The organism is Kitasatospora sp. NPDC093102 (assembly GCF_040683915.1).
Classification (GTDB): Bacteria; Actinomycetota; Actinomycetes; order Streptomycetales; family Streptomycetaceae; genus Kitasatospora.
In genome coordinates, this window is the sequence record NZ_JBFBFA010000010.1 from 1 (window position 1) to 56327 (window position 56327).

General features: G+C 74.4%; 48 protein-coding genes, 2 tRNA genes, 1 rRNA gene, 1 pseudogene and 1 riboswitch. Of the genes and pseudogenes, 27 read left to right on the forward strand and 25 right to left on the reverse strand.

Annotation, left to right across the window (positions count from 1 at the left end):
* The 3 genes and pseudogenes from AB0O11_RS16180 to AB0O11_RS16190 all read right to left on the reverse strand — a co-directional run.
* A 16S ribosomal RNA gene (locus tag AB0O11_RS16180) occupies positions 1–87 on the reverse strand; the annotation flags it as partial.
* Between the two features lie 636 nt (positions 88–723).
* A pseudogene (locus AB0O11_RS16185) lies at positions 724–1980 on the reverse strand (SpoIIE family protein phosphatase); the annotation flags it as partial.
* Positions 1981–2162: 182 nt separating this feature from the next.
* Complete coding sequence (locus tag AB0O11_RS16190) at positions 2163–3548, reverse strand: FAD-dependent oxidoreductase (RefSeq protein ID WP_363387063.1); 1386 nt, start codon at positions 3546–3548, stop codon at positions 2163–2165.
* Between the two features lie 538 nt (positions 3549–4086).
* On the opposite strand from AB0O11_RS16190, the gene AB0O11_RS16195 reads away from it, so the two are divergent.
* Both AB0O11_RS16195 and AB0O11_RS16200 read left to right on the forward strand, forming a co-directional pair.
* Complete coding sequence (locus AB0O11_RS16195) at positions 4087–4977, forward strand: helix-turn-helix domain-containing protein (protein ID WP_363386505.1); 891 nt, start codon at positions 4087–4089, stop codon at positions 4975–4977.
* Between the two features lie 514 nt (positions 4978–5491).
* On the forward strand, positions 5492–7492 hold the full coding sequence (locus AB0O11_RS16200; RefSeq protein WP_363386507.1) for a sigma-70 family RNA polymerase sigma factor: 2001 nt from the start codon (positions 5492–5494) through the stop codon (positions 7490–7492).
* Between the two features lie 141 nt (positions 7493–7633).
* Here the strand turns inward: AB0O11_RS16200 and AB0O11_RS16205 are convergent, their stop codons facing one another.
* From AB0O11_RS16205 to AB0O11_RS16215, 3 genes are all read right to left on the reverse strand, one after another.
* Positions 7634–8338, reverse strand: a complete 705-nt coding sequence (locus AB0O11_RS16205) for a DsbA family oxidoreductase (protein ID WP_363386509.1) — start codon at positions 8336–8338, stop codon at positions 7634–7636.
* A 101-nt stretch (positions 8339–8439) separates the two neighbouring features.
* Positions 8440–8961 carry a universal stress protein gene (locus AB0O11_RS16210; RefSeq protein WP_363386511.1) on the reverse strand — a complete coding sequence of 174 codons (522 nt, stop codon included), beginning with the start codon at positions 8959–8961 and terminating at the stop codon, positions 8440–8442.
* A gap of 214 nt (positions 8962–9175) precedes the next feature.
* Positions 9176–11311, reverse strand: a complete 2136-nt coding sequence (locus AB0O11_RS16215; RefSeq protein ID WP_363386513.1) for an asparagine synthase-related protein — start codon at positions 11309–11311, stop codon at positions 9176–9178.
* Between the two features lie 759 nt (positions 11312–12070).
* Between AB0O11_RS16215 and AB0O11_RS16220 the strand changes: the two genes are divergently transcribed.
* The 8 genes from AB0O11_RS16220 (at position 12071) to AB0O11_RS16255 (ending at position 22257) form a co-directional block, all read left to right on the forward strand.
* Entirely contained in the window at positions 12071–13498 is a 1428-nt protein-coding gene (locus tag AB0O11_RS16220; protein WP_363386515.1) for an MFS transporter, read from the forward strand.
* Between the two features lie 571 nt (positions 13499–14069).
* On the forward strand, positions 14070–15647 hold the full coding sequence (locus AB0O11_RS16225) for a TROVE domain-containing protein (RefSeq protein WP_363386517.1): 1578 nt from the start codon (positions 14070–14072) through the stop codon (positions 15645–15647).
* Positions 15648–15835: 188 nt separating this feature from the next.
* A complete protein-coding gene (gene lhgO, locus AB0O11_RS16230; protein WP_363386519.1) occupies positions 15836–17071 on the forward strand; it encodes an L-2-hydroxyglutarate oxidase in 1236 nt (411 codons plus the stop codon).
* A gap of 79 nt (positions 17072–17150) precedes the next feature.
* A complete protein-coding gene (gene trmB, locus AB0O11_RS16235; protein WP_363386521.1) occupies positions 17151–17981 on the forward strand; it encodes a tRNA (guanosine(46)-N7)-methyltransferase TrmB in 831 nt (276 codons plus the stop codon).
* A 115-nt stretch (positions 17982–18096) separates the two neighbouring features.
* On the forward strand, positions 18097–19491 hold the full coding sequence (locus AB0O11_RS16240) for a PrsW family intramembrane metalloprotease (RefSeq protein ID WP_363386523.1): 1395 nt from the start codon (positions 18097–18099) through the stop codon (positions 19489–19491).
* Positions 19492–19541: 50 nt separating this feature from the next.
* Positions 19542–19615, forward strand: a tRNA-Met gene (locus AB0O11_RS16245).
* Between the two features lie 191 nt (positions 19616–19806).
* Positions 19807–20592 carry a hypothetical protein gene (locus AB0O11_RS16250; protein ID WP_363386525.1) on the forward strand — a complete coding sequence of 262 codons (786 nt, stop codon included), beginning with the start codon at positions 19807–19809 and terminating at the stop codon, positions 20590–20592.
* 540 nt (positions 20593–21132) lie between these two features.
* Entirely contained in the window at positions 21133–22257 is a 1125-nt protein-coding gene (locus AB0O11_RS16255; protein WP_363386527.1) for a hypothetical protein, read from the forward strand.
* Here the strand turns inward: AB0O11_RS16255 and AB0O11_RS16260 are convergent.
* From AB0O11_RS16260 to AB0O11_RS16275, 4 genes are all read right to left on the reverse strand, one after another.
* Positions 22254–22718 carry a GNAT family N-acetyltransferase gene (locus AB0O11_RS16260; RefSeq protein WP_363386529.1) on the reverse strand — a complete coding sequence of 155 codons (465 nt, stop codon included), beginning with the start codon at positions 22716–22718 and terminating at the stop codon, positions 22254–22256. The genes AB0O11_RS16255 and AB0O11_RS16260 overlap by 4 nt on opposite strands.
* A gap of 36 nt (positions 22719–22754) precedes the next feature.
* Complete coding sequence (locus tag AB0O11_RS16265) at positions 22755–23501, reverse strand: class I SAM-dependent methyltransferase (RefSeq protein WP_363386531.1); 747 nt, start codon at positions 23499–23501, stop codon at positions 22755–22757.
* Between the two features lie 93 nt (positions 23502–23594).
* Positions 23595–24335: a sensor domain-containing protein gene (locus AB0O11_RS16270; RefSeq protein WP_363386533.1), complete on the reverse strand. Its 741-nt coding sequence runs from the start codon at positions 24333–24335 to the stop codon at positions 23595–23597.
* Between the two features lie 191 nt (positions 24336–24526).
* Complete coding sequence (locus tag AB0O11_RS16275; protein ID WP_363386535.1) at positions 24527–25120, reverse strand: GNAT family protein; 594 nt, start codon at positions 25118–25120, stop codon at positions 24527–24529.
* A 42-nt stretch (positions 25121–25162) separates the two neighbouring features.
* On the opposite strand from AB0O11_RS16275, the gene AB0O11_RS16280 reads away from it, so the two are divergent.
* Positions 25163–26038 carry a hypothetical protein gene (locus AB0O11_RS16280; RefSeq protein ID WP_363386537.1) on the forward strand — a complete coding sequence of 292 codons (876 nt, stop codon included), beginning with the start codon at positions 25163–25165 and terminating at the stop codon, positions 26036–26038.
* Positions 26039–26101: 63 nt separating this feature from the next.
* Here AB0O11_RS16280 and AB0O11_RS16285 read toward each other — a convergent pair whose 3' ends face one another.
* Entirely contained in the window at positions 26102–26950 is an 849-nt protein-coding gene (locus tag AB0O11_RS16285; protein WP_363386539.1) for a M23 family metallopeptidase, read from the reverse strand.
* A 13-nt stretch (positions 26951–26963) separates the two neighbouring features.
* A riboswitch (cyclic di-AMP (ydaO/yuaA leader) is annotated at positions 26964–27122 on the reverse strand.
* Between the two features lie 195 nt (positions 27123–27317).
* On the opposite strand from AB0O11_RS16285, the gene AB0O11_RS16290 reads away from it, so the two are divergent.
* The 11 genes from AB0O11_RS16290 to AB0O11_RS16340 all read left to right on the forward strand — a co-directional run bounded on the left by AB0O11_RS16290 (position 27318) and on the right by AB0O11_RS16340 (position 37212).
* A complete protein-coding gene (locus tag AB0O11_RS16290; RefSeq protein ID WP_363386541.1) occupies positions 27318–27608 on the forward strand; it encodes a YiaA/YiaB family inner membrane protein in 291 nt (96 codons plus the stop codon).
* A 141-nt stretch (positions 27609–27749) separates the two neighbouring features.
* Positions 27750–28577 (forward strand): alpha/beta hydrolase, encoded by an 828-nt coding sequence (locus tag AB0O11_RS16295; RefSeq protein WP_363386543.1) that lies wholly within the window; start codon positions 27750–27752, stop codon positions 28575–28577.
* Between the two features lie 52 nt (positions 28578–28629).
* The gene (locus AB0O11_RS16300) at positions 28630–29196 is read left to right on the forward strand and encodes a WHG domain-containing protein (protein WP_363386545.1); all 567 of its coding nucleotides are present in this window, start codon (positions 28630–28632) and stop codon (positions 29194–29196) included.
* Between the two features lie 121 nt (positions 29197–29317).
* Entirely contained in the window at positions 29318–31537 is a 2220-nt protein-coding gene (locus AB0O11_RS16305) for a SpoIIE family protein phosphatase (protein ID WP_363386547.1), read from the forward strand.
* A 233-nt stretch (positions 31538–31770) separates the two neighbouring features.
* Positions 31771–33036: an ATP-binding protein gene (locus tag AB0O11_RS16310; protein WP_363387066.1), complete on the forward strand. Its 1266-nt coding sequence runs from the start codon at positions 31771–31773 to the stop codon at positions 33034–33036.
* Positions 33020–33433, forward strand: a complete 414-nt coding sequence (locus AB0O11_RS16315; protein WP_363386549.1) for a roadblock/LC7 domain-containing protein — start codon at positions 33020–33022, stop codon at positions 33431–33433. The genes AB0O11_RS16310 and AB0O11_RS16315 overlap by 17 nt, the downstream gene beginning before the upstream one ends.
* A complete protein-coding gene (locus tag AB0O11_RS16320) occupies positions 33430–33777 on the forward strand; it encodes a DUF742 domain-containing protein (protein WP_224282974.1) in 348 nt (115 codons plus the stop codon). The genes AB0O11_RS16315 and AB0O11_RS16320 overlap by 4 nt, the downstream gene beginning before the upstream one ends.
* Positions 33755–34390, forward strand: coding sequence for an ATP/GTP-binding protein (locus AB0O11_RS16325; RefSeq protein WP_363386552.1), 636 nt, complete (start codon positions 33755–33757; stop codon positions 34388–34390). Before AB0O11_RS16320 ends, AB0O11_RS16325 begins: the two co-directional genes overlap by 23 nt.
* Entirely contained in the window at positions 34387–35838 is a 1452-nt protein-coding gene (locus AB0O11_RS16330; protein ID WP_363386554.1) for a cytochrome P450, read from the forward strand. The genes AB0O11_RS16325 and AB0O11_RS16330 overlap by 4 nt, the downstream gene beginning before the upstream one ends.
* The gene (locus tag AB0O11_RS16335; protein ID WP_363386556.1) at positions 35802–36908 is read left to right on the forward strand and encodes a cytochrome P450; all 1107 of its coding nucleotides are present in this window, start codon (positions 35802–35804) and stop codon (positions 36906–36908) included. The genes AB0O11_RS16330 and AB0O11_RS16335 overlap by 37 nt, the downstream gene beginning before the upstream one ends.
* Before the next feature lie 43 nt (positions 36909–36951).
* A complete protein-coding gene (locus AB0O11_RS16340) occupies positions 36952–37212 on the forward strand; it encodes a hypothetical protein (protein WP_363386558.1) in 261 nt (86 codons plus the stop codon).
* 96 nt (positions 37213–37308) lie between these two features.
* On the opposite strand, the gene AB0O11_RS16345 is transcribed toward AB0O11_RS16340, so the two are convergent.
* Both AB0O11_RS16345 and AB0O11_RS16350 read right to left on the reverse strand, forming a co-directional pair.
* Entirely contained in the window at positions 37309–38133 is an 825-nt protein-coding gene (locus AB0O11_RS16345; protein WP_363386560.1) for an isocitrate lyase/phosphoenolpyruvate mutase family protein, read from the reverse strand.
* The gene (locus AB0O11_RS16350) at positions 38130–38609 is read right to left on the reverse strand and encodes a carboxymuconolactone decarboxylase family protein (protein ID WP_363386562.1); all 480 of its coding nucleotides are present in this window, start codon (positions 38607–38609) and stop codon (positions 38130–38132) included. The genes AB0O11_RS16345 and AB0O11_RS16350 overlap by 4 nt, the downstream gene beginning before the upstream one ends.
* A gap of 141 nt (positions 38610–38750) precedes the next feature.
* Here AB0O11_RS16350 and AB0O11_RS16355 point away from each other — a divergent pair, with 141 nt between their 5' ends.
* From AB0O11_RS16355 to AB0O11_RS16365, 3 genes are all read left to right on the forward strand, one after another.
* Positions 38751–39533 carry an NRDE family protein gene (locus AB0O11_RS16355; protein WP_363386564.1) on the forward strand — a complete coding sequence of 261 codons (783 nt, stop codon included), beginning with the start codon at positions 38751–38753 and terminating at the stop codon, positions 39531–39533.
* A gap of 90 nt (positions 39534–39623) precedes the next feature.
* Positions 39624–39839, forward strand: coding sequence for a hypothetical protein (locus AB0O11_RS16360; protein ID WP_363386566.1), 216 nt, complete (start codon positions 39624–39626; stop codon positions 39837–39839).
* A gap of 98 nt (positions 39840–39937) precedes the next feature.
* The gene (locus AB0O11_RS16365) at positions 39938–40855 is read left to right on the forward strand and encodes an undecaprenyl-diphosphate phosphatase (protein WP_363386568.1); all 918 of its coding nucleotides are present in this window, start codon (positions 39938–39940) and stop codon (positions 40853–40855) included.
* Here AB0O11_RS16365 and AB0O11_RS16370 read toward each other — a convergent pair.
* Positions 40840–41550, reverse strand: a complete 711-nt coding sequence (locus tag AB0O11_RS16370) for an alpha/beta fold hydrolase (RefSeq protein ID WP_363386570.1) — start codon at positions 41548–41550, stop codon at positions 40840–40842. The two genes, AB0O11_RS16365 and AB0O11_RS16370, sit on opposite strands and share 16 nt — an antisense overlap.
* A 172-nt stretch (positions 41551–41722) precedes the next feature.
* On the opposite strand from AB0O11_RS16370, the gene AB0O11_RS16375 reads away from it, so the two are divergent.
* Positions 41723–43156 carry a PLP-dependent aminotransferase family protein gene (locus tag AB0O11_RS16375; RefSeq protein ID WP_363386572.1) on the forward strand — a complete coding sequence of 478 codons (1434 nt, stop codon included), beginning with the start codon at positions 41723–41725 and terminating at the stop codon, positions 43154–43156.
* Positions 43157–43295: 139 nt separating this feature from the next.
* On the opposite strand, the gene AB0O11_RS16380 is transcribed toward AB0O11_RS16375, so the two are convergent.
* The 9 genes from AB0O11_RS16380 to AB0O11_RS16420 all read right to left on the reverse strand — a co-directional run bounded on the left by AB0O11_RS16380 (position 43296) and on the right by AB0O11_RS16420 (position 54120).
* Positions 43296–43484 (reverse strand): DUF6126 family protein, encoded by a 189-nt coding sequence (locus AB0O11_RS16380; RefSeq protein ID WP_363386574.1) that lies wholly within the window; start codon positions 43482–43484, stop codon positions 43296–43298.
* Between the two features lie 32 nt (positions 43485–43516).
* Positions 43517–44152 carry an XRE family transcriptional regulator gene (locus tag AB0O11_RS16385; protein WP_224284785.1) on the reverse strand — a complete coding sequence of 212 codons (636 nt, stop codon included), beginning with the start codon at positions 44150–44152 and terminating at the stop codon, positions 43517–43519.
* Between the two features lie 74 nt (positions 44153–44226).
* A complete protein-coding gene (locus tag AB0O11_RS16390) occupies positions 44227–45960 on the reverse strand; it encodes a pyruvate dehydrogenase (RefSeq protein WP_363386576.1) in 1734 nt (577 codons plus the stop codon).
* A gap of 365 nt (positions 45961–46325) precedes the next feature.
* Entirely contained in the window at positions 46326–48731 is a 2406-nt protein-coding gene (locus tag AB0O11_RS16395) for a glycosyl hydrolase family 65 protein (protein ID WP_363386578.1), read from the reverse strand.
* A gap of 100 nt (positions 48732–48831) precedes the next feature.
* Positions 48832–49578 carry a beta-phosphoglucomutase family hydrolase gene (locus AB0O11_RS16400; protein WP_363386580.1) on the reverse strand — a complete coding sequence of 249 codons (747 nt, stop codon included), beginning with the start codon at positions 49576–49578 and terminating at the stop codon, positions 48832–48834.
* Positions 49579–49678: 100 nt separating this feature from the next.
* The gene (locus tag AB0O11_RS16405) at positions 49679–50479 is read right to left on the reverse strand and encodes a VOC family protein (RefSeq protein WP_363386582.1); all 801 of its coding nucleotides are present in this window, start codon (positions 50477–50479) and stop codon (positions 49679–49681) included.
* A gap of 204 nt (positions 50480–50683) precedes the next feature.
* Positions 50684–51160, reverse strand: coding sequence for an SRPBCC domain-containing protein (locus tag AB0O11_RS16410; RefSeq protein WP_363386584.1), 477 nt, complete (start codon positions 51158–51160; stop codon positions 50684–50686).
* Between the two features lie 164 nt (positions 51161–51324).
* A complete protein-coding gene (locus tag AB0O11_RS16415) occupies positions 51325–53001 on the reverse strand; it encodes an LCP family protein (RefSeq protein ID WP_363386586.1) in 1677 nt (558 codons plus the stop codon).
* Positions 53002–53757: 756 nt separating this feature from the next.
* Entirely contained in the window at positions 53758–54120 is a 363-nt protein-coding gene (locus tag AB0O11_RS16420) for a beta-ketoacyl synthase N-terminal-like domain-containing protein (RefSeq protein ID WP_363386588.1), read from the reverse strand.
* Between the two features lie 538 nt (positions 54121–54658).
* On the opposite strand from AB0O11_RS16420, the gene AB0O11_RS16425 reads away from it, so the two are divergent.
* Positions 54659–55375: a hypothetical protein gene (locus AB0O11_RS16425; protein ID WP_363386590.1), complete on the forward strand. Its 717-nt coding sequence runs from the start codon at positions 54659–54661 to the stop codon at positions 55373–55375.
* Between the two features lie 50 nt (positions 55376–55425).
* Here the strand turns inward: AB0O11_RS16425 and AB0O11_RS16430 are convergent, their stop codons facing one another.
* Positions 55426–55809 carry a hypothetical protein gene (locus tag AB0O11_RS16430; RefSeq protein ID WP_363386592.1) on the reverse strand — a complete coding sequence of 128 codons (384 nt, stop codon included), beginning with the start codon at positions 55807–55809 and terminating at the stop codon, positions 55426–55428.
* A 424-nt stretch (positions 55810–56233) separates the two neighbouring features.
* A tRNA-Lys gene (locus AB0O11_RS16435) sits at positions 56234–56306 on the reverse strand.
* Positions 56307–56327: the final 21 nt, after the last annotated feature.

Here is a 56327-nt window from a genome sequence, read left to right on the forward strand (position 1 = left end):
CCACCCCGAAGGGCTTCACCGTTCGACTTGCATGTGTTAAGCACGCCGCCAGCGTTCGTCCTGAGCCAGGATCAAACTCTCCGTGAATGTTTACCCGGCAGTGCTTAATTAAAAGCGCCGGTCGACACCCGCGTTGAGCGGCACGGCAACCACCGGAATAGGGCGGCCCCGCGCACTGCGTCCTCGCTAGTGTTATTTCAAAAGGAATCTCCAACCCCGATCAAACGATCAAGGCCGGGGATGTCAACATATCTGGCGTTGACTTTTGGCACGCTGTTGAGTTCTCAAGGAACGGACGCTTCCTTCGGACCGCCTTCCAGCGGACCCTCCGGGCTTCGTTCTTTCGTGTTTCCAGCTTATCAGATGTTTTCCGCTCCGTTTTCGGGGCTTCCTTCATCCAACTTGCCGGTGCCTTCCGGGGTTTGACGCCCCGTCCGACGTTTCAAACTCTAGCCGATCTCCGCTCCGAAAAGCGAATCCGACCGCAACCCGATAAAACGCGCACACCGAATACACACCAGGCCGCGACGTGAAAACAACGAAGCGACCCGGCCCGAACCGGGAAGTGGTGTTTCAGAGGATTGGCTACCCCGGGACCGTCCGCGCAGCTGCGTGTCCGGTGCTCCCTGCCAGGCAGCTCGAAGAACACTAGACCTCTGGACCCGCCGAGTCAACCGGCGCAACCGAATTCTCGGTCCCCTCCTCCACCGGCAGTTGGAAGGCCAGGACGGCGACGTCGTCGTCGTGCTCGGAGGTCACGCCCATCGCCCGCAGCAACCGGGCGCAGATCACCTCGGGGGCGCCGATCGCACCGGTCAGCGTGCGGGCCAGGAGGTCGAGGCCCTGGTCGATGTCCTCGTCGCGGCGCTCGACCAGTCCGTCGGTATAGAGGACACCGGTCGTACCGGGGAGCAGACGCAGGGTGTGGGAGACGTGCAGGCCGCCGCCGGTGCCGAGCGGCGGACCGTTCTGTTCCTCGCTGCGCAGGATGGTGCCGTCCGGGCAGCGCAGCAGTACGGGGAGGTGTCCGGCGGAGGCGTAGGAGAGGGTGCGGTGCTGCGGGTCCCAGACGGCGTAGGTGCAGGTGGCGATCTGGTTGGCGTCGATCTCCATGGCGAGGCCGTCCAGCAGGCGCATCACCTCGTGCGGGGGCAGGTCAAGGCGGGCGTAGGCACGGACGGCGGTCCGCAGCTGGCCCATGACGGCGGCGGCACGCAGGCCGCGGCCCATGACGTCGCCGATGACGAGTGCCGTGCGCCCGCCGTCGATGGCGATGACGTCGTACCAGTCGCCGCCGACCGCGGCCTCGGCGCCGCCCGGCTGATAGGTCGCGGCGACCCGCAGGCCGGCCGGCTGGTCGAGCTTCTGCGGAAGCAGGCTGCGCTGGAGGGTGACGGCGGCCTCGCGCTGGCGCCGTTCGGCTTCGCGCAGGCGGGCGGCGGCGAGGACCTGGTCGGTGACCTCGGCGGCGAAGATGAGCACTCCGTCGGGCGGCCCTTCGGCGGCATCGCAGTTCTCCCCGGTTCCGAGCGGGACGCAGGAGACGTTGTAGTAGCGGTTGCCGGTGAGGCCGAGGATGCAGCGGGCCTTGACGCTGCGCGGGCGGCCGCCGCGGATGACCTGGTCCATCAGCGGCAGGACACCCATGCTGCCGAGTTCGGGGAGGGCCTCGGCGGCGGGCAGGCCGGTGGGGCGGTCGCCGAAGAGTTCGCGGTAGGCGCGGTTGGCGTAGCCGAGCTGGTGGAGCGGGCCGTAGGTGACGGCGACCGGGGCGGGGATGCGGTTGAGGACCTCGCGCAGGTTCTGCGGCTTCTGCGGGTCGAGGAGCTCGGCGCTGGCGGCGGGGCCGGCCGGGTCGCGGGGGCCGGGCACGACGACGCCGTCGGGGCAGGGCGCACCGTCCTCGGTGCCGGTCCCGTTGGGCGGGACGGCACGCCGGGGGACTCCGGTGAGCCGGGCGCTCCAGCGCATGAGGTTCAAACGACGGCCGCTTCCTCGTTTTCCAGGCATATCATCACTTTTTGTGTGCACAACAGCACACGGGGTAATGACCAGGTCGGGCTGATCCTGTCAGGCGGAGGCCCGGTTCCGGAAGTCGCGCGCCCGGCGTGGCCGTCCGATCCGCCCTCCGGTCGGCCGCCGGCCCGGGTCGGCGGGTGCGGTCACCGGGGAGCATCCGGCCCGGCGTCGGACGGCCGCCCGGACCTCGGATCGAACCCTTCCTCGAAGACCGAACGCGGGTGCTCCATGGCGCCCAGCGAGACCACCTCGCGGGAGAACACCCCGCCGAGCACCCAGTCCATCAGCACCCGCACCCGGCGCTCGGCGCTCGGCAGCCGTCGCAGGTGCCGCGCCCGGTGCAGCCACCAGGCCCGACGGCCGGTGAGCCTGCCGCCGCGCCGGGTGTGCGCGACGGCCCGGCGCAGACCGAGCGAGGTCGAGCAGGCGGCGGGACCGGGCCGGTAGTCGGCCAGGCCCGGGGAGTGCGGCCCGCTGTCCAGGGCCACCACGACGTTGCGGGCGAGCAGTTCGGCCTGGGCGAAGGCGTGCTGGGCGTTGGGGGCGCAGGGGGCGCCGTCCGCGTTCGGGTCCGGTACGGCGGCGCAGTCGCCGGCCGCCCAGACACCGGGCAGGGCGCGTCCGTCCGGTCCGACGGCCTGCAGGGTCGCCAGACATCGCACCCGGCCGAGGGCGTCCAGCGGCAGGTCGGTCTCGCGCAGCAGCGGGGACGGCCGGATGCCCGCCGTCCAGACCAGGGTGCGGGCGCCGAAGCGGCTGCCGTCGGAGAGCGCCACGACCCGGTCGGCGGCCGACTCCAGGGTGGTGCGCAACCGGATGTCGACGCCGCGTTCGCGCAGTTCGCCGAGGGTGTGCTCGGCAAGCTCGGGCGACTCCTCGGCGAGGATCCGGCCGGTCGCCTCGACCAGGACCCAGCGCAGGTCCTCGGCGCGGACGTTGTGGTAGCCGCGCACGGCGGTGCGGACCATGTCCTCCAGTTCGGCGAGCGCGCCGACGCCCGCGTAGCCGGCGCCGACGAAGACGAAGGTGAGCGCGGACTGGCGCAGCGCCGGGTCGCGGGTGGCGGAGGCGAGGTCGAGCTGTTCCAGGACGTGGTTGCGCAGGCCCACCGCCTCGCCGACGGTGGAGAAGCCGAGGCCGTGTTCGGCGAGGCCGGGCACCGGTGCCGTGCGGGAGACCGAGCCGGGGGCCACCACGAGGATGTCGTAGGGCAGTTCGACGGGGGCGGGGGGTTCTCCCGGGCCCGCGGCGTCGGCCAGGGCGCACCGGGAGGCGTGTTCGATCCGGGTGATCCGCGCGGTGAGCACCCGGCAGTCCGGCAGGACCCGGCGCAGCGGGACCACCACGTGTCTCGGGTCGATCGAGCCGGCCGCCACCTCGGCCAGCAGCGGGTGGTAGGTGAAGTAGGCGTGGGGCTCGACGACGGTGATCTCCACCTCGCCGCGCCGCAGCCGTTCCCTCAGGGCGCGCTGGAGGTGGAGTGCGGCGGCCGTTCCGGCGCAGCCGCCGCCGGCGATCAGGATCCTGATGGTGCACCTCCTGCCGAAGCGACGTTTCGTCCCGGCCCCGCGGCCGGGGGTGTCCCCCCGTCACGCCCCCTATGAAGGACCGGCGGGGGTCGTCTTGTCCACAGTCCGTACGGGGCTGGTTGCCACACGAGTGACCGTCGTGGCCAGTTGTGCCTACTGGGCGACTTTCTGACGCACTTTCGGCCTCGGAGAGTGGTGAACTATGGTCGGATTGTGTACCGGGGCAGCCGTCGCCATGACAATCGGCGGCGACGCACCGTGGAGCGGCCATTACGGCCAGTTCCAGCGTTGGCGTGAGAACCCGACTGGGGGACAGTCATCCGGGGAAGGGTAGTTCCCGGACAGGGCCCCGGACGGTGCCGACGCGCCGAGCCGGACGTGGACCCGGCGCGGCGGCACGAACCGTGGTCACCGGAACGGGACGGGCGGCACGAGCAATGGGTCATCGGGTCACTTCTGACGGGCTGAGCTGCACCGGGGGGTGCAGGGGCGGGCGACGACAGGGTCCGGTTTCGGACGCCTGCGGGGGAGAGTTGGGATGATGGATCAGGAGCAGGTGTTGGGGCGGGCGGGTGCACCGCAGGCCGGACCGGGCATGGTCCCCGAGCAGCGCGGTCCGGTGGACCTGCCGCCGCAGAGCAGGCCGGTGCAGGCCGGAATGGTTCATGCCGCCGTCCCGTACCGGGCCGAGGCCGCACCGGCCGCCACGCCGGTGCCCGGGGCCCGGCTGCGGGTGGACGCCCGGCGGAACCTGGAGAGCGTGCTGCGGGCGGCCCGCGAGGTGTTCGGCGAGTTCGGCTACGGCGCGCCGATGGAGGAGGTCGCGCGCCGGGCCGGAGTCGGGGTCGGCACCGTCTACCGGCGCTTCCCGAGCAAGGAGGTGCTGGTCCAGCGGATCGCTGCCGAGGAGGTGGCGTGGCTGACCGCGCAGGCGCGGGAGTCACTGTACGGCGGCGACGGCGCCTGGGAGGCCCTGGCCGGCTACCTGGCCCGCGCGGTGAGCAGCGGCGCCGGGCGGCTGCTGCCGCCGGAGGCGTTCCGGTACGCGGAGGAGCTGGGACGGGCGCCCGGGCAGCGGGCACCGGAACCGCCCGCGGCGGTCCGCTTCGACCTGCGCGGCGAGGAGGCCCGCTCCGGCGGGGTGGTCGAGCCGTCGGCGGCCGACGCCGATCCCCGGCTGCTGCTCCAGCTGCTGGCCGCCCTGGTGGCGCGGGCCGGTGCGGCGGGCGAACTGCGGCCGGGCGTCACGGTGTCGGACGTGGTGCTGGTGCTGACCGCCTCGGTGCCGGTGCACGCGGCCCGTCCGTCGGTCTCCGTGCCGGCGGCCGTCGGTTTCTCGCCGATTTCTCCGCAGACGGACGGCCAGCCGTCCGCCGGCCCCTCGGACCGGCTGCTGCAGATTCTGCTGGACGGCCTGCGGGCGCGCTGACGCTCATCGGCCGACCGTCCGCCACGCCCGACGGGCAAGGGAGTTGGAGGGAAGACCGGCGCGCGGCCCGAGTGCGCGCGCCGGGTGTGGGAGCCGCACACCCCACCGCCGCACGCTGGGCGAACGCACCCGCCGCGGCCCCTCGGAGGAGTGGAAGGCGGCCGGTCCGGCTACCGCGGGCCCCTGCGCTATGCCATCCTTTGCCCGTGGTTGGAGCCAATGTCCCGATGCGCGCCGTTCACGCGCCGTCGGCACCATACACAGGGGGACCGTGCGCCTACGCGCTCCCTCGCGCCCTGCCACACTGCGGGGGCTGTCGTGGAATCTGGGGTCCGTTGTGAGCGCCGAGGAACAGAACGACTACGGGTACGGCCTCGACTTCGGAGGCCTCTCCGGTGATTCCGCCGAAGGGTCCGGCGCGGGCCCCTGCAGTCTCGGCAGTGCCGGCGGGACGGCCCAAGTTCCGGGCGCCGCAGCGGGTTCGGCCGCCGGACACGTCCCCGACCAGGCCGGGATGCCCAGCCGCGAGACGCTCTCCGCCTCCGCCGCCGCGCTGCCCCCGGGCCGCGTGCCCGGGCAGGCCCCGGCGGGCCGGGGCGGCGTCGCCCCCGAGGCGTTCGTCGGCGAACCGTTCCCCGGCGACGGCCGGACCGCCCGGCCGACCGTGCCCGCCCCCGCCGATCCGGTAGACGGCGAACGCCCCGCCTCCGACGCCGAGTTGACCGCCCGGGTGCGGGCCGGCGACGACACCGCGTACGAGGAGATCTACCGCCGGCACGCCGACTCGGTGCGCCGCTACGCGCGTACCTGCTGCCGGGACAGCTTCACCGCCGAGGATCTCGCGGGCGAGGTGTTCGCCCGCACGCTGCAGGCGCTGCGGGCGGGCAAGGGCCCCGAGTTCGCCGTCCGCGCGTACCTGCTGACCGCCGTGCGCAACGTCGCCGCCGCCTGGCACCGCAGCGAGCGGCGCGAGCAACTCGTGGACGACTTCGCCGTGTTCGCGCAGACCTCGGCCGCCGTGGTCGACGTCGACCTCGCCGACCCGGGCGCCGACGCCTGGGCGATGGCGATGGCCGACCAGCGGATGGTCATGCAGGCCTACGCCGAACTGCCCGAGGACGACCGGATGGTGCTCTGGCACACCGAGGTCGAGCGGGAGTCCCCGAAGACCGTCGCGGTGATGCTCGGCAAGACCGCCAACGCCACCGCCGTCCAGGCCCACCGGGCCCGCGACCGGCTCGCCGCCGCGTTCCTCCAGGCGCACGTCTCGGGCAGCCAGGACAGCGCCTGCGAGGCCTACGCCAACCGGCTCGGGGCGTACGCGCGCGGCTCGCTGCGCAAGCGGGCCTCGGCGGAGGTCGGCCGGCACCTCAAGGAGTGCGACCGCTGCACGGCCGCCTGCCTGGAGCTGAGCGAGATCAACACCGGGCTGCGCGCCCTGCTGCCCGGCGGTGTGCTCGTCTGGATCGGCGTCGGCGGGTTCAGCGCCGCCGCGGCCGCCGTGGGTGGTACCGCCGCGGTCGGCGGTGCGGCAGCGGCCGGGACGGCCGCCGCGGCCTCCGGCGGGGGCGCGGGCGCCGCGGCCGGCGAGGGCCTGGGCACCGCCGCCAAGGCCGGGGTCGCCGCCGCCATCGCGGTCGCCGCAGCCGCCGTCGCCGCGTACGCGCTCACCGGCTCGCCCGACCCGGGTCCCCCGGCAGCCGCTCCCCCGGTCACCAGCGCCCCGGCCGCCACCTCCTCGGCGCCGCCCGCGACCGCGCCCGCCCCGGCCCCGGTGCCCAGCGCCGCCGATCCGGCCCCGGAGGCGCCCCCGGCGAGTCCCGGCGCCAAGCCGGCCGCCAAGTCCACGCCGGCTTCGCCGCCCGCCACCACCCAGGCGCCGGAGCCCGTCATGCCCTCACCCAGCCCGAGGGCGCCGCAGCCGACCGCCGCTCCCCCGGTCGTGCCCGTGCCGACCCTGCCGCCGTTGCCGCCTCTGCCCACGCCCGACGTGCCGGTCATCCCGACGCCCACCCTGCCGCCGCTGCCGACCCCGACCGTCACCACGCCGACGCCGCCCGTGCTCAGCGACTTCTGGGGCGACTCGCTGCCCGTCCTCAAGCCCGGCAACAACCGGGTGCCGCCGCCCGAGCCGAGCATCCGGCAGAAGGGCAGCGACACGTTCTGGCAGCGTGACGGCGGCTGGATCGGCGGCGACTACCACCCGCACGCGATCACCGTGCACGCCCCGGCGACCACCGTGATCGACCTCAACCGCAGCTGCACGTCCTTCGACGCGGTGGCCGGGGTGGACGACGCCACGCTCTCGCCGGGCAGGGTCGTCTTCTCCGTCCAGGGCGGCGACGGCACCACCCTGTGGCGCTCCCGCGCGCTGGCCGTCGGCGACGACCCGATGCCGGTGCACGTGCCGCTGGCCGGGCAGAAGTCGGTCAAGCTGGTGGTCACACCGGTGAACGGGATCTGGTCGGCGCTGAACGTCGCGAACTGGGCCCAGGCCCGATTCCGCTGCTCGTGACGGGGGCTCGCGCCGGGCGCTCATGACGGAGCCCGCTCCAGGGGCTCCTGGAGCGGGCCTCGGGTCCGCGGTGCCGCGCGGCCGACGCGGAATGGCGGCCGACGCGGAATGCGCGGCCGACGCGAAGTGTGCGACCGGCCGTCAGATGGCGCAGGAGCCGTCCGCGCAGGCCTCCCCGGCCGGGGCGACCTGCACCGGGGCGGGGCGGCGCTCGCCGATCTCGGTGGCGACCTGCTCCAGCACCTTGCGGAAGGTCGCGGCGTCCTGGCCGCCCTGAACCGCCCACTTGCCCTCGAAGACGAAGGTCGGCACGGCGTTGATGCCCAGCTCCCGGCCCTCGGCCAGCTGGGCGTTGACCTCGGCGGTGCCCTCGTCGCCCGCCAGGTAGGCGGCCACGCGGTCCCGGTCCAGGCCGGCCGACACGGCGACGTCGGTCAGTGCGGCGCGGTCACCGACGTCGACGCCGTCGGTGAAGTGCGCCTTCAGCAGGGCCTCCTTCAGCCGTCCCTGGGCGGCCGGGCCGTACTCGGCCTCGGCGAGGTGCAGCAGGCGGTGGCCCAGGAAGGTGTTGGCGTGCAGCGCGGCGTCGAAGTCGTACGCGATGCCCTCGGCGAGGCCCAGCTCCGCCACCCGCGCGTCCATCGCCACCGACTGCGGGCCGTAGCGCTCGGCCAGCCAGGCGCGGTGCGGGCTCGCCGTCGCGGGTGCGTCCGGGACCAGCTGGTACGGGCGGTAGACGACCTCGACCCGCTCCTTGCCCGGGAAGTCCGCCAGGGCCTGCTCGAAACGGCGCTTGCCGATGTAGCACCAGGGACAGGCGATGTCGGACCAGATCTCGACCTTCATGCGGGTGGCTCCAGGGGGCTTCTTGTCAGCTGTGTACGAGATGGGTGAACAGTGAACCATCTCGGGACATTCCCGGCACCCCGTGGGCGTCCTCCGGCCGGTCAGGCCGCGGGCGGCGCCGGGACCACCAGCACCGGGCAGGCCGCGTGGTGCACGACCGCCGAGCACACCGAACCCAGCAGCAGCCGGGCGAAGCCGCCGTTGCCCCGGGTGCCGATCACCAGCGTGTGCTGCCGGGCCGCCGCCTCCAGCAGCACCTCGATCACGTTGCCCAGCACCACGTGCAGCGACAGCTCCCCCGCGTATGGCGCGGAACGCTGGCGCTGCACGGCGGCCACCGAGCGGCGCAGCCCGTCCGCCATGCTCTCGACCAGCGTCTCCACGCTCTCCTGCACCAGCTCCGCCATCCCCGGCGGGTAGCCGGCCGGCGCCGGGTTGACCACGGCGAGCACGTACAGCGGCAGCCGGAACCGCTCGGCCTCCGTCATCGCCCGGTCCAGCGCCCACAGCGACCCGTCCGACCCGTCGCACGCCGCCAGTACCCCCGGCGGGCGCCCCGCCGGCGGACGCCCGAGCACCGACAGCACGACCGGCACATCCCGCCCCGCGCTCCCAGCGGCCACCGCGCGTCCTCCTCACCCCGGATCCACACCCCCGTCATCATCACCGCCCCGCCGATCCGGGCCCGGCAACCGCGCCGCAGGGCGGGGAGGAGGAGGGGTGGAGAAGGCGGAGAAGTCGCGTGTGCCGGGCGGACTCGGCGCGTCCGGGTGGGCAGGAGTCCGGCGACCGCATCGTGGCAACGCAGACCCGCACGTCGCGGTGACGGGACCGGACTCACGAGGTGAGGGCCGGCTGGCGGGGGCTGGGCAGGCCCGTCCAGCAGGCGCCGTGGCGGCGGGCGCGGACGCGGCGGAGCCAGAGTTCGGTGGAGACCAGGTCGGCGAGGCCGGCGAGGGCGGAGGGGGACAGGGGGCTGGTGGGGTCGGCGGACCGGGCGAGGCCGGCGCGGACGGCGGGGAGGTCGATGAGGCCGGCGTCGGCGAGCAGCGGGGCGTCGAAGAGTTCGGCGAGCCCGTCGGCGGCAAGGCGCAGGCCCTCACGGGCGGGAGCGGTGCGGTCGGGGCGGGGGCCGCGGCCCCAGTCGGAGGGCAGGTCGGTGCGGCCGGCGCCGGTGAGGACGGCGTGCAGGAGGGCATGCCGGGCGCCGGGCTGGAGGCGAACGTCGTCGGGCAGCAGTCGGGCGGCGCGCACCACCTGGTTGTCGAGGAAGGGCGCGTGCAGCCGCTGTCCGGGCTGTTCGGCGGCGTGCACGAGCGTGCGGAAGGAGCGCGCCTGCCGGTAGAGAGCGTGCCGGGCCCGGTGCGCGCCGGGATGTTCCTCGGGCGCCGGTTTGCGCGCGGCCAGGCGGAGCCGTAGCGCGACCGAGGAGAGCGCCTCGTCGGAGAGCCAGCGGGCGGCCGGGCCGGGCAGGCACCAGGCGAGGTCGACGGCCGAGCGGGCCCCCGCCGTGCCGGCGCCGTCCGGGACGTGGCGGGCGGTCAGCTTGGCGGCCGCCTCGTCCAGCGCCTCGGCGTAGCGGACCCGGGAGAGCCGGTGGGCGGCCCGGACCACGGTGAGCGGGGTGCGCAGCGTGCCGGTGAGGACGCCCGCGGCCGCCCGGTCGGCGCCGGCCAGCGCGACGACCGGGGGCAGGAGTTCGCGCGGCCGGCCGGCCCGGATGAGGTCGGCGAGCCGGGCCGGGTGCCCGTCCAGGACCTGGCGGGCGCCGTAGCCGGTGAGGTGGTCGGTGCCGCCGGCGTCGAAGCGGGCCTCGGCCCGGGCGGCGGCGACGAGTTCGGGCCCGGGCTCGTCGGTGAGCCGGCCGGCCTGCGGGTCGGTGCCCGGTCCGGCGTACGGGAGGGTGTCCGGGCCGGGGTCGAGCACGGTGTGCCGCAGCCGCGGGGTGTCGGGGGCGAGCACGGGGCCGGCCGGGGGCTCGGTCTCGCCGAGCGTGACGGCGGCCAGTTGCTCGGGGGCGGCGGGTTCCGGGGCGGTGGCGCGGGCCCAGGAACCCTTGACCGCGCCGCTCCTGGCCCCGGCGGTGGCCGCCCGGGCCGCCGCGGTGGCCGTGGGCACCGGTGGCAGCGGGACGGCGGCGGCGAGCAGCGCGATGGTCGCGGAGGCCGTCCCGTACGAGAGGTCGACGCCGAGCCGGGCCCGCCCGACCGGGTCGGGGACCGGGGCGGTGGTGCGGACCCGGGAGCGGACGGACTCCAGCAGGGCGCGGGTGAGTTCGCGGACGGCGGGCGCCTCGTCGCGCGGCTGCTCGGCGCCGGCCGGGTCGTCGTAGCCGGACAGGTACGGGCGGCCGCCGCGGATGCCGAGCACGTGGCCGGGCGGCACCCGCTGGACGTCCAGGTACGGGGTGCCGGTGCCGAGCGCCTCGGGGGACTCGGGGCAGGCGAGCCGGGCGGCGAGGTGGCCGGTGTCCAGCGGGGCACCGACCAGGTCGGCGAGCGGCAGGGCGGCGGTGGCGTACGCGGTGCCGCCGGCCCACGGGGTGTGGAAGACGGGCTGGGCGCCGGCGAGGTCGGTGAGCAGCAGGGTGGAGCGGATGCCGGAGCGCAGCACGACGGTGTAGCTGCCGGGCCAGGCGGTCAGGTGGCGGACGGCGCCGCCGCGGGCGGCGGCGAGGCCGGCGGCGAGCTCGGCGTCGGTGGCGCCGCAGTGGCCGAGGACGGCGAGCCGGGAGGTGGCGGGGGTGTCCTCGACCTGGTCGGGGGCGGTGGGGCCGGTGCTGACCACGGCGGCGGTACCGGGACGGAGGGTGACCAGGCGGATCTCCGTGGGGCGCCAGTCGCCCACGGCCCAGAGCGGGTCGGGCCCGGTCCACAGCGGGCGCGCGGCGATCGGCTCGATCCTGCCGAGTGCCTCGTACGCCGGGGTGCCCGCGCTCGGCGCGCCCGTGCACCAGCCCGTCAGCCACCGCATCGTGCCTCCACCGGACGAGGACCTGCATCCCTGCAGCGCGTTCGCCGCCCGCCGGGCGGCCGGGTGGTGTGCCGTGCCGGCCCGTGCGCGTCCCGGCGTGCCCTCGCAGCTCGACGCGCCGTCAGGGGACATCGTGCCACCGTGGGACGTCGCCGTGGTCGGTGTTTCGGGTTCCGCTTCCGTTCGGACCGACCGCTCGACGGTCGCTGCGGCCGCGCGGGCCGGCGCGGGTGGGCAAGTTCCTTGATCCGCCGGGGAGTTCGATCAGTCCGGCGCTCCGAGGGGTGGGCGGGCCGGACCTCCCCCTCCCCGGCCCGGACCGCCCGCGAACACCTTTGGCATGGGCATCGCGAGATGGCCGAAAGGCGTCGCCCGGCCCGGGAGGGCATCCGCATGCCCTCCCGGACTTCACCGCCGCCCGCGGGGATTGAGGCGACGGCATCCCCCGGCCCGCCGGGTCCTCGACGGCAGGCCGACCCACGACCACCAGCGAATCGCCGACCAGCCGGTCGGGCCAGGGAGCACGGCCGGGCGCACGTGAACACGGGACCGGAGCACGACGCTCCGGAGCGCGGTGCGGTCGGCCGGATCCGAGTGGTCCGGACCAACTCCGGTGCGGCACCGCCGAGTGCGCGATCCCGCCATCCGGAATGCGACCTCTTAACCGTCGGAACGCGTCCGACTACGCTAGGTACAGCAGCTACGGCCCGGTGCCGCCCGGGCCCCGCGCACAAGGCCGCAGGAGGTGCCGCCGCCACCATGACCGTCAGCCCACGTGGACCGAACGAACGGCTCGGCACGCTCCTGACCCTCGCCCAGATCAGCAACGCCGGACTGGCCCGCCGGGTCAACGACCTCGGCGCCCAACGCGGGCTGACCCTGCGGTACGACAAGACCTCGGTGGCCCGCTGGGTCAGCAAGGGCATGGTGCCGCAGGGACCCGTCCCGCACCTGATCGCCACCGCGATCGGCGGCAAGCTCGGCCGGCCCGTCCCGCTGGAGGAGATCGGCCTGGGCGACACCGACCCGGCGCCCGAACTCGGCCTGGCCTTCCCGCGCGAGGTCGCCGACGCGGTCCGCTCCGCGACCGACCTGTGGCGGGTCGACCTCGACCTGCGCCGGGGCCCCGGCGGCGGCCGCTGGAGCGACAGCCTGGCCGGCACCTTCTCGGTCGCCGCCTACGCGACCCCCGTCTCCCGCTGGCTGATCACCCCGGCGGACGGCTCGGTGGCCCGCGAGGTGCCGCGCTCCCCCAGCGACGCCTCCTCCTACCGGGTCGGCCACTCGGACGCCGCCAAGCTCCGCGAGGCCGCCCAGGAGGCCCGTCGCTGGGACTCCAAGTACGGCGGCGGGGACTGGCGTTCGTCGATGGTGCCGGAGTGCCTGCGGGTGGAGGCGGCGCCGCTGCTGCTCGCCTCGTACAGCGACGCGGTCGGCCGGGCCCTGTTCGGGGCCACCGCCGAACTGACCAGACTGGCCGGCTGGATGGCCTTCGACACCGGACAGCACGAGGCCGCCCAGCGCTACTACATCCAGGCGCTGCGGCTCGCCCGGGCCGCCGCCGACGTGCCGCTCGGCGGCTACGTGCTGGCCTCGATGAGCCTCCAGGCCGGCTACCGGGGCTTCGCCGAGGAGGCGGTCGACCTCGCCCAGGCCGCGCTGGAGCGCAACCGGAGCCTGGCCACCGCCCGCACCATGAGCTTCTTCCACCTGGTGGAGGCCCGGGCCCAGGCCAAGGCCCGCAATGCGGCGGCGTGTGCGACGGCGCTCGGCGCGGCGGAGAGCGCGCTCGAACGGGCGCGCGCCGGGGATCCCGATCCGGCCTGGATCGACTTCTACGCCTACGACCGGCTCGCCGCCGACGCCGCCGAGTGTTTCCGCGACCTCGGTGTGCCCTCCAAGGTCCGGCAGTTCACCCGCGAGGCGCTGGCCACGCCCACCGAGGGCTTCGTCCGCTCGCACGGCCTGCGGCTGGTGGTCTCGGCAATGGCCGAGGCGGAGGCGGGCAACCTGGACGCCGCGGTCGCCGCCGGCGAGCGCGCCGTCGAGGTGGCCGGCCGGATCTCCTCGCAGCGCAGCCGGGAGTACGTGGTGGAGATGCTGCGGCGGCTGGAGCCCTTCCAGGGTGAACGCCGGGTACGGGAGTTGACCGAGCGGGCGCGGGCGGTGATCGTCGCTCCGGCGTGAGCGGACAGGGCGGCGATCCGGCACCCGGCGGTAATTGGGGTGCGACGGCGGGAGGGGCCTGACTAGGGTTTCTCCCGTCCAGGTGCGCAGGCAGAGGTTACTTCCACTCTCAATGGGCAGGTCGCGGGTTCGAATCCCGCCGTCGGCTTCGGGCCGGTGTAGCTCAGCGGCCAGAGCAGCTTCGTCACCTCAGCCGCCTTCGATCTCTGGACACCTACACGTGAATAGTTCGTCCGCACCTCCCGGTGCGACGGCGGCGGTTACTTCTTGGTGAGGCGTCCGTAGGACGCTGCGGTTCGAGCCCGCGAAACACCGCCGCCACCTTTGATCTCGGGAGGCAGCGCGCTCCGGAGTGCCCGGTGCGCAGGCGGGGGTTACTTCGGATCTTGCGGTTCCGGGTTCAAGTCCCGGGCGTGCCGTGCGCGAGCGCGGCCGCTAGCTCAATTCGGTAGAGCACAAGGCATACACCCCCGCCGAGGTCGGCCGCCCGGCGGCCGGCACGATCTCGGGCACCCCGGCCGCGGCATGCCTCCCTCCCCACTGATACCAGCAGGCCGAGGGGGGCTTCCGCATGTCCAGGTTCAACTTCCGCAAGGCCAAGGCGAGTCCGAGCTCGCCGGTGGCCACCACCGGCCGGCGCACCGTCAACCACAACGGCGGCCCCGGTTTCGTCCGGGACCGCAAGTCCGAGCTCTTCCTGCTCGCGGTCGCCAACATGGTCGGCCAGGACACCTTCCACGAACGTGGCGGCGAGCGCGACGACCGCTACACCGCGCTGGTGCGCGAACTCGCCGTCACCGAGCCGGAGTGGACCGTCGGGCTGCTGCGCTGGCTGCGCTACGGCGCCCAGATGCGCACCGCCGCCCTGGTCGGCGCCGCCGAGTTCACCCGCGCCCGGCTGGACGCGGGCGCCCACGGCCACTCCCGGCAGGCCGTCGCGGCGGTGCTGCGGCGCGCCGACGAGCCCGGCGAACTGCTCGCCTACTGGACCTCGCGCTACGGCCGGGCGCTGCCCAAGCCGCTCAAGCGCGGCGTCGCGGACGCCGTCCAGCGCCTGTACGACGCCCGCTCGCTGCTCAAGTACGACACCGCGGGCAAGGGCTACCGCTTCGGCGACGTGATCGAACTGACCCACCCCTCGCCGGCCCCGGACAAGGAGTGGCAGGGCGCGCTGTTCGCGTACGCGCTGGACCGCCGGCACCGGCCGGACGAGGCCGTCCCGCCGGCCGCCGACCGGATGCTGACCGCCAACCGCGAGCTGCTGGCGCTGCCCGTCGAGGAGCGCCGGACAGCGGTGACCGCCGAGGACGGCGCCGAGCGGCTGGCCGCCGCCGGGCTGACCTGGGAGGCGCTGGCGGGCTGGCTGCAGGGGCCGCTGGACGCGGCGGTCTGGGAGGCGGTCATCCCGTCGATGGGTCCGATGGCGCTGGTGCGGAACCTGCGCAACTTCGACCGGGCCGGGATCTCGGACACCGTCGCGGCCGAGGTGGCCCGGCGGATCTCCGACAAGGGCGAGGTGCGGCGCTCGCGCCAGTTCCCGTTCCGCTACCTGGCCGCGCACCGCAACGTGCCCTCGCTGCGCTGGGGGCACGCGCTGGAGACCGCGCTCGGCCACTCGCTGGCCAACGTGCCCGAACTGCCCGGCCGGACGCTGATCCTGGTGGACCGCTCCGGTTCGATGTTCGACCGCTCCGTCGGGCCGACCGAACTCAACCGGGCGGACTCGGCCGCGATCTTCGGCACCGCGCTGAAGGTCCGGGCCGCCGAGGCGGACCTGGTCGAGTTCGGCACCACCAGCCGGGTGGTCGAGGTCGGCCGGAGCGAGGCGGTGCTGCGGGTGCTGGAACGTTTCTCCAGCCTCGGCGGCACCAACACCGCCGACGCCGTCCGCACCCACTACCGCGGCCACGACCGAGTGGTGATCGTCACCGACGAGCAGACCGGCCCGGGCCACTGGGGCGGCGATCCCCTGGCCGCCGTCCCGGCCCACGTGCCCGTCTACACCTGGAACCTGGCCGGCTACGCCCCGGGCCACGGCCCCAGCGGCGGCGCCCACCGGCACACCTTCGGCGGCCTGAGCGACGCGGCCTTCCGGCTGATCCCCCTCCTGGAAACCGGGGCGAACGCCGACTGGCCCTGGGAGGCGTAGCGCCGGCGCCGGGCGGGGGCCAACGCCGGGAGGAAGGGGGAGGAGCCGCCACGGGGGGTGGCTCCTTCCCGTGTTTCCCTGTCGTCGCCGCCCCCTCCGCGCCCCCTCCGCGCGCCCTCGACCCGCCCGTCCCGCCGTGGCAGCATCGGCCCCGGCAGGACGAACCGGGCGAGGGCGAGGAGTGCGCGGTGGCGGACCGGGTCGACGTGGCGGTGGTGGGCGGCGGGATCGTCGGGCTGGCCACGGCGTACGCGCTGACCCTGGCGCGGCCGGGGCTGCGGCTCGCGGTGCTGGAGAAGGAGGCCGGCTTCGCGGCGCACCAGACCGGGCGCAACAGCGGGGTGATCCACAGCGGCGTCTACTACCGTCCCGGCTCGTACAAGGCCCGGTTCGCCGTCGCGGGCGCCGCCGAGCTGGTGGCGTTCTGCCGCGAGCACGGCATCCCGTGCGAGGTGACCGGCAAGCTGGTCGTGGCCACCGGTGCCGCCGAGCTGCCCCGGCTGGCGGCGCTGGCCGGGCGCGGGCGGGCCAACGGCATCCCGGTCACCGAGCTGGACCGGGCCGGGATCGCCCGCCACGAGCCCGAGGTGACCGGGATCGCCGGGCTGCACGTCGCCACCACCGGCATCTGCGACTTCCCGGCCGTCGCCACGACGTACGCCCGGCTGGCCCGGGAGGCCGGCGCCGAACTGCGGCCCGGCAGCGAGGTGCTGGCCGTGGCCCGGCGCCGGGACGGGGTGACGCTGCGGACCTCGGCCGGCGAACTGCGCTGCCGGGTGCTGGTGAACTGCGCCGGGCTGCACAGCGACCGGATCGCCCGGCTGACCGGGGACGACGCCGGGGTGCGGATCCTGCCGTTCCGCGGTGAGTACTACGAACTGGCCGAGCGGCGCCGGGACCTGGTGCGCGGCCTGGTCTACCCGGTGCCCGACCCGGCCTTCCCCTTCCTCGGCGTGCACCTCACCCGGGGCGTCCACGGCGACGTCCACGTCGGCCCGAACGCGGTGCCCGCGCTCGCCCGCGAGGGCTACGACTGGCGCACCGTCCGCCCGCGCGACCTCGCCGGCACCCTGGCCTTCCCCGGCACCTGGCGGATCGCCCGCCGGCACTGGCGGTACGAGCTGGGCGAACTGCACCGCTCGCTGTCCAAGCGGGCGTTCACCACGGCCGTCCGGCGGCTGCTGCCCGCCGTCGCCCCGGAGGACCTGGTGCCGGCCGCCGCCGGGGTCCGGGCCCAGGCGGTGGCCCGGGACGGCTCGCTGCTGGACGACTTCGCCTTCGCCGGCTTCGACCCGGACGACCCGCGCTCCCCGCGCCGCGCGGTGCACGTGCTGAACGCGCCCTCGCCCGCCGCCACGGCCTCGCTGCCGATCGGCCGGGAGGTGGCCCGCCGGGCCCTGGCCGCGCTGGAGGCCGGTGGGTGAGCCGAGCGGCGGCCGGGCCGATGAGTCCGGTCACAGGCCCGGCCGGAGAGCCCCGACAGCCCCGTAGACTCGGGTGATTGTGACTGCCACCGCCCCGATCCCCCAGCCCTCGCCGTCCGCCCGGCTGTCCGCCGCGCCGGCCGCCTACCCCGCGCCGATGTACCCGCACAAGGCCACCGAGGCCCAGCACCGCGAGCGTCGCATCCGCAGCTTCCAGCCGCGCCGGGGCCGGATGACCAACGCCCAGGCGAGTGCCCTGGACCGGAGCTGGGAGACGTACGGCATCCCCATCGACGGCAGCCCGCTGGACCTGCCGGAGCTGTTCGGCGGCCTGCCGGTGACCCTGGAGATCGGCTTCGGCATGGGCGAGACCACCGCCGCGATGGCCGCCGCCGACCCGGCCATGGGCATCCTCGCCGCCGACGTGCACACCCCCGGCCACGGCAACCTGCTCGGCCTGCTGGAGCGCGACGGCTCCCGGAACGTCCGCACGGCCGCCGGCGACGCGGTGATCCTGCTGCGCGACATGCTCCCGGACGCCTCGCTGGCCGGTCTGCGGGTCTACTTCGCCGACCCGTGGCCCAAGCCGAAGCACCACAAGCGCCGGCTGGTCCAGCCCGACTTCCTCGACCTGGTGCTGCCCCGGCTCGCCCCCGGCGCCCTGGTGCACTGCGCCACCGACTGGGAGCCGTACGCGGAGCAGATGCTGGCCGTGCTGTCCGCCTCGCCGGAGCTGGAGAACCTGCACCCCGAGGGTGACGGAACCGGCTGGCTGGAGCCCGCGGACCACCCGGACGGCAGCATTCCCGGCTACGCGCCGAGGCCGGACTGGCGCCCGGTCACCAAGTTCGAACGGGCCGGGATCGCCAAGGGCCACGTCGTCCACGACCTGCTGTTCCGCCGCCGCTGACCCACCGGAGCCGTTCGAACGGGCGGACGCGCGGCGGCCGTGCGGTCGGGCCCGGGGCGGACGGTTCGTCCCGAGTCCTCCCAACGGGCCGTCACCGTGGCCTACCCTGTGCCGCATGGGCAGCCCGTCCGGCGGCGGGTTCCGGAGGAACTGTCGGACGACGGTTCGAGCCGCCGCCGACGCACCGGAGACGGTCCCGAGCACCGGCGACACCCGGACCATCCCGGGGCCCCGGAGGCACCGGGCCCACCGGCTGCTGCCCCGGCCGGGTACCGCGCCCGCCGTGCCGGTCCCGGCCGGGGCACCCGCCGCCTCCCCCGCCTCCCCCGCCGCTCCCGGGGCCCCGACGGGCCGCAGCCGCCCGGTGGCGCTCTCCTCGGTCACCACGACCGCCGTGCTGACCCTGATCGGCTGCGGGGTGCTGATCCTGCACCTGGTCCAGCGGCAGACCGGCACGGTCGGGCTGCTGGTCGGCCTGGGCCTGGCGATGGTGCCGCTGCCGTTCGTGCTCGGCGGCCTGGCCTGGCTCAACCTCACCGCCCGGGTGCCGCTGCGGCACACCGTGTTCTGCCTCGGCTGGGGCGCCTGCGCGGCCACCACCGTCGCCATCCTGGCCAACAACTGGACGGCGAGCTACCTGACCCGGCACCGGAGCCCGTTCGGGGAACTGCTCGGCGCCGGGATCGCCACCCCGGTGATCGAGGAGAGCGCCAAGGCCACCGCCCTGCTGGTGCTCCTGCTCCCGCTCGGCCGGCGGCTGCGCTGCCACGGCCGCCGCACCGGGCGCCCCTGCGCGCCGCTGCTGCGCCGGTTGCCCGCGTCCCGGCACCCCCGCCCGTATCCGCGCCACCCGGCCGGTCCGCACGCCCGCGGCCGGCTGCGGCCGCGCCCGTACCTGCGGCCACTGCCCTACCTGCGCCCCGCCCCGTCCTCCGGCGCGCCGCACCACCGCTCCCGGCCGCGCACCCTGGCCGCCGGGGTGGTGCTCGGCGGGATGGCGGCCTGCGGCTTCGCGTTCACCGAGAACGCCCTGTACCTGGGCCGGGCGTTCACCAGCGACCAGCGGCAGCGGCTGGACAGCATCGGCCTCGGCGACCCGCCCAGCCTGCGCGACTTCGACAGCACCGTGCAGACCTTCGTGCTGCGCGCCCTGCTCTCCCCCTTCGCCCACCCGCTGTTCACCGCGCTCACCGGGATCGGCCTGGCCGTCGCCCTCACCACCGCCCGGCGCTGGCTGGCCCGGCTGGCGGTGCCCGCCGGGCTGCTGCTGGCGATGACGCTGCACGGCACCTGGAACGCCGCGGCCGACCTCGGCACGGACGGCTTCCTGGTGGTGTACGGGGCGCTGATGGTGCCCTGCTTCGCCGCTCTGGTCTGCTTCGCGGCCTGGGCGAGGTGCCGCGCGACCCGGCACGCGGCGCCCGGCCGACGGCGGGCGGAGGGGCGGGCCCGACGGCAGTCGCGGCAGGCTCGGCGGGGCCCTCGGCGCGGGGCCGCCGAAGGCGTCTGAAGAACCGATTTCCCATCTCGGCGACTTCCCCGTATTGTTGTGTTCACCGACGCGGGGTGGAGCAGCTCGGTAGCTCGCTGGGCTCATAACCCAGAGGTCGCAGGTTCAAATCCTGTCCCCGCTACTCAGTAGCAGAAAGGCCCGGAGGACACGTCCTCCGGGCCTTTCGCGTGTCCGGACGCGAACAGAACACGGTCCTGCCACGAAGCTGTAACGGCGGCCCGTCCCGCGATCTTGTGTCAGGCGCCTGAACCATACTGAGGAAAAATTCATCTCATTGGGGGGGCTCGGGCCGCCCCGGACAGGAAAAACCACATGCTGTCGAAGCGACTGGTCAGCACCGCCGCGATCTGCATCGTCCTGGCCGCCGGTACCGCCGCGTGCGGCGACACCAAGAGCGACGGGAAGAGCGGCGACGCCAAGGCGGGCGCCTCGCAGAAGCTCGACACCGACAAGCTCAGCGCCAAGGACATCGAGAAGCAGGCCAAGGACGCCCTGGCCTCCGCGACCTCCCTCAAGATGGCCGGCAGCATCGGCACCGACGAGGGCCAGATGGAGATGAACCTGTCGCTGGACAACAAGAGCCAGTGCACCGGCACCATGGCGATGCCGGGCATGGGCAAGTTCGAGATCATCAGCGACGGCAAGACCTCGTACGTCAAGCCGGACACCGCCTTCTGGACCAACATGGGCGGCCCGAACGGCGCCAAGGCCGCCGAGCTGTTCAAGGGCCGCTACCTGACCGGCTTCGAGAGCGACCCGTCGATGGGCTCCCTCACCAGCGTCTGCAACCTCGCCGAGTTCACCAAGAAGATCGGCGCGGAGCAGGGCACCAACGACAAGGTCGAGAAGGGGTCCGCCGGCAACGTCAACGGTGTGAAGACCTTCAGCCTCAAGGCCACCGACTCCAAGGGCGAGGTCACGACCCTCAGCATCGCCACCGAGGGCAAGCCCTACCCGGTGCGGATCGAGAACAGCGGCTCCAAGGACGGCGGCAAGATCGACTTCAGCGAGTTCGACAAGCCGCTGACCGTCCAGGTCCCGTCGGCCGAGAACACGATCGACTTCACCAAGTTCAAGGACCAGCTCAAGAGCGCCTGAGCAGCGGATCCGGACACCCTGCACGGCTGACTCCGTCGGCCGTGCAGGGCGCCGCGAATAATCCGTTGCCCTTCCTCCGGTGGGCTGCCTATGGTGGCAGCACACTGAAAGGAGGTGATCCTGAGTTGAGTTCCATCAGGATGCGTGAGGTGGCTGCTCGCTAGAGCCGCCCCTGCCTGCGCGGGGTGAGGCCCCAGGCCTCCGGCAGGCGAAATCCAAAGCAGTCACCCGGCCCGCGGGCTCACCGGTACATCCCCGGTGCCTCGGCGCCTGGCCAGTGCACGGGCCGGCGTTGAAGGAGCAGCCCGCGGGCCGTCTGCGTTCCCGGGGAGCTTCCGGCACGATTCCGGAGGCTCCCCGTGGCGTGTCCGGGGGCTCTGCTGTTTCCGGGGGCTCCGCCGTTTCCGGGGCGCCGCCGTTTCCCGGGGCTCCGCACGTCGCGACGGGAGTCGCGGGGCCGGGACGTTTCCCCGGTGGGGCCGCGGCGCTAGAGTCGGCGCGGGTTCCGGAGCGGAGCGGCGCGGGCACAGGGGGTAGGCGATGGTGAAGGCGCGGCGGCCGGGCGCCGGGGCGGCACGGCGGACGGCGCAGTGGGGCGCCACCGGGGTGCTGGCCGGGACGGGTCTGGTCGGGCTGCTGCTGTTCGCGCTCGGCCGGGAACACGCCTGGCAGGCGCTCGGGGGCGGGCTGGTGGTGGTCGGGGCCTCGGTGGTCCTGGGCGGCGGGCTGGGCTTCCTGTTCGGAGTGCCCCGGGTGCGCGGCGGCGGCACCGGTGAGCCGCAGGGCTCGTACGCGCCGAACACCAATCTGGAGCAGGTCTCGGACTGGCTGACCAAGGTGCTGCTGGGTGTCGGGCTGACCCAGCTCGGTTCGCTCGGCGAGCGGTTGCACGACCTCGGTACGGCGCTGGCGCCCGCGCTCGGCGGGGGCGCGGACGTGGTGCCGTTCGCGGCGGCGCTGGTGCTGTACTTCCTGGTCTTCGGCTTCCTGGCCGGCTGGTTGGTGACCCGGCTGGCACTGCCGCAGGCGCTGACCGAGACCGACCGGGCGCTGGACCTCTTCCTCGCCGGGCAGGACCGCGACCGGCACGGCGACAAGGTGGGCGCGGACGACCTGCGGGTCCGCGCGATGCAGCAGCTCGGGCTGCTGGGCGGCAGCGCGGAGCGCCCGGCCGCCCTGGTCGGACAGCTGCCGCCCTCCTCCGGTTCACCGGCCGGGCCGGAGGGCGTGGTGGCCGAGGTCCGTTCGACCGCGCGGCGTTCGGCGCTGACGGCCGACCAGGTCCGGGCCCTCTTCGCGGACGGCTCCGAGGGCCGGCGGATCCAGGCTCTCGCACTGATGCAGGGCGACCCGGCGCTGGCGGACCTGCCGAGCGTGCTGGACGCGATCGAGCATCCGCGCTCGGGCTTCGAGCAGTACCACGCGCTGCTGGCCGCCCGGGGACTGCTCTCCCGGCTGCCCGCCGCCGGGGCGCAGCGGCTGCGGGACGCGGTGGCGGCGCAGCTGGTCGACCCGCGGGGCATACCGTACGGGTCGGACCGCAGCTGGCTGGCGGAGAAGATCCTGTCCCGGCTCCAGGCGACGGCCCTGGTGCCGGAGCAGCCGGAGCAGCCGCCGGCCGTACCGGCCCAGCCGGGCGGACCGTCGGCCGTGGAGGACTCCTAGGCGTCCCGGACGTCCCGGACGGTGAAGCGCAGTTCGGGACGGTCCCAGGTGATCCTCCCGCGCGCCGGGAAGGTGCCGACGCGTTCGGCGCCCACCCGCAGGTAGAAGCGCTCGGCGAGCGGGTGGGAGACCACCTTCACGCTCGCGATCCCGGCCCGGCAGGCCTGCTCCAGCATGTGCTCGATCAGTTCGCGGCCGGTGCCGCGCCCCTGGGACTCGTCGGCGACGAACATCAGGTCCAGTTCGGCCGGTTCGCGGATCAGGCCGTAGAAGCCGAGCAGGTGGTCGGTGGCCGGGTCGGCGGCGAGGAACACTTCGTGCCGGGCTACGTAGTCGGGCGTCACCCGGTAGCCGTCGATCATCGCCGCGTACTCGCCGTGGTAGGCGGAGGAGGCCTGGATCAGGTCGGTGAGCCGGTCGGCGTCGGCCTCGTCGGCGCGCCGGATCGTCGTCGTGGTCATGCGGGCAAGTATAGGAGCACAACCAGTAAGTGACTATTACATCATCGGTCGCCGAACCGCCCGGCGGCGGTGGTCGGCGGTCCGCAGCACCAGGACCCTCCGGGCGCGGCCGTCCGCCGGCCCGGGGAGGCGCCGGACCTCGCTGGCTATCCGGCACTCGCCGAGCGCGTACCGCAGCGGGTCGAGGTGGCCGCAGCGGCGGCCCTGCCCGTCGTGCAGCGGATGGACCCGGACCTCGCCGTCCGGGGAGGTGACCCGGACCAGCTCGGTCAGCGCCGCCAACTGGTGCTCGGGACCGAAGAGTTCGGGGTAGGCGAAGAGCAGGTAGCCGCTCAGGGTGAGGGCGAAGGCGCCGTCCGCGAAGGGCAGCCGGGGCAGTGCCGCGGCCACGTACCGCTGCGGGTGGGCGGACGAGTCGGCGGCGAACAACCGACGGGCGCGGTCCCAGCTGCGCAGGTAGCGCTCGGACCGGTACGGGCAGGGCGAGGGGGAGAGCTGCGGGCGGGCGGCCATCGCGGTGGCCATCGCCGCCCGGGCGGCCAGGGCGCGGTCCACGACCGCCGGCAGCGGCAGCGCGTACACCGGGTCGGCGGCGATCACCCGGCAGCCCAGCTCGCGTGCCTCGGCGGCCAGGCCTGCCGCACCGCCGGGGCAGTCCAGCAGCGGCCCGGGCAGGGCGGCGATCCGGGCCCGGGTGAGGCCGAACAGGGCGCAGTACTCGTCCAGCGGGCGGGAGGTGACCAGGACGTCCGGTTGAGCGGGGGGAATGCCGGCGGCGGCCACCCGGCCATCCGAACACGGAGCGGCCCCGTCCGCATCCGGAGGACGTCCGGGACGCGGGCGGGGCCGCCGGGTGAGGCCGGGTGAGGCCGGGGGTCAGCGGCCGAGCAGGCCCCGGGCGGCGGCCCGGTTGACGTTGGTCAGGCCGCGGACCAGCTGCGTGGTGAGGAAGACCAGCAGCAGTCCGATGACCGAGAGCCCGGCGATCTGCCAGGGCGCCTGGACCTCGTACACGTGCTGGATGCCGTCGCTGTCGGAGTAGTCGAACAGCCGGTACCCGTGCCAGGGGGTGTAGGTCGGGAAGACCCAGTGGTAGAGCGGGTAGAGCGCCATCACCCAGCCGAGCAGCAGGAACACCAGCGTCACCGAGAAGCTGAACACCGCCCAGGGGAACATCACCACCTGGTACAGCACGGCCTTCCAGCCGGCCGCGTCCGCCAGCCGCGCGGTGATCGCGCCCCAGTTGCCCGGGCGGACCTGGCGCACCGGCTCCGGGGCGGGGACGTCCAGGGCCAGCATGCCGCGCACCCGGGCCCGCTCCAGCCGGCCGAAGCCGCGGGCGAGGCTGGTCAGGGCGCCCAGCACGGGCAGACCGAGGACGGTCACGAAGGTTCCGAGGCCGAAGCAGAACATGGTGATCGAGACGGAGAACCCGGCGATCGCCACCGGGAGGCCGCTGAGCGCGTAGCCGACCTCGCGGTAGTAGTACGCCGAGAACGGCGCCCGCCACAGGGCCGGCCGCCGCTCGGTCCGGCGGGCCCGGGCGGGGCGCGGGTCGTCACCGTAACCGCCCGGGACGTCCCACTCCCGGTCCTCCATGCTGCGGCTGCTGCTCATGCTCCCGGCCCCCGGCCCCTCGTGCTGTCGATCGTTCGTCCTGCTGACGGTGTCCAGTCTGACGGGCACGCGGGCCGGGCGGGATCCGGAGGCCTGGCGGATCCGGGGTGGGGTTAACCCCCCCTCCGCCGCGATCCCCTCGTTCGGTCCGCTCTCCGCCCGGCCGGCCGTCCGCGGTCCGCCCGCGGCGTTCAGCGGTCCGGGCCCGGCCTGCGGGCGCCCGGGCCCGGCCACTCGTCGGCGAGCAGCGAGTAGAGGAACGAGTCGGACCGGACGCCGTCCTTGAACCCGTCGTGCCGCAGCCGCCCCTCCAGCCGGAATCCCAGCCCGGTGAGCACCTTGACGGAGGCCTCGTTGGCCACCGCGACCCGGGCGGCCAGCCGGTGCAGGTCCAGGACGTCGAAGGCGAGGCCGCAGAGCAGGCCGACGACCTCGCCCGCGTAGCCGCGGCCCCAGGACTCGCGGGCCAGCACGCACCCGAGGTGGGCGGCCCGGTGCCCGTCGAGGGTGAGCGAGGCCTGCCCGATCGGCGTCGCGTCCTGCGGCTCCTCGGCGTCGGCGAGCCTGGTGACGGCGAGCCGGTAGGTGTCCCGTTCCTCGGCCATCGCCTCCTCCAGGTAGAGCTCGACCTGGTCGGCGCAGGCCTCCCGGTCGCTCGGCCCGAAGGGCAGGTGGCGGGTGACCTCCGGGTCGCCGAACAGCGCGTGCAGCGCGTCCACGTCGCCCTCGGTGTGGTGGTACTCGCGGACGGCCAGTCGCGGGCCGGTGAGTCGTACGGGGACCATGGCTGCCGACCCTATCCCCGCCCGGCGGCTACCGTTCGGACTATGAACGACGAAGACCTGCGGCTCGCCCCGCGCACCAAGGCCGCCGACCTGCTCGCCTGGGCGGCCGAGCAGGGCCGCGCGCCGGTGGCCGAGGGGCCGCTGCGCGCGGTGCTGGCGCTGCTGGAGCTGGGCGAGGGCAGGATGCACGACGGCTGGCCCGAACTGACCTCCGACGCGGTGGAGCACCTGCTCTATGAGCGGCTCCACCTGTACGTCCAACCGGCGCCCGAGGAGGACCCGCTCGCCTACGGCGACGCCGTCCGGCTGCTGATCGACCACCAGCGGGCGGCCCGGCGGCTCAACGCCAAGCGCCAGGAGCGGCTGCACGCGGAGGCCGAGTGGCAGGGCGAGGTCGCGGCCGGGCTGCTGCGCCGCGCCGACCTGGTGACCTGGCCCCGGCTGTACGCGCTGCTGCTGCACGCGCACGGGGTGGACGTCACGGACGGGGCGGCGGTGCGGGACTGGCTGGCCGGCTTCGGGGAGCTGGCGCAGGAGGAGCGGCTGGCCGCGTACGAGGCGCTGGTGCCGGCCGGCTGGCTGGACGAGCCGGACGAGCAGGGCTGGGGCCCGGGCCGGGTGCTGTCGGTCGGCATGGCCACGGACGGCGCGCGGCGGCTGCTGGAGCAGGGCCTGATGCGGCGCAGCTACCGCAACCTGGCCGAGCTGACCGCGCAGGGCCGGCCGATGCCGGACGAACTGGCGGGGGACTTCGGGCAGTTCGAGGAGGCGGCGGTCGACGCGGCGCTCGACCTGTTCGGCGGGTGGACGGTGCCGGGGCTGCCGCGGCTGCTGGTGACGGAGTTCCCGGAGCTGGCGCCGGAGCCGGGCCAGGAGGAGATCGAGGCGTACCTGGCGCAGCTGCCCGTCGAGGAGTGAGACGTCGCGCGAAGCCCCCGGCCCGGTGCCGGTGCTCCGGGCCGGGGGCTTCGCGCGGGTGCGTCAGGGGTTGAGGCCGCGCTGCTGGAGCCAGGGCTCCGGGTCGACCGGGGCGCCGCCGCCGGGACGGACCTCCATGTGCAGGTGCGGGCCGGTGACGTTGCCGGTCGCGCCGACCTTGCCGATCTGCTGGCCGGAGGCGACCTTGCCGGAGCCCTTGGTGATCGAGGAGAGGTGGCAGTACCAGATCTCGGTGCCGTCGGGCAGGGTCTCGACGATCCGGTAGCCGTACGAGCCGGCCCAGCCGGCCGAGGTGATGGTGCCCTGGCCGAGCGCGTAGACCGGGGTGCCGGTGTCGGCGGCGAAGTCCAGGCCGGTGTGCAGGTTGGCCCAGTAGCGGGCGCTCTGGCCGTAGTGGGCGGAGAGCCGGTAGTCGTTCACCGGGAGGGTGAGGGCGGCGGCCTTGACCCGCTCGGCCTCCTCGGCGGCGCGCTTGGCCTCGGCCTCCTTGGCGGCGGCCTTGGCCTCCGCCTCCTGCGCGGCCTGGAGCCGGGCGGTCTCCTCGGCGGCGGTGCGCTGGCTGTCGGCCTGGTGCTGGATGCGGGCGGCGAGCGCGAGGCCGGGGTCGGCGGAGAGGGCGACCGGGGTCTCGTCCGGGGCCTCGACGGCGGGGGCGGCGGCCGGGGTCGCCGAGGCGAACCCGGTGGCGCCCAGGGTGGCGGCGACGGCGGTGACGCCGAGCAGCGGGGAGGCTCCGCGGGTCTGACGCGGCATCCGGTGGCGGTTGGTCTCGGCCTCCGGGCCGAAGACCTCCGGGCCGAAGGCCTCGGGGCCGTCCGTGCCGGGGTGGTCGAGGAGCTGGGTACCGGCTGCGAAGCCGGCCGGGTGTGCCGGGGTGTGCGTCGACGCCACGGGAGGCGCGCTCCTTTCCTTCCTTCGCGCCTACCGGGTTAGCTGACGGGTTCGGAGCAGGAAGGTCTCCTACGGCCGGGCCGGAGCCCCGCCGATTCACCCCAAGGAACGTGGTTCCCCGGCTCCCTGACCTGCCCGGAGGCCGGCCGGCGGGATTAGGCGACGGCGCACGGTGCCGTCTGGGTACGGCGTTGACAACCGCGCTGCGTTATCAAACGTTAATCCTAGGACGCTCTGATTCCAAGCCATCCGTTTGGAGCAGCTCGGGGGAAGGTGATCGGACGTCAACGAACGGCCCCTCGTACACGGCCCCATCTGAGTATTCCTACTCATGTGCGGCCCGGCGCGGCCGCCGCATCCTGACGCCATGAGCGCACCGATGCAGGCCCGCACCACGGCCGCGTACTTCGTCCAAGCCGTCCTCTCCTTCTCCCTGTCGGGCATCGCCCTCGCCGCCGGAATCGCCTACCTGCCGGTCGGCGGGTGGACCCGGGCCTTCCTCGGGATCGGCCTCCTCTACACCGTCACCTCCGCGTTCACGCTGGCGAAGGTGATCCGGGACCGGCAGGAGTCCAGCGAGATGATCACCCGGGTCGACCAGGCCCGACTGGAGAAGCTGCTCAGCGAGCACGACCCGTTCAAGGTCGAGGGGGTCTGACCGACCCCTCCCCCTCCTCCCGGCCCGCCGCCCCACCCCGCCGCCCGTCGGTCGCTTGACGGCTAAGGCTATTAGCCTTAGCTTTATGGCTATCGGCAGCACAGCCGACGCCCCGCACCGACGGCCCGAAGGGGACCACCCATGAACGGCACCATCACCCCGAGCACCCAGTACCTGACCGTTCCCGGCGGCCGGATCGCCTTCGACGACACCCGGCAGGGCAACGGCACCCCCGTCGTCCTGCTCCCGGGCATGCTCGACAGCCGGGCCGCGTACCGGCACCTGCGCCCGCTGCTCGTCGCCGCCGGCCACCGGGTCGTCACCATGGACCTGCGGGGCTTCGGCGAGTCCTCCATCACCTGGGACGACTACAGCCCGGCCGCCATCGCCGGCGACGTGCTCGCCCTGCTCGACCACCTCGGCATCGAGCGCGCCGTCCTCGCCGGGAACTCGTACACCGGCGCGACCGTCGTCAAGGCCGCCGGGGACGCGCCCGAGCGGGTCGCCGGGATCGTCCTCCTCGACGCCTTCGTCGAGAACCCGCCGCAGGGCGCCCTGATGCGCGGCGTCATGGGCCTGATGGGCGCCGCCCTCGTCCACTGGCCGGCCTCCTGGGGCTTCTACCTGCGCCGGATGGCCTTCCCGGGCGCCAAGCCCGCCGACTTCGACGCGTACGTGGACGGACTGGTCGCCGCGCTGCGCACCCGGGGACGGAAGACCGCCACCCGCGGGTACGTCCACGGCGACTCGGCACCGGTCGGCTGGACGGCCGCGGTGCGGTGCCCGGCGCTGGTGGTCATGGGCAGCAAGGACCCCGACTTCCCGAAGCCGGAGCTCGTCGCCGACCGGCAGGCCGCCGCACTCGGCGCGCGGAAGGCGATGATCGAGGGGTCCGGGCACTACCCGATGGCCGACAACCCGGCGGCCACCGCGGACGCCCTGCTGCCGTTCCTCGCCGAACTCGGCTGAGCCCCGCCCGTCCCGATCCGCCCGACTCCACCCGTACGGAGAGCCCGAACCCATGCCCCGCGTAGGACTGACCCCCGACCAGGTCGTCGACCACGCCCTCGCCCTCATCGACGAGCAGGGCGCCGAGGCCCTCACCCTGGCCTCCGTCGCCGCCCGGGCCGGGGTCGCCACCCCCTCGCTGTACAAGCACGTCAGCGGCGGCCTCGCCGAACTGCGGCGGCTGATCGCCGTCCGGGTCACCGGGGACCTGGCCGACCGGCTGGCCGAGGCGGCCGTCGGGCGCAGCGGGGACGACGCCGTCGCCGCCGTCCTGCGCGCCTACCACGCGTACGCCACCGAGCACCCGCACCGCTACAACGCCCTCCCCCAGGCCCCGCAGCCCGACGACGACCTGGCCCGCGCGGCCGCCCGGCTCGTCGGGGTGATCATCGCCGTCCTGCGGGAGTACGGCCTCGACGGCTCCGAGGCGATCCACGCCGCCCGCACCGTCCGCTCCCTCGCCCACGGCTTCGCCTCCCTCACCACCGCCGGCGCCTTCCAACTCGCCGAGGACCTCGCCACCACCCACGACCGCCTGATCACCACCCTCACCACCGGCCTGCGCACCTGGCCCGCGTAGGCGGCCGGCCCGCGCCGGGGCGAGAACCCCACGTGCGGAGGCCGGCGGCGCGCGGGCGCCGGTGCCGGTGCGGCGGCTCGGTCTCCATCCGCCGCTCGGGGAAATGGGGTATCAAGGATCAATGCCCCTGGAGCCCGCCGGCAGTCCGCCCACGCGCAGTGCGATGCGCTGCGTGCGCCTGCTGCTCGGCTGCACCAGCGCCGCCGAGCTGCTCGGCACCGTCCTGGCCGAGGGCCCGAGCTGGATCACCGGCGAGGGGTCCGCGCTGTACCTGCTGGACTCCGCCGGGATGCTCCGGCTGACCGCCTCGCACGGGCTGCCGGACTGGGCGCACGAGCGCTACAGCGTGGTCGATCCGGCCGGCGAGCTGCCCGCGGCGATGGCCCTGCGGCTGCGCCGCCCGTACCTGCTCAGCCCCGAGCACACCAGCATCGACTACCCGAACAGGAACGCCGGCATGGGCACCGGGATGGTCGCCGTGATCGCCCTGCCGATGGTCGTGGACGAGCGGCCGATCGGTGTGCTCGCCCTCGCGCTGGCCCACCGGGGCACCGTCCCGCGCCGCGACCTGGACGTCCTGGAGACCGTCGCCGAGGCCTGCGCCCACCGGCTCTCCCACCTGCTGGACCACGCCGACGCCCACCTCCCGTACGGCACCCGGGCGCCGTACGGCGTCCGGTTACCCGAGGGCCCGCAGGCGGCGGACGGCCGCCCCGCCGGGCTGGCCCACCCGTTGCTGTCGCTGGCCGTGCGGGCCGCCGGGTACGGCGCCTTCGAGCGCGACCTGGTCACCGGGGAGAGCTACTGGGACGCCGAGGCGTTCCGGCTGACGGGCCGCCCGGCCGCCCCGGACGGTGCCGCCCCCGAGCTGGACCGGGTGGTCCACCCGGAGGACCTGCCGGACGTGCAGGCCGCGCTCGCCGAGGCACTGGCCACCGGCGGCCGCTACCGGATCGGCTACCGGGTGCTGCGGCCCGGCGGCCGGGTCGCCCGGGTCGAGGAGTCCGGCGAGGTGATGCTGGACGTGCACGGGCGGCCGGTGCGGATCGCCGGGCTGCTGGCCGACGTCGGGCACCGGGAGCAGCCGCCGTCCGAGGAGCGGAACTCCCCGGCCGCCGCCCGGACGGCGCTGCTGCTGACGCTCACCCGGGCGCTGTCCCGGGCGGTGACCGTCCGGGACGTCACCACCGCCGTCACCGACGTCGCCCGCCCGGCCCTCGGCGCCGCCGGCATCGTCCTGGACCTGGTGGACGAGGGCCGGCTGCTGCCCGTCTCGCACACCGTGTACGGGGGCCCGCGCCGCACCGAGCTCACCCGTCTGGCGGACCTGTCCGAGGACGTGATGCAGCGTTCGCTGGCGCGCTCCGCCCCGCTGTTCAGCGAGCCCTCGGCGGCCCGCACCCGGCGCGACCCGCTCACCCCGGCCGCCTGGGCGGTGCTGCCGCTGGTCGCCTCCGGGCAGCAGGTCGGTTCCTGTCTGATCACCTTCGCCGCCGAGCGGGTGTTCAGCCGCGAGGACCGCACCCTGTACTCGGCCTTCGCCGGCATCCTGGCGCAGTCCCTGGAGCGGGCCCGGCTGTACGACACCCACCACCACCGGGCCTCCGAGCTGCAGCGGGCGATGCTCCCGCGGACCCTGCCCCGGCTGTCCGGGATCATCAGCGCCGCCCGCTACCTGCCGAGCACCGAGGGCATGCAGATCGGCGGCGACTGGTACGACCTGCTGCGGCTGCCGGACGGCCGGATCGGGCTGGTGATCGGCGACGTCCAGGGCCACAACGCCGAGGCCACCGCGGTGATGGGCCAGCTGCGCAGCGGGCTGCGGGCGTACGCGACGGACGGGCACGACCCGGCCGCCACCCTGGCCCGCACCAGCCGGCTGCTGGCCGAGCTGGACACCGAGCTGTTCGCGACCTGCCTCTACCTGACCCTGGACCCGGCCGACGGCGTGCTGACCGCGGCCCGGGCCGGGCACCCGGCACCGGTGCGGATCACCGGCGACGCCGCGGCCGTCGAGCTGGACCTGCCGGGCGGGCCGCCGCTGGGCGTGGACCCGGAACAGCCGTACCCGCTGGCAGTGGAGCGGCTGGCGGTCGGCGAGACGCTGCTGGCCTACACCGACGGGCTGGTCGAGGACCGCGAGGAGGACTACGACGAGTCGGTGCAGCGGATGCTCGGCGGGCTCGAACTGTGGGCTCGGCAGACCGGTCCGGGGCGGGTCGGCCCGGCGCCGGCGCTGGAGCGGCTGGCCGATCTGCTCACCCTGAACGTGACCGAGCGGCGGTCCCGGCCGGACGACGTGGCGCTGTTGCTCCTGCACCGGACGGCGCCCCTTCCGTGACGCCCTGCGCACAGGATCCACACATCGCAGGGCGCGATCCGGCCATCAGGCTCGATTCCGACGCTTCCCGAGGGGGCCGGTCGGGCCGATCGGACGTCTCGCCATGCGGAGGGATCGGGGTCGAACGACTGCCGATTGACGCCGGATTGACTCGATATTGACGAGATCCGGTCACTTGGCGAGATCCGTTCACACCTTCGTAGGATCATCACCCTAGAATTCGCGGCGTGACGATGACTCAGTGGTCCGTAACGGCAACCGGCGTGCTCGCCGTCCTCGCCCTCGTGGCCGCCGCGCGGTACCGCGCCGTGTCCGTCACCCAGCGCGGCCGCGCCGAGCGGCTGCGCGGTGAACTCGTCGCCGTCCAGGAACAGCTCGCCGCCGAACTCTCCCGCCGCGGCGCCGAACTCGCCGCCGTCCAGCAGGAGCAGGAGCACACCGCCTCCACCCAGCGGGCCTTCCTCAGCGTCGCCCGCCGGATCCTGGTGATGGCCCACGACCAGCAGGCACTGCTGGACGAGATGGAACGCACCCACGACGACCCGACGCTGCTGGAGGGCCTGCTCAAGGCCGACCACGCGGCCGCCCAACAGGCCCGGCTGGCCCAGACCCTGGCCGTGCTGTGCGGCGCGCGGGCCGGCCGGCACTGGCCGGAACCGGTCGCCCTGGAGGACGTCGTCCGCGGCGCCCAGTCGCGCATCCTGCCGTTCCAGCGCGTGGTGGTGCGCAGCCGGATCGAGACCGCGGTGGTCGGCGCCGCTGCCGAAGCGCTGATCCACGCGATCGCCGAGCTGCTGGACAACGCCACCCGCTACTCCCCACCCAGCACCCAGGTGTTCGTCACCCTGATGCCGGTGCACAACGGCGCCGTCATCGAGATCGACGACGGCGGCGTCGGCATGCCGGAACAGGCCGTCGCCAAGGCCTCCGCCGCGCTGGCCGGCGGCAGCACCCTGGAGGTCTCCCGGCTGGGCGAGGTGCCGCAGCTGGGCCTGGCCGCGGTCGGCCGGCTCGCCGAGCAGTACGGCTTCCGGGTCACGCTCAGCTCGGCGCCCTCCCCGTACGGCGGCGTGCGCGTGGTCCTGCTGCTGCCCAACGCACTGCTCACCGAACCGCTGCCGCCCACCGTCCCCGGCCTCGGGCCGGACGACCAGGCGTTCAACCCCGGCCCCCGACCGGTCTCTCCCGCCGGTCACCCCCTGGTGGAGACCCCGCCGCCCAGCCGGCACGCCGCCACCGGTGACATCCCTCCCCCGCTGCCCCGCCGGAGCCACCGGCGCGGCCGCGCGGGCCGCCCCGCCCAGCACGCCGCTCCCCCACCGCCGCCCGCGCCGCCCTACCGCTCGGCCCGGGACGCGCAGTCGTTCATGGCGATGTTCCAGGCCGGAACCGCCAGCGGCCGTTCCGCCGCCCGGGCCCAGGCCCAGTCCGGCCCTTCCCTGCCCGCTTCCCCCCGACTTCCCCAGCGCTCCGGAGAGTTCCATGACCACCACCCCTGACCTCGGCTGGCTGCTCGCCGACATCATCGCCGTCCCGCAGGTCCAGCATGCCGTCGTCGTCTCCAACGACGGCCTGGAGATCGGCCGCAGCGCGGGCATCGAGCGCGACGACGCCGAACGGCTCGCCGCCGCCTGCTCCGGACTGCAGTCGCTGGCCCGCGGCGTCGCGACGGGCTTCGGCGGACCGGGCAGCGCCACCCGCCAGATCGTCATCGAGTACGGCGGCGGCTACCTCTTCATCGTCGCCGCCGGGGCCGGCGCGCACCTGGCCGTGGTGACCGGCGACGCGGTGGACGCCGGCCTGGTCGCCTACCAGATGCAGGTCCTGGTCGAGCGGATCGGCGCCCACCTCACCAGCCCGCCGCGCTTCGACCACGCGGCGGGGGGCCACCGGTGAGCGGCCCGGTCCGGCCGTACGTCATCACCGGCGGGCGCAGCCGCCCCACCCGGGCCGAGCTGGCCGTGGAGAGCCTGGTCAGCGCGTTACCCGGGCCGCCGGAGCTGCCCGAGGACGCGCTGCTGAACCGCGAGCACCGGCGCATCCTCGACCTCTGTCACAGCCTGCTGTCCATCGCCGAGGTGGCGGCCCACCTGGGGCTGCCGCTCGGCGTCGTCAAGGTGCTGGTCGGGGACCTGTGGGACCTCGGCGCCGTGCAGGTGCTCCCGCCCGTCCCGCAGGCCGAACGCCTGCCCGCAACCCTTCTGGAAGAGGTGCTCGTTGGCCTCCGCCAACTCCGCTGAAGCCGCCCCCGGGGCCACCGGGTCCACCGACGGGCCGCAGTACCTGCCCTCCTCGGTGCAGGGCGCGGTCAAGATCCTGGTCACCGGTCCGTTCGGGGTGGGCAAGACCACCCTGGTCGGCTCGCTGAGCGAGATCACCCCGCTGCGCACCGAGGAGACCATGACCGCCGCCAGCGCCGGCGTGGACGACCTCACCGGGCGCCCCGGCAAGACCACCACCACGGTGGCGCTGGACTTCGGCCGGATCACGCTCAACTCGCGGCTCGCCCTGTACCTGTTCGGCACGCCCGGGCAGCAGCGGTTCTGGCCGCTCTGGGACGACCTGTCGCGCGGTGCGCTCGGCGCCATCGCCATGGTCGACCTGCGCCGCCCGGACGAGAGCTTCGACGTGCTCGGCCGGCTGGAGGAGCAGCGCATCCCGTTCGCGATCGCGGTCAACACCTTCCCGGACACTCCCGGTTACCCGGAGGAGGAGCTGCGGTCGGCGCTGGACCTGCTGCCGGAGGTGCCGATCCTGCACTGCGACGCTCGCGACCGCCGGCAGTCCTACGACCTGCTGATCGACTTCGTCGACCACCTGCACCGCAGCTCGATCCTGGAGCTCCAGGGATGACCGCGCCCGAACCCCCGGGGTGCCCCGTCGCCCACGGCGGCAGCCTGCCCGGCGGGCTGCCCGTGGGCGTGCCGCTGACCCCGCTGTACGGCCCGGCCGTCGCCGAGGACCCGCACGGCCTGTACGCCCGGCTGCGCGAACGCTACGGGCCGGTCGCGCCGATCGAGCTGGAGCCCGGGGTCGAGGCCTGGCTCGTCCTCGGCTACGCCGAGCTGCTCGAACTCACCCGCAACGAGGCGCTGTTCTCCAAGGACTCGCGGCGCTGGCGGGTGCCCGCCGAGGGGCGGCTGGCCGCCGACTCGCGACTCCAGCCGATGACCTCCTGGCGGCCCACCCTGCTCAACCTGGACGGCGCCGAGCACCAGCGGCTGCGCGCCGCCGTCGCCGACACGCTCGCCCAGATCGACCACCGGCAGCTGCGCGGAACCACCGAGGCCGCCGCCAACGGGCTGATCGACAGCTGGGGCCCGGACGGCACCGCCGACCTGGTCGCCCAGTACGCGCGCCGGCTGCCGCTGCTGGTCTTCACCCAGCTGCTCGGCCTGCCCACCGACGCCGGTCCGCACCTCATCCGGCTGATCAACGACATCTCCGACAGCGGCGCCGAATCGGTGCGCGCCAACCAGGAGTTCCACGCGGTCCTGGTCGACCTGGTGCAGCGCCGCCGGGCCGCGCCCAGCGCCGACCTCACCTCCTGGCTGCTGGCCCACCCGGCCGCGCTGACCGACGAGGAGGCGGTGCACCACCTGGTGGTGATGATGGTCGCCGGGAACGAGACCACCATCTGCTGGACCGGCAACACGCTGCGGCTGCTGCTCACCGACCGGCGCTTCCGGGCCACCCTCACCGGCGGGCGGCTGACCGTCTCCGACGCGCTGGAGGAGGTGCTCTGGCGCGACCCGCCGACGCAGAACTTCCCCGGTCGCTGGGCCACGAGCGACACCGTCCTCGGTGGCCAGTACATCAGCCAGGGCGACCTGCTCGTCCTCGGTCTGGCCGCGGCCAACGCCGACCCGGCCGCGCAGGGCGTCTCGGCCGCCGCGCACGGCTCGCTCGGCGGCAACCGGGCGCACCTCGCGTGGGGCGCGGGCCGTCACGTCTGCCCGGCCCAGCACCCGGCCCGGATCATCGTCGAGACCGCCGTCGAGACCCTGCTGCACCGCCTGCCCGACCTCCAACTGGCCGTACCACCCGGCGAGTTGACCTGGCGCCCGTCCCCCTGGTCCCGGGCCCTGACCGCCCTCCCGGTGCTCTACAGCGCCTTCACCCCACCCCGCCCGCCAGCCCCCGAGAGGCCCGCATGGACACCACCGACCCCGGAACCCGCGCCGAGCCCTTCAGACTCGACCCCTTCGGCCGCGACCAGCACGCCGAGAACGCCCGACTCCGCGCGGCCGGTCCCGCGGTCCTGGTGGAACTCCCTGGCGGGGTGGTGGTCTGGGCGGTAACCCACCACGACACCCTCCAGTCGCTGCTGGCCGACCCCCGCGTCGGCAAGGACGCCCGGCTCTGGAACACCTTCCGGGAGGGACGGCTGCCGGAGGGCTGGCCGCTGCTCAACTTCATCGCCGTCCCCGGCATGGTCACCGCCGACGGCGAGGACCACCGGCGGCTGCGCGGGCTGGTCTCGCAGGCCTTCACCCCGCGCCGGATAGCCGACCTGGCCCCCGCCGTCGAGGCCCGGACGATCGCGCTGCTCGACGAGGTCGCGAAGCTGGAGGGCGAGTTCGACCTGCGGCGGCACTTCGCCTACCCGCTGCCGATGCAGGTGATCGGCGAACTGCTCGGCCTCGCGCTGGAGCAGCAGGACGAGCTGCACGAGCTGTCCGACACCATGGTCTCCAGCTCGGCCACCCCGGCGGCGGCCCTGGCCGCGCAGCGGGGCCTGAACGCGCTGCTGGCCTCGGTGGTGGCAGCCAAGCGGGCCGAGCCCGGTGACGACCTGACCACCGACCTGATCGCCGTCCACGAGGCCGGCGACCGGCTCAGCGAGGCCGAGCTGGTCGGCACCCTGCTGCTGATGCTGGTCGCCGGGCACGAGACCACGCTCAACCTGATCACCAACGCCGTCCGCGCCCTGCTCGCGCACCCGGACCAGCTGCGGCTCGTCCTGGACGGGGAGCAGCCGTGGTCCGCGGTGGTCGAGGAGACGCTGCGCTACGACTCGCCGGTCGGGCAGTTCCCGCTGCGCTACGCGAGCGAGGACATCGCGGTCGGCGACGTGGTGATCCGGCGCGGCGAGGCGCTGCTGGCCTCGTACGCGGCGGCCGGGCGGGACGCCGGGCACCACCCGGACGCGGACCGCTTCGACCTCACCCGGCAGCCCGCCAAGCACCTGTCGCTCGGCCACGGCCCGCACTTCTGCCTCGGCTCCGGGCTCGCGCGGCTGGAGGCCGAGACGGCGCTGCGGCACCTGTTCACCCGCTTCCCCGGGCTGGCCCCGGCGAAGGGCCGGACCGACGAACCGATCGCCTCGTTCGTCAGCAACAGCGTGCGCACCCTGTGGGTGACGGTCTGAGCCGGCCGGTTACCTGAGAGCGGTCCGGGTCGTTCGGCAGGGCATGAAGAAACTCGCCACCCTGGCCGCCCTCACCATGGCGGGCCTCGCCCTCGCCGCCCCGGCGGCCTCCGCCACCACCCAGACCGCCTCCTCGCCGGACGTCACCGGCGGGCTCACCGACGGGCTCGAACTCTCCCCCGCCGACCTCGCCCTGAGGACCGTGGGCAAGCTCCCGGTGGTCGGCAAGGCCGCCGACGAGGTCGAGGCGATCGGGACCAACCAGATGAGCCGCCCGGGGCTCAGCGGGCAGATCCTGAACTGACATCACCGGGCCGCGAACGGCCCGTGGGCGGCCGGCCGACCCCCGAACGGTCGGCCGTCCCACGGCGCTCGACCCCCGGCACCCGGCCCGCGGCGGTCAGCCCGCGGACAGCCGGTTGAGCTCCGGGTAGCTCAGCCCCTCGGCGAGCGCGGTGAACGTGCCGCGCCCGTACACCTCCTCGGCGGCCCGGCGGACCGCCGCGTACGCCACCTCGGCCAGGCCTGGGCCCAGGCTGATCCGGGCCACGCCGAGCTCCGCCAGCTCGGCGACCGCCGGGGAGCCGGGGCCGGCCAGCACGTTCAGCGGCGCCGGGACGGCCGCGACCAGGGCGGCGATGGTCTCCGGGTCGGACACCCCGGGGACGAACACCCCGTCCGCCCCCGCCGCGACGTACGCCCGCAACCGGCGGACCGCGTCGTCGAACCGGCCCTCCGGAGCGCCGATCCCGTGCAGGTAGACGTCGGTGCGCGCGTTGACGAAGAGCGGCACGCCGGCCGCGTCCGCCGCGGCCCGGGCGGCCGCGATCCGCTCGGCGGCCTCCTCCGCCGGCCGGCCCTCGTCCTCCAGGTTCACCCCGACGGCGCCGGTGGCGAGCAGCGCGGCGACGGTCTCGCCGACCCCGGCGGCGGTGTCCGCGTAGCCGCCCTCCAGGTCCGCGGTGACCGGCAGGTCGACCGCTCGGACCACCTGGGCGGTCCGGGCCAGCACCTGCTCGCGGTCGGCGCCGCCGCCGTCCGCACTGCCGAGCGACCAGGAGACGCTCGCGCTGGCCGTCGCCACCGCCCGCGCCCCCGCGCCGGCCACCAGCCGGGCGCTCGGCACGTCCCAGGCGTTCGCCAGCACCAGCGGCTCGCCCGGGCGGTGCAGCTCCCGCAGCAGCCGGGCCTTCTCCCGCAGGACGGTCCGCTCGACGGCGCTCACTTGGCCGCCGGGCTCATGCGGGTGGAAATGCTGAGCCGGTTCCAGACGTTGATGGTGGCGATCAGTGCGATCAGCTGGGCCAGCTCGGTCTCGTCGAACTGTGCGGCGGCCTCCGCGTAGACGGCGTCCGGCACATGGCCCTGGGTCACCAGGGTGATCGACTCGGTGAGGGCCAGGGCGGCGCGCTCGCGGGCGGTGAACCACGGGGTATCGCGCCAGGCCGGGAGGGAGAGCAGGCGGTGGTCCTGCTCGCCGACCTTGTTGGCGTCGGTGGAGTGCATGTCGATGCAGAAGGCGCAGCCGTTGATCATCGAGGCGTGCACCTTGACCAGATGGGCGAGCCGCGGGTCGAGGCCCTGCCGGGAGGCCCGGTCCACGGCGATCATCGCCTGGTAGTAGTCGGGGGCCAGCTTGAACATCTGCAGGCGCTGCTCGGGGGCGGGCACCGGGGCCCCGGTCGTCTCGTTCGTCGTCATGAACGCCAGCCTAGGAGCGCGGTGACCTACCGGCCTGGTGCGTTCGGCCATCCGTTCCTTGGGCCACTTCCGGGGCGCGAACGGCCGTGCGAGGATCGCAGGCAGGAGGCCGACGGCAGGACGAGGTCAGGGGGTACGGCCGTGTGCACGGCGTTCGTCAGCATCGAGCCGGGAGCGGCCGTCCCGGTGCTGCTGCTGTCCGTCCGGGACGAGTACCTGGGCCGCGCCTGGCTGCCGCCGGACCACCACTGGCCGGACCGGCCCGAACTGCTCGGCGGACTGGACCTCACGGCCGGCGGCACCTGGCTGGCCGTCGACCCCGGCCGGCGCACCGCCGCCTGCCTGCTGAACGGCTTCGGCCCGCTCGCCCCCGCCGACGCCCGGCTCACCCGCGGCCGGCTGCCGCTCACCGCCGTCCGGGAGGGCGGGATCGGCCACCTCGACCTCACCCCGTACGACCCGTTCCACCTCGTCCTGGTCCGGGCCGACGGCGCCCGGGTGTTCAGCTGGGGCGCCGGACGGCTGGAGGAGCGCGAACTGCCGTCCGGCCTGAGCGTGGTGCTCAACGACGGGCTGGAGGGCCTGGCGGCCGGCCGCACCACCTCCGAGCGGATCCGCGCGCTGATGGCCGCGAGGGCCGCCCACTTCCGGGCCCGCTTCGCCGACGAGCCCCGGCCCGAGCCGACCGCCGAGGGGGCGGCCACGGCGGCCTGGGGCGGATGGCTGCCGATCGTCGCCGGGGACGGGCTGGCGCCGGACGCGGACGCCGCACTGATCCAGCGGCGGGACTTCGGCGACGGGCGGATCTGGGGCTCCTCGTCGGTCTCGCTGCTCGCGCTCGGGCCGGAGCTGCTGCGCTACGACTTCGCGACGGCGCCGGTGGCCGCGGACGGTCCCGGCTGGCGGCGGGTGGCGGCGGGCTGACCGGCACCGCCCCGGCGGCGGAAAGGGACTTGAACCTGACGCTGCGGGAGGCGGCATCGTGGCGCGGGTCGAACCCGAAGGAGAGCCGCTGTGACACGCCCGGACCCCCCGCACCGCCCCCGCCGTCTGCTCGCCGTGCTGACCGTCGCCCTGCCGCTGGTGGGCACGCCGGCCGCGGTGACCGCCGTCGTACTGCTCTGCGACGCGGCGCACCGGGCCGTCCCGTCCGCCACCGTCCTGGCCGCCGTGGCAGCGGCGTTGATCGGGCACCTCGGCCCCGGTGTCCCGCAGCCGTACGGTCGGTGAACTTCTGACGGCGGGGTTGGCGAACGTCTACATGCCCGTAGTAGCTTCGCGAGGGCGCCGGACCCGGCCGGCCACCGACCCCCGAGCGAAGGTGCGCGATGTCGACCCTGACCTACCCGGAAGCGATAGGCGTCGGCCTGCTCCAGGGCGTGACGGAACTCTTCCCGGTCTCCAGCCTCGGCCACAGCATCCTGCTGCCCGCCCTGGTCGGCGGAAGGATCCAGCACGACCTCGACATGACCGCCGAGGGCTCCTCGTACCTCGCCGCCCTGGTCGCCCTGCACCTGGCCACCGCGCTCGCGCTGGTGGTCTACTTCCGCAAGGACTGGGTCCGGGTCATCGACGGGCTGCTCGGCTCGATCCGGCACCGCCGGGTGGAGACCCGCAACGAGAAGCTCGCCTGGCTGCTCATCCTCTCCACCATCCCGGTCGGCGTGGCCGGCCTCGCACTGGAGAAGGCCCTGCGCAACGCACTCGGCAAGCCCGTCCCGGCCGCGGTGTTCCTCGCCCTCAACGGACTCGTGCTGCTCGGCGCCGAGCGGCTCAAGCGCGGCGGCACCGGCCGCCGCCGGGCCGGACACGCCGCCCCCGCCGACGAGCCGGGCGTGGACCCGGCGGTCGCCTCCGACCACCGGCTGACCCGGCTGGGCTACGGGCAGGGCGCCTGGATCGGCGCCGCACAGATCCTCGCCCTGTTCCCGGGCATCAGCCGCTCCGGCGTCACCATGAGCGCCGGCATCCTGCGCGGACTGCACCACGAGGACGCCGCCCGGTTCTCCTTCCTGCTCGCCACCCCGGTCATCCTGGCCGCCTCGGTACTGAAGGTGCCCGAGCTGTTCAAGCCGGAGAACTCCGGCGTGCTCGGCCCGGTCCTCGCCGGCAGCCTCGCCGCCTTCGTGGCCGGCTACGTCTCGGTGCGGTTCCTCACCAAGTACTTCGAGACCCGCAGCCTGACGCCGTTCGCGCTCTACTGCTTCCTGGCCGGCGCCGGCAGCGCGGTCTACCTCTCGCTCTGACCCGTCGGAGCCGCCTCGACCAGGACCCGCGCGAGCTCGGCCGGCCGGGAGAACATCGGCCAGTGCCCGGTGTCCAGCTCCACCAGCCGCCAGTGGCCGTCCGCGACCAGTTCGGCGGCCACCGGCGGCGGCTCCGGCCAGTCCAGCAGACACTTCACGTACACCGCCGGGAGCGCACTCAACGGGCCCTCCAGGAAAGCGGGTTCGGTCAGCGAGGGGCCCGGGTGCGCAGTCGCCCCCGCGGCGATCCGGGTGATCTGCTCGACCGTCAGCCCCTGTTCGGCGAACTCGGCCGGCGGCAGCGGCGGCCACCAGCCCCCGTGCGCGGCGAGGTCCGCCCGCAGCGCGGCCGGCTCCGGCATCTGGTCGGCGAAGGACTCCCCCGCCACCGGCACGTTGGCGTCCACCAGGACCAGCCCGGCCAGCCGGTCGCCGATCCGTTCGGCGGCCTGGCCCACCGGGATGCCCGAGTAGCTGTGCCCGACCAGCACCACCTCGCGCAGGTCCAGCCGCTCCACGCCGGCGACGACGTCCGCCACGTGCGCCTGCTGCCCGGCGGGCGTGCCGCGCTTCTCCGCGAGTCCGGAGAGCGTCAACGGGTACGCCCCGTGCCCGGCCGCTCGCAGCTCCGCCGCGACCTCGTCCCACGCCCAGGCACCGAGCCAGGCCCCCGCCACCAGTACAAAGTTCGCCATGGGCAGCACCGTAGCGCGTCGGGCACTCGGGCGGCCCGGGCGGCGACGGGGAACAACACGTGGAGGAACCGTGGTGGATGCACCGGGCGGGCCGGCCTCCGGCCGACGGGGGAGCAGCGGTCGTCACGGGCGGTCCACGGGGCGCCACACCCGGCCGCGCCAGAATGGGGCCGTGAGCACCTCCTGGACCACCTTCGGCGGCGACCTGCACCTCGACCTCACCGAGCGGCGGGCCGCCGGTGCCGGGCTGCGGGCCGCCCTGGAGGACGCGCTGCGCGAAGCCGTCCAGGACGGGCGGCTCGCCCCCGGCACCCGCCTGCCGTCCTCCCGGGCGCTCGGCGAGGACCTCGGCATCGCCCGCAACACCGTGGTCGAGGCGTACGGCCAGCTCACCGCGGAGGGCTGGCTCAGCTCCCGGCAGGGCTCCGGCACCACCGTCGCCCGGCGGGCAGTGCCGGAGCCGGTCCAGGGCCGGCGGCCGGCCGCCCGGACGGCGCCGCGGCGGCAGACGGCCCGGTACGACCTGATGTCCGGACGGCCCGACGTCTCGCTCTTCCCCCGCACCGCCTGGCTCGCCGCCGCCCGCCGCGCCCTCGCCACCGCGCCGCACGAGGCCCTCGACTACGGCAGCCCGTTCGGCCGGATCGAACTGCGGCAGGCGCTCACCCACTACCTGGCCCGGGTCCGCGGCGTCCGCACCGACCCCGACCACCTGCTCGTCTGCACCGGCGTCACCCAGGGCCTCGGCATGCTCTGCGCCGCCCTGCGGGAACGCGGCGCCCGCACACTGGCGGTCGAGGAGTACGGGCTGCCGCCGCAGCACGCGGTCGCCCGGGCCGCCGGGCTCACCACCGCCCCGGTGCCGCTGGACGCGGACGGCGCCGTGGTCGACCGGCTCGGCACCCGGGCCGACGCCGTCCTGCTCACCCCGGCCCACCAGTTCCCCACCGGCGCCGCGCTGTCCGCCGACCGGCGGGCGGGAGCGGTGCGGTGGGCGCGGGAGCACGACCGGTACGTCATCGAGGACGACTACGACGGCGAGTTCCGCTACGACCGGCAGCCGCTCGGCGCGATGCAGGCGCTGGACCCGGAACGGGTGGTGTACGCCGGAACGGCCGCCAAGAGCCTCGCACCGGGCCTGCGACTGGCCTGGCTGGCCCTGCCGGACGCGCTGGTCGAACCGGTCGCCCGGCTGAAGGTGCTGGCCGACACGATGTCCCCGGTGCTGGACCAGCTGACGCTGGCGGAGCTGATCACCTCCGGCACGTACGACCGCCACGTGCGGCGCTGCCGGCTGCACTACCGGCGCCGCCGCGACCACCTGGTCGCGGCGCTCGCCGAACACGCCCCGCACGTCCGGGTCACCGGCATCGCGGCCGGCCTGCACGCCGTCCTCCAGCTGCCGCCCGGTTCCACCCCCGAACCCGAACTCCTCGCCCGCGCCCAGCGGGCCGGCCTCTCCCTCAACGGCCTCGACTGGCACCGCGCCGCGCCGTCCCCCACCGGCACCGCCCCGCCCGCCCTGGTCATCGGCTACGCCACCCCGCCGGAGCACGCCTTCCCGGCGGCGGTGCAGGCCCTCTGCGAACTGCTGCGCAGGGCGTGACGGACGGGCAGGGAACGGGCGGACCTCCGGGGCGCCGGAGTCGCCGGAGGCGGCGCTCCGGCGGAGGGGGTGCCGGTTCGGGGAGCGGTCCGCCCGCCCCCCTCGGGGGCGGGGGCGGGCGGCCGGTCGGGGGTGTGGACTACTTGTTGCGGCTGCCGAGTTCGAACAGGAGGATGATGAATCCGGCGAAGGCGTGGCAGCCGACGGTGTAGATCACCAGGCGGTGGTAGACGCGCTTGTTGGCCCACTTGCCGGCGTCGATGGTCTTCGGACCGGCGGCGGTGTCGGCCGCGGCGGCCGGGGTGACGGTGGTGGTGGGATCGGCCATGGTGATCTCCTCCGGGGTGTTCTGACGGCAGGTCAGTGAACGGCGGCGGGGCCGCCGCCGAGGCAGAGTTCGCCGCCGGGGCTCTGCAGCAGGGTGTGGACGAAGAGCAGTTCGACGTCGCCGTCCGACTCCGCGGCGATGCAGTGCGGGGTGAGCGAGTCGTAGTGGGCGGAGTCGCCCACCGCGAGGTGGTGGACGCGGTCTCCGAGGGTGACCCGGAGCGCGCCCTTCAGGACGTACAGCCACTCCTCGCCCGGGTGGACCCGGACCACCGCGTCCTGCACGCCCGGCGGGACGTGCACCCGCAGGGCCTGCATGGCGCGGCCGGGGGCGCCGGCCCGGCGGTAGCCCCAGCCACCGGCCCGGCCGGGCTCGATGGCGCCGCCGCGGACGACCGGGTCCGGCTCGGCCAGGGTCTCGCCGAGCAGGCCGGAGACCGAGGTCCCGTACGCGCGGGCGAGGCCGAGCAGGACGGGCAGCGAGGGCTGCCGGCGGCCGGTCTCCAGCCGGGACAGATAAGCTGGGGAGAGCCCGACCCGCCCGGCGGCCACCTCCAGCGTGAGACGGCTGCTGAGCCGGTGCTCACGGAGACGGGCGGCGAGGCCGGCGACCTCCTGGTCGTCGAGCTGTTCGCCTGTGGCGGCGGCACCGGTGGAGCTGCTGGTCATGTGTCCAGTGGACACCCGACGTGCCGCACAGGCAAGGATTTTGCCTCAGAGGCAAATGACCGGAGAACCCGCGCTCACGGCCGCGGAATGTTCCGCAGATTGCTCCGCGCCAGGTCGATCATGTGCCCGACTCCGCCCGCGAGCACCGTCCTGCTCGCCGCCAGCGCGAAGCCCTTCAGCTGGGCGGCGGTGATGCGCGGCGGGATGGACAGCGCGTTGGGGTCGGTGACCACGTCCACCAGCGCCGGGCCCGGCTGTTCCAGCGCCTCCGCCAGCACCTCCCGGACCCGGGCCGGCTCGGTCACCCGCTTGGCCTGGATGCCCATCGCCCGGGCGATCCCGGCGTAGTCCACGTCCCCGTTGTCGATCTCGGACTCCGGGTAGCCGGAGACCAGCATCTCCAGCTTGATCATGCCGAGCGCGCCGTTGTTGAAGACCACCGTCTTCACCGGCAGCCGGTGCTTGGCCACCGTGAGCAGCTCGCCGAGCAGCATGCCGATCCCGCCGTCGCCCGCCATCGCGACCACCTGCCGCCCCGGGCAGGCGAGCTGGGCGCCGATCGCGTGCGGGAGGGCGTTGGCCATCGAGCCGTGCAGGAAGGAGCCGATCACCCGGCGACGGCCGTTGGGCTGGAGGTAGCGGGCGGCCCAGACGTTGTTCATGCCGGTGTCCACGGTGAACACCGCGTTCTCGGCGGCCACCTCGTCCAGCACCGAGGCGACGTACTCGGGGTGGATCGGCAGGTGCTTCTCGATGTCCCGGGTGTACGCGCCGATCACGTCCTCCAGCGCCCGGCAGTGCTTGCGCAGCATCCCGTCCAGGAAGGCCCGGTCGGACTTGGCGTCCAGCAGCGGCAGCACGGCCCGCAGGGTGGCGGCCACGTCGCCGTGGACGGCCAGGTCGAGGGCGGTGCGGCGGCCGAGCCGGGTGGCGTCGTGGTCGACCTGGACGGTGTGCGTCTGCGGCAGGAAGGAGTCGTACGGGAAGTCGGTGCCGAGCAGCAGCACCAGGTCGGCGGAGTGCAGCGCCTCGTGACACGCGCCGTAGCCGAGCAGTCCGCTCATGCCCACGTCGTACGGGTTGTCGAACTGGATCCACTCCTTGCCGCGCAGGGAGTGGCCGATCGGCGCGTTCAGGGCCTGCGCGGCCGCCAGCACCTCGGGGTGCGCCCCGCGCACCCCGGCGCCGCAGAACAGGACCACCTTGCGGGCCGCGTTGAGCAGCCGGGCCAGCTCCTGCACCTGGGACCAGGGCGGCGCGGCGACGGCCTGCTCGGTGAGGAAGTGGCTGGTGCCGGTGGGTGCGGCGGCGGGGAGCGCGGCGACGTCCCCGGGGAAGGCGAGCACCGAGACGCCGTGCGAACCGAGCGCGTGCTGGATGGCGACCCGCAACAGGCGGGGCAGCTGGGCGGGGGTGGAGAGCATCTCGCACCAGTTGCTGCAGTCGGTGAACACCCGCTCGGGGTGGGTCTCCTGGAAGAAGCCGGTGCCGATCTGCCCGGACGGGATGTGCGAGGCGAGCGCGAGCACCGGCAGGCCGCTGCGCTGGGCGTCGTAGAGGCCCTGGATGAGGTGGGTGTTGCCGGGGCCGCAGGAGCCGGCGCAGACCGCGAGCCGCCCGGAGATCTCGGCCTCGGCAGCGGCCGCGAAGGCGCCGGCCTCCTCGTTGCGCACGTGCACCCAGCTGATGCCGTCGGCCCGGCGGATCGCGTCCACGACGGGGTTGAGGCTGTCGCCGACGACGCCGTAGACCCGCTCCACCCCGGCCTGCCGGAGCACCTCCACCATCTGTTCGGCCACGCTCGCCACGGCTGCACTCCTTCGGTTGCCACGGGACACCTGCACCCTCCGTCGGCGGGGTGGCGGGCGCAGCCGGGGTGGGCCGCACGGGTGAAGGGCAGGGCGCGGGGCGGGACCGGGCCGGGGACGGCGGGACGGCGGGAGGGCGGGCGGGCGGGGTGGCGGGGTGGCGGGGTGGCGCGGGGCCCCGGGGGGGGGGGGGCCCCCCCCCCCCCGGGGGGGGCCCCCCCCCCCGCCCCGCCGAACGAGCGCCGAGACCCCACCAGCCCGGCCGCGGGGGGGGGGGGGGGGGGGGGGGGGGGGGGGGGGGGGGGGGGGGGGGGGGGGGGGGGGCGCGCCCCCGGGGGGGGGGGCGCGCGCCTGCCGCCGTGGGCCTACTCCGCCGCCAGGTGGTCCTGCTGGCCGAGCTTGCCCGCCGCGAGGCCGGCCTGGGGCTGGCGGCGGGCGGGTTCGCGGCCCGGGGGCTGGGCGACCCGCTCCTGGGCGGGCGGGGCCGTGGTCGGCACGGTGACCGGGGAGCCGGACTCGACCCGGACCTCCTCGCCGTCGTGCAGCACGACGAGGACCTCGCCGCGGCGCAGCGTGTACGTCGTCCGCTCGTGGGTGATCTCGACGCCGAGCAGGTACCCGCGCACCAGTAGCGAGAAGCTCAGCCGCATCAGCCCGGACGGCAGCCGGGGCCGGAACGAGAGCGTCCCGGTGTGGTCGCGCAGCCCGCCGAAGCCGGCCACCAGGGCGATGCAGGCCCCGGCGAGCGAGGCCATGTGCAGGCCGTCGCGGGTGTTGCCGCCGAGGTCGTGCAGGTCCATCAGCGCCGCCTCCGCCGTGTAGTCGTAGGCGAGGTCGAGCTGGCCGACCTCGGCGGCGATGACCGCCTGGGTGCAGGCGGAGAGCGAGGAGTCCCGTACGGTCAGCCGCTCGTAGTAGGCGAAGTTGCGGGCCTTCTGCTCGTCGGTGAAGGCGTCGCCGCGGACCTGCATGGCGAGCACCAGGTCGGCCTGCTTGACCACCTGCTTGCGGTAGAGGTCGAAGTACGGGTAGTGCAGCAGCAGCGGGTACTTCTCCGGCGGGGTGCGCTCGAAGTCCCAGACCTGGTGGTGGGTGAAGCCGTCGGCCTGCGGGTGGATGCCGCGGTCCTCGTCGTACGGGATGTACATCGCGGCGGCCGCGTCGCGCCAGGCGGCGGTCTCCTCGGTGTCCACGCCGAGCAGCGCGGCCTCGTGCGGGTGGCGGACGGCGGCCTCGGCAGCCGCGAGCAGGTTGCTCTGCGCCATCAGGTTGGTGAAGACGTTGTTGTCCGCGACGGCACTGTACTCGTCGGGGCCGGTGACGCCCTCGATGCGGAACTTCCCGGCCACGTCGTGGTGGCCGAGCGAGCGCCACATCCGGGCGGTCTCGACGAGCAGTTCGAGCCCGTACTCGCGCTCGAACTCCCCGTCCCCGGTGGCCCGGACGTAGCGGGCGACGGCGGCGGCGATGTCGGCGCTGATGTGGAAGGCGGCGGTGCCGGCCGGCCAGTACCCGGAGCACTCCTCACCGCGGATCGTCCGCCACGGGAACACCGCGCCGGACAGGCCGAGTTGGACCGCCCGCTCGCGGGCCAGCGGCAGGGTGGTGTGCCGCCAGCGCAGGGCCTGGTTGACGGCGGAGGGCAGGCAGTAGGTGAGCACCGGCAGGACGAAGGTCTCGGTGTCCCAGAAGCTGTGCCCGTCGTAGCCGGGCCCGGTCAGCCCCTTGGCGGGGATGGCCCGTTCCTCGCTGCGGACGCCGGCCTGCAGGACGTGGAAGACCGCGAACCGGACGGCCTGCTGGAGTTCGACGTCGCCCTCGATCTCGATGTCGCTGGTCTCCCAGAACTCCTGGAGGAAGTCGGCCTGTTCGGCGACCAGCCCGTCCCAGCCGGTGTACCGGGCGGCGGTCAGCGCGGCCTCCACCTGGTCCCGGACGGCGGGCAGCGAGCGGGTGCCGGACCATCCGTAGGCCATGAACTTGGCCAGCCGCAGCCGCTGTCCGGCCTTGAGCACGGTGGTGACGCTGATCCGGCACTGGTCGGCCTCGGACTCGGCGACGGTGTCGGACTTCTCCGGGCCCTCGATGACGTGGTCCATCCCGGCCGCGACCCGGATGCCGCTGTAGCGGGTGCGGTGCACCAGGACGGCCTTGGTGCCGCTGGCGTGGTGCGCCTCGGGGTGCAGCGGCGCCTCCAGCACGGCGGCGGCCCGCGGGTCGCCCTCGGGGCCGCCGGGCAGCTGCTCGTTGGCGACCAGCTCGGACTGGACCACGATCCGCACCGGGCCGTCCACCGCCTCGACGCTGTACTCGACGGCGGCGACGGCGCGCTGGGTGAGCGAGACCAGCCGGGAGGAGCGCACCCTGATCGTCCGTCCGGCCGGAGAGGTCCACTCGGCCTCCCGGTGCAGCACGCCCTCGCGGAAGTCCAACCAGCGCTTGTGGCTGAGGAGTTCGCCGTAGCGCAGGTCGAAGGGCTCGTCGTCCACCAGCAGTCGGATGATTTTGCCGTTGGTCACGTTGATGACGCTCTGGCTCGACTCCGGGTAGCCGTAGCCGCCCTCGCCGTACGGCAGCGGGCGCAGCTCGAAGACGCCGTTGAGGTAGGTGCCGGGCAGGCCGTGCGGCTCCCCCTCGTCCAGGTTGGCGCGCAGGCCGATGTGCCCGTTGGAGAGCGCGAAGACGGATTCGGCGCGGGCCATCGAGGTCAGGTCCAGGCCCTGTTCGGTGATCTGCCAGGGGTCGATCGCGAAGTTGTCCGCGGGACTCATGTGCCCACCACTCCCCCGGCCTCCGGCCGGGAGTACCCCCACCGCCCGGCAGGGGCGTTCGCCCACGCGCACCTCTTGACGATTCTCTCGATGCGCCCGCTCACGCCTTCTCCTCCAGGAGCTCGGAGAGGTCCTGGACGACCACGGTGGCGCCGTCCCGGCGCAGTTCGGCGGCCTGGCCGACGCGGTCCACCCCGACCACCGCGCCGAAGCCGCCGGCCCGGCCGGAGGCGACCCCGGCGAGCGCGTCCTCGAAGACCGCGGCGTGGGCGGGTTCGACGCCGAGGGCGCGGGCGGCGTACAGGTAGGTGTCGGGGGCGGGCTTGCCGGGCAGGCCCTCGGCCTTGGCGACGTTGCCGTCCACGATCACCTCGAACAGTTCCTCGATGCCGGCCGCCCGCAGCACGTCGCGGCAGTTGGCGCTGGAGGAGACCACGGCGCTGGGCAGCCCGGCCGCGCGCAGCCGGTGCACGTAGTCGACCGAGCCCTGGTACGGCTGGACGCCCTGCTCCCGGATCAGCCGCAGCACGGTGTCGTTCTTGGCCCGGCTGATCCCCTGCACGGTACGGGAGTTGGGCGGGTCCTCCGGGGTGCCCTCGGGCAGTTCGATGCCCCGGCTGAGCAGGAACGCGCGGGTGCCGTCCAGGCGCGGGCGGCCGTCCACGTAGGTGTCGTAGTCGGTGACGGCGTCGAAGGGGACGAACTGCCCACCGGTGCGGGCGGCTTCGGCGCGCAGGAAGGTGTCGAAGGTGTCTTTCCAGGCCGCGGCGTGCACTTTCGCGGTCTGGGTGAGCACCCCGTCGAGGTCGAAGAGGAAAGCACGGATGTCGTCCGGTAGCCCCAGCATGGGTGCAGTCTTACCCGGGAACGGGCGGGAAGCCGCCCATTTCCCGGCGGCGCGTCGCGGGAAGGGCGGCTTCCGGTTGCCCGGCACTGCCGGGACGGCGTTACGGCGAGTCGGGCATCTGTGCCTCGGGCGCCTCGATGACCGCGAAGGCCGCGCCCTGCGGGTCCTGGACCACCGCCATCCGGCCGGACTGCATGTCGAACGCCGGCTGGATCACCGAGCCGCCGGCCTTGACCAGGGCGTCCACCGTGGAGTCGGTGCTGTCCACCGAGAAGTAGGTCATCCAGTGCGAGGGCGTGCCGGGCGCCAGGTAGCCGGGGATCGCCTGCATGCCGCCCACCGTACGGTCGCCGACGTTGAGCGAGAAGTAGCCGTCCATGCCCTGGATGGTGGCCGGGCGCAGTCCGAGGGCCGGCTGGTAGAAGCGGCCGGCCGCGCCGGTGTCGGCGGTGTTGAGCTCGTTCCAGACCAGCGCGCCGGGCTCGTTGACCACGCCCGCGCCGATGAAGTCCATCGCCTGCCAGACCCCGAACACCGCGCCGGTCGGATCGGCGGCGACCAGCATCCGGCCGATCGTGCCGATGTCCATCGGGTCGTACAGGAGGGTGCCGCCGGCCGCGGCGATGGATGCCCGGGCCGCGTCGACGTCGTCCGAGGCGAGGTAGGTGGTCCAGGCGACGGGCGGCGTCGGCTGCCCCTCGGGCGCCGCCTGCGCCATGATCCCGGCGACCGGGCGGCCGTTGAGCAGGCACACGGCGTAGCCGCCGAACTCGGCCGGGCCGACCTTGCCCTGCCAGCCGAACAGGTCGCGGTAGAAGTCGAGCGCGGCCTGCTGGTCGCTCGCCATCAGGTCGACCCAGCACGGGGTGCCGGGCATGTACGGATCGGTGACTACGGGCATTGCTGGGCCTCCCGGAGGCGGTGGTGGCCGGCTGTGGTGGTCGGAGCGGTCGGGCCGTCGGGCGGGTCGGGCCGTGTGGGGTCCGGCCCGGCCGGGACGACGGCGGTACACCGCCACCATCGGCCCGCCGCCGCGATCCCGCCACCGGACGGCGCCCTGGCGGGCGACCGGCGGCCGGGCCGTCACGGGGCGCCCACGGGGTGTTCACGGGGCGTCGTGGCGGTGCGCGGTGACGAAGTACGGCTGCACCTTGCCGCTCTGCGCGTAGTCCTTGAGCCGGACCAGCAGTTCGGCCCAGGTGCCGGCCACCGCGGGGACGCCCTCCTCGCTGCCCGGCTGCCAGCCGCCGTGGCGGAACAGCAGCCGGGTGCGCTCGGGCTGGCCGGACCCGCCGGGCTGGTCGGCTGTGGCGGGTTGGTCGGCCAGCTCCCAGCTGATCCAGGTGCCGGCCCAGTGCGGCGGGAAGGAGCCGGCATTGGTCCACACCACCCGGTCCCGGTCGGCCCGCTCCACCCGCAACCGGAACGGCTCGGGGACGTCGGGGAAGTCGAACAGCAGCACGTCGCCGTCCCGGTCCACACCGGTGGTCCACCAGGCGGTCAGCCCGTCGTGCGTGGTGAGCGCGGCGAGCACCACGGCCCGGGGTGCGGCGATGTCGAGCTGGAGGGCGATCTCGGGCATTGGGGTCCGCCTTTCGCGGTGACCGCTGGGTCCCTGCCCGGAGGCGTTCGGGCCCCGGGGCGTACGGGCCCCAGGCCCACCATGGCACGACCCCCGGACCCGCGCGCCCCGGAGGGCGCCGGCCCGGGGGTCGTCCCCGTGCTCCCGTGTTCCGCCGGGTGCGGTCAGCCGCCGCTGCCGTACGTGGTGTTGGCGCAGATGTCGTCGTCCGCCGAGCGGGCCTCGTTGGTGACGGTGGTGGGCAGCGGCTGCGGAGGCGTCGGGACGCCCGGGGTGGCGGCCGTCGCGCCGCCGGCCGGGGCGCCGGAGGCCATCCCCATCGCGGCCGCGAAATCCTGGCCGGTGATCACCGAGATGCCCCGGGTACTGCTGGGCTCCAGGCCGGCGCCCGGGAACAGCGCGGCGACCTTCTCGGCGTTCGCCTTCTGCCCGGAGCCGTACTCGATCGTGGTGGTCTTGTACTTGGTGCTCGCCGCCTGGCCCGCCGTGCTGGCGATGAACTTGGCGCCCTTCAGCTGCTCGGTCGCCTTGCCGGCCAGGCCGTTGACGAGCGTTCCGTTGTAGACCGCCACCCTGATCGCGGAGTTGGCGGTGTCCGCGGCCGGGGCGGCCGGGGTGGTGGGCGCGGGCGGCTGCGGAGCCGGGGTGGTGCCGTCGGCCGGGGCGTCCGGCTGCTGGCCGGTGGCGTTCTGGCCGTCGATGGTCTGGTCGGCCCTGAGGGTCTCCCAGAGCTTGTTGGTGTCCGGCTGGATCAGGTCGATGTCGGCGTCCTGGGTGCGGAAGCGCCAGGGCGTCGTCACGAACTTGAGGTCGTGCATGTCGATGTTCTTGAGTGACAGACCGAAGGAGAGCAGCTTGTCGGCCGAGTCCAGGCCGGGATCGACGACCAGGGACTTGGTCGCGGCGTCGGCCAGCGGCAGGAGGGTGGTGGGGCTCATCCCCTCCTTCTTGATCTTGCTGGCGAGCGAGCCGAGGAAGGCCTGCTGACGCTTCATCCGGCCGATGTCCGAGCCGTCGCCGATGCCGTGCCGCAGCCGGACGTAGTCGAGCGCCTTCTGGCCTTCCACCTTCTGCTTGCCCTGTGGAAGGACGAGGTCGCCCTTCTTCTTCAGGTTGGGGTTGATGTCGCCCTCGTAGATCGGCTTCGGCAGGCAGATGTCCACGCCGTCCACGGCCTGGGTCATCGCGGCGAAGCCGTTGAAGTCGACCACGAGGGTGTGGTCGACCCGGATGCCGGTCAGCTTCTCCACGGTGTTCTGCGCACAGGCCGGGTTGCCGTCGTCGGTGCCACCGGTGGCGAAGGCCTCGTTGAAGCGGGCGTTGGCCCGCTCCTTGGTCCACTTGCCGTTGGGGAGTTTGCAGGACGGGAGCGTGACCAGGGCGTTGCGCGGTATCGAGATGCCCACGGCGTGCTTGTGGTCGGCGTAGACGTGCAGCAGGATCGTGGTGTCCGAGCGGGCGCCGCCGTCCTCACCGCCGCCGAGGTCCGAGTTGTTCTTGCCCCGGCTGTCCGAACCGATCAGCAGGACGTTGACCGGTTTGTTGCCGTCCGCGTCGGCCTTGGCCTCCGGGGGGCGGTTGCGGGCTATCGCGTCGGCGTCGAAGGACTTGATGTTGGCGTTCAGCTTGAGGTAGATCGCACCGCCGATACCGGCCACGACGACCAGCACGCCCGCCGTCGACCAGGCGACGATCTTCTTCACGTTCTTCTTGGGCTTGGCGCTCTTGCGCGCCGCAGCCCGGCCACCGCCCGCCGCCTCCGCCTTGCCGCCGCCACGTCCGCCCTTGCCCTGGGCAGCGCGGCGGGCGTCCGCCCGGCCACCGGCACGCGGGGAGGGCACGGAGCCCGCGGCGCCTTCCGTCGCGGGCACGCCTTCGCCCCGAGCAGGGCTCTCGCCCCTCCGACCTGACATGCGCGTACCTTTCACCGACGGAAGCGACGCCCCTGACGATCCGGCGCACCGCACACAGAGAGACGGTCCGGACCGTTCCCAGGTTGCACATACGACCGTCGCCACTATCCGACGATCGTGGCTTCCGATCATATTTAGGCCCGACACGATCACGGACCTCCGGGCCACGGACAACCCTGTCGATCGGCGGGCAACATCACGACAGAGCAGTCGAAAACGCCCGATTCCGACGTGACCCATGCCACTTCACGGTTCCTGCACCAGCGTCGGATTCCGGCCACCGGAGCGGCCCGTGGAGGGTGTCGCGGAGTCGGAACCGGCCGCGGCGGCCGGTCCATCGGGTCGGCGGTCATCGGGCGCACGGTGCGTGGAAGTGAGGGGACGGAAGAGGCCGGCCGGTCCGAGAACGGCTCGCCGCTGTTGCCCGCCCGGCTGCGGATCCACGCGCCGTTCGCGTCGACCGGCTTCGAGACGTCGTCGTTCGTCAGCGACGTGGCGGGCTGGTGGTGGCCGAGGGCCGGCATGCGCGAACCGAGCCCTGCCCAAGTCCCCTTGTTCTGGCGGCGAATGGACGAGACCGCCGCACCCGAGCCGGTGCGGCGGTCTCCCGTGGGCCTCGTGGCGCCTCCGGCGGTCAGGCCCCCTGCGGCGGCACAGCGGCGATGAACGGGCGGTCCTTCCCGATCAGGCCGACTGCCCCTCGGGGCTGGAGGCTGTGATGTGGTCGGCGCTGGAGGTCACCGCGACACCTGCCGGCACGCCGTACACCCGGGCGCCACGCGCGCCGGCGAACTCCTCCCGTTCCAGCACCAGGATGCCCGCGCCCTCGCCCGTCACGACACCGCTGCGGTCCACGTCGAAGGGCCGGGACACCGCCTCAGGATCGCCCGACCGGGTCGACAGCGCCTTCATCCGGGCGAACGCCGCGACCGTGAACTGGTGGAGGCAGGCTTCGGCGCCACCGGCCACCACCACGTCCGCCTGGCCCGCCCTGATCAGCTCCAGGCCCATCGCGATCGCCTCCGCGCCCGAGGCGCACGCGCTCACCGGGGTCCGATCCGAGGGCGGCGGGATCGAACCGGTCCAGCAGCAGTCGGACGTGCGGGAGCTTGCCGGGAAGCATGCTGACCCCTTCGTCGGTGATCAGCCGCACGGTCCGCTCGCACATCACTCACACCGCTCGGCTCCGGCCGGGTGGCTGAACCACGCCGCACTGTCCGGGCGGGGCACGAAACTCCTGCGGCTGAGTGACAAGGGTGCGGCTCCCCGAGGATGTTCACGATGTGATGAGCCGACTCCTCTTAACTTCTTCTGGCACTCGGCTGTGTCGCGCAGCAGGCGGTTGCCTGCGTCCGCCGCCCATGGAGGTCACTGGATGAATCTTCGACCCTGGGTTGCAGCGTCGCTGGCAGGCGCGGCTATCGCCCTCACGCCTCCGTCTGCGGGCGTCGCTGCGCAGGCGTCCACACGGCACGCGTCCGGTTCCCCGTGGCTCCGGGAAGGGGACGGGGACGGGGACGGGGACGGGGACAGGGACCGTGATCGCCACAATCCCTGGCGCCGCTGCCACAGTCCCCGCCGCGTCGTGCTCATCGACGAAAACCTCAGGGCGATTCTGATCAACGGCCGGCACGGGCCGGAGGCTCTCGTTCTCCAGAGGGACCCGCCGGACCAGTCCGCGCCACCGGAAGCGCCATGGCCCGGCTTCACTGTTGCAACGTATTTGGACGTGAATTATCCCACCAACACCAGCGGCCTGTATCAGTTTCAGATTCGTGACTTTTTCAGGGAGCACCCGGTGTTCGTGGTGAAGGCCTTCGGCCGCCACGAGCGGGACTTCCGCTTCGCAGCCGCCCACTGCATCGACGACTACGACGACGACCACCACGACGGCGGTGACCGCGGTGACCACGCCCGTCCGCACGACGGTGAAGCTGCCGAGGGGGGTGGCTCGTCCGGCACCCCGCCGCCCCAGGAGTCCGGCGCCCCGTCGCCCCAGGAAGGCGACCACCATCCAAGCGGCCTGCCCGCACCGGAGACTCCCGCCTCCGGGGGCACCGACCTCCCTCTTCCGTCTGACGGTGCGGCTGCCGGCAGGAGCGCCGGTCGTCCGAGCGCGAAGCGCGTCGGGATCGCGGCCGGCGGCTTGCTGATGGTTCTGGGAGTGCCGGGTACGGCCTGGCTTCACCGACGTCGTCGGCAGCGTGCCACCCGACCGGAACAGGAGCCGGCGACATCTTCGGCATCTGACGCCACATCACATCAGGAGCCTGACGCGCCGCCCACCGAGCCGCGCCGATAGCGGACGGCAGGCCTCCCGGGGGCGAGAACGTTGCCCCCCGGCGGAACCGGTCAGGAGGAACTGCTGCTTTCGGTGGAGTCCGACGTGGCCGAGGAGCTCGGGCGGAGGTCGTGGGGGCAGATCCGGCCAGGGTTCTTGATCCCGAAGCTCAGGCCCCACTCCCTGTCACAGCCGCCCCAGTAGATGTCCACCCAGCCGCAGTAGGGGCCGCCGTAGCTGTGACAGGGGCGCACTGATTCCTGCGAGCCCGGATTCGTGGACAGTGGCCAGGACGATTCGGCCCTGCTCTGCGAGGTACCGGAGGAGCTGACCATGCGGACCCGCGTGGCATCGGAACCGTGGGACATCCGGTCCATGAGGAAGAGGGGCAGGCCGAAGGCCGAGGCGGAAGTCGCCACCGTTGCGGCGACAAGAGCGCAGCGGGTCAGGCGCATGACTGTTCCTCCTGGCTTCGTGGTCCGTGGCAGGTGTGGACGAACTCCGTGCACGAGCGCCGCCGCTGTGAGCGCCGGAGTTGAACGTATGGTCTGGAAAACTCCCCGGCAGTCGGCAAACCGCCGATCAGGCGGCCTCGCTCCGGTTCTTCACTCGAAGGGTCTCGCCCCTCGGGACGCCGCGGCGCTCCACGATCACGCCCACGTCCGACACGTGCACCAGCCTCCTCCCGGAGATCGACCGGGAGGCGTCCGGGGCCGCGGCACGGCTGGTTCTCCGGGCCCGTGAGGCGGCGGTCGGCGAAACCGTCGGGATCACTTCGGGCTCACCCGCGCCCGGGAAAGCGACGGCGCCCCGACCGGCAAAGCCGAGTCAGGGCGCTGAGTCGCAGGTCAGCGGGGGTAAGACCGCCTCCGGGAGGAGTGGGCCACCAGGGGCTCGAACCCTGAACCTACGGATTAAAAGTCCGCAGCTCTGCCAATTGAGCTAGTGGCCCGCGGCCCTTGCTCCCGAGATG

Coding starts and splice junctions, on each gene's coding strand:
- AB0O11_RS16350 (WP_363386562.1), bottom strand. CDS start 38,609: ATGACGACGAACGAGACGACCGGGGCCCCGGTGCCCGCCCCCGAGCAG.
- AB0O11_RS16290 (WP_363386541.1), top strand. CDS start 27,318: ATGAGCGCACCGATGCAGGCCCGCACCACGGCCGCGTACTTCGTCCAA.
- AB0O11_RS16280 (WP_363386537.1), top strand. CDS start 25,163: ATGAACGACGAAGACCTGCGGCTCGCCCCGCGCACCAAGGCCGCCGAC.
- AB0O11_RS16300 (WP_363386545.1), top strand. CDS start 28,630: ATGCCCCGCGTAGGACTGACCCCCGACCAGGTCGTCGACCACGCCCTC.
- AB0O11_RS16250 (WP_363386525.1), top strand. CDS start 19,807: ATGCTGTCGAAGCGACTGGTCAGCACCGCCGCGATCTGCATCGTCCTG.
- AB0O11_RS16430 (WP_363386592.1), bottom strand. CDS start 55,809: ATGCGCCTGACCCGCTGCGCTCTTGTCGCCGCAACGGTGGCGACTTCC.
- AB0O11_RS16410 (WP_363386584.1), bottom strand. CDS start 51,160: ATGCCCGAGATCGCCCTCCAGCTCGACATCGCCGCACCCCGGGCCGTG.
- AB0O11_RS16240 (WP_363386523.1), top strand. CDS start 18,097: ATGGGCAGCCCGTCCGGCGGCGGGTTCCGGAGGAACTGTCGGACGACG.
- AB0O11_RS16255 (WP_363386527.1), top strand. CDS start 21,133: ATGGTGAAGGCGCGGCGGCCGGGCGCCGGGGCGGCACGGCGGACGGCG.
- AB0O11_RS16340 (WP_363386558.1), top strand. CDS start 36,952: ATGAAGAAACTCGCCACCCTGGCCGCCCTCACCATGGCGGGCCTCGCC.
- AB0O11_RS16315 (WP_363386549.1), top strand. CDS start 33,020: ATGACCACCACCCCTGACCTCGGCTGGCTGCTCGCCGACATCATCGCC.
- AB0O11_RS16385 (WP_224284785.1), bottom strand. CDS start 44,152: ATGACCAGCAGCTCCACCGGTGCCGCCGCCACAGGCGAACAGCTCGAC.
- AB0O11_RS16195 (WP_363386505.1), top strand. CDS start 4,087: ATGATGGATCAGGAGCAGGTGTTGGGGCGGGCGGGTGCACCGCAGGCC.
- AB0O11_RS16365 (WP_363386568.1), top strand. CDS start 39,938: ATGTCGACCCTGACCTACCCGGAAGCGATAGGCGTCGGCCTGCTCCAG.
- AB0O11_RS16215 (WP_363386513.1), bottom strand. CDS start 11,311: ATGCGGTGGCTGACGGGCTGGTGCACGGGCGCGCCGAGCGCGGGCACC.
- AB0O11_RS16380 (WP_363386574.1), bottom strand. CDS start 43,484: ATGGCCGATCCCACCACCACCGTCACCCCGGCCGCCGCGGCCGACACC.
- AB0O11_RS16270 (WP_363386533.1), bottom strand. CDS start 24,335: ATGAGCAGCAGCCGCAGCATGGAGGACCGGGAGTGGGACGTCCCGGGC.
- AB0O11_RS16370 (WP_363386570.1), bottom strand. CDS start 41,550: ATGGCGAACTTTGTACTGGTGGCGGGGGCCTGGCTCGGTGCCTGGGCG.
- AB0O11_RS16330 (WP_363386554.1), top strand. CDS start 34,387: ATGACCGCGCCCGAACCCCCGGGGTGCCCCGTCGCCCACGGCGGCAGC.
- AB0O11_RS16305 (WP_363386547.1), top strand. CDS start 29,318: ATGCCCCTGGAGCCCGCCGGCAGTCCGCCCACGCGCAGTGCGATGCGC.
- AB0O11_RS16220 (WP_363386515.1), top strand. CDS start 12,071: ATGACCGTCAGCCCACGTGGACCGAACGAACGGCTCGGCACGCTCCTG.
- AB0O11_RS16260 (WP_363386529.1), bottom strand. CDS start 22,718: ATGACCACGACGACGATCCGGCGCGCCGACGAGGCCGACGCCGACCGG.
- AB0O11_RS16400 (WP_363386580.1), bottom strand. CDS start 49,578: ATGCTGGGGCTACCGGACGACATCCGTGCTTTCCTCTTCGACCTCGAC.
- AB0O11_RS16205 (WP_363386509.1), bottom strand. CDS start 8,338: ATGAAGGTCGAGATCTGGTCCGACATCGCCTGTCCCTGGTGCTACATC.
- AB0O11_RS16295 (WP_363386543.1), top strand. CDS start 27,750: ATGAACGGCACCATCACCCCGAGCACCCAGTACCTGACCGTTCCCGGC.
- AB0O11_RS16405 (WP_363386582.1), bottom strand. CDS start 50,479: ATGCCCGTAGTCACCGATCCGTACATGCCCGGCACCCCGTGCTGGGTC.
- AB0O11_RS16395 (WP_363386578.1), bottom strand. CDS start 48,731: ATGAGTCCCGCGGACAACTTCGCGATCGACCCCTGGCAGATCACCGAA.
- AB0O11_RS16310 (WP_363387066.1), top strand. CDS start 31,771: ATGACTCAGTGGTCCGTAACGGCAACCGGCGTGCTCGCCGTCCTCGCC.
- AB0O11_RS16200 (WP_363386507.1), top strand. CDS start 5,492: ATGCCCAGCCGCGAGACGCTCTCCGCCTCCGCCGCCGCGCTGCCCCCG.
- AB0O11_RS16225 (WP_363386517.1), top strand. CDS start 14,070: ATGTCCAGGTTCAACTTCCGCAAGGCCAAGGCGAGTCCGAGCTCGCCG.
- AB0O11_RS16275 (WP_363386535.1), bottom strand. CDS start 25,120: ATGGTCCCCGTACGACTCACCGGCCCGCGACTGGCCGTCCGCGAGTAC.